The sequence below is a fragment of the Hymenobacter amundsenii genome (assembly GCF_002204745.1).
Taxonomy (GTDB): domain Bacteria; phylum Bacteroidota; class Bacteroidia; order Cytophagales; family Hymenobacteraceae; genus Hymenobacter; species Hymenobacter amundsenii.
This window is the reverse complement of record NZ_NIRR01000002.1, coordinates 54,607-112,277: the sequence shown is the minus strand read 5'-3', so window position 1 is coordinate 112,277 and position 57,671 is coordinate 54,607. Positions and strand designations below refer to the sequence as shown.

Annotated in this window: 45 protein-coding genes (2 of these 45 only partly in view); 19 read left to right on the top strand and 26 right to left on the bottom strand. The window is 61.6% G+C overall.

Translation table 11 applies throughout. The features are described from left to right. Together CDA63_RS02600 and CDA63_RS02595 are read left to right on the top strand one after the other, a co-directional pair. A protein-coding gene (locus CDA63_RS02600; protein ID WP_088462890.1) for a TonB-dependent receptor crosses the window boundary here: on the top strand, positions 1-1,268 show its end. Its footprint begins 1,429 nt before the window's first position; only the last 1,268 of its 2,697 coding nucleotides appear in the window; the start codon falls outside the window, past its left edge; its stop codon occupies positions 1,266-1,268. A 256-nt stretch (positions 1,269-1,524) separates the two neighbouring features. Next, complete coding sequence (locus tag CDA63_RS02595; protein ID WP_088462889.1) at positions 1,525-4,302, top strand: TonB-dependent receptor; 2,778 nt, start codon at positions 1,525-1,527, stop codon at positions 4,300-4,302. A gap of 136 nt (positions 4,303-4,438) precedes the next feature. Here CDA63_RS02595 and CDA63_RS02590 read toward each other — a convergent pair whose 3' ends face one another. From CDA63_RS02590 to CDA63_RS02570, 5 genes are all read right to left on the bottom strand, one after another. Further along, positions 4,439-5,032 carry an alpha-ketoglutarate-dependent dioxygenase AlkB family protein gene (locus CDA63_RS02590; RefSeq protein WP_088462888.1) on the bottom strand — a complete coding sequence of 198 codons (594 nt, stop codon included), beginning with the start codon at positions 5,030-5,032 and terminating at the stop codon, positions 4,439-4,441. A 42-nt stretch (positions 5,033-5,074) separates the two neighbouring features. Next, entirely contained in the window at positions 5,075-5,767 is a 693-nt protein-coding gene (locus CDA63_RS02585; protein ID WP_088462887.1) for a magnesium transporter CorA family protein, read from the bottom strand. Positions 5,768-5,856: 89 nt separating this feature from the next. Beyond that, complete coding sequence (gene kynU, locus CDA63_RS02580) at positions 5,857-7,140, bottom strand: kynureninase (protein WP_088462886.1); 1,284 nt, start codon at positions 7,138-7,140, stop codon at positions 5,857-5,859. 33 nt (positions 7,141-7,173) lie between these two features. Next, complete coding sequence (locus CDA63_RS02575) at positions 7,174-8,205, bottom strand: amidohydrolase family protein (RefSeq protein WP_088462885.1); 1,032 nt, start codon at positions 8,203-8,205, stop codon at positions 7,174-7,176. 116 nt (positions 8,206-8,321) lie between these two features. Beyond that, positions 8,322-8,855: a 3-hydroxyanthranilate 3,4-dioxygenase gene (locus CDA63_RS02570; RefSeq protein WP_088462884.1), complete on the bottom strand. Its 534-nt coding sequence runs from the start codon at positions 8,853-8,855 to the stop codon at positions 8,322-8,324. A 162-nt stretch (positions 8,856-9,017) separates the two neighbouring features. On the opposite strand from CDA63_RS02570, the gene CDA63_RS02565 reads away from it, so the two are divergent. Together CDA63_RS02565 and CDA63_RS02560 are read left to right on the top strand one after the other, a co-directional pair. Continuing rightward, a complete protein-coding gene (locus tag CDA63_RS02565) occupies positions 9,018-9,806 on the top strand; it encodes an SDR family oxidoreductase (RefSeq protein WP_088462883.1) in 789 nt (262 codons plus the stop codon). Between the two features lie 93 nt (positions 9,807-9,899). Beyond that, on the top strand, positions 9,900-11,738 hold the full coding sequence (locus CDA63_RS02560; protein WP_088462882.1) for a hypothetical protein: 1,839 nt from the start codon (positions 9,900-9,902) through the stop codon (positions 11,736-11,738). A 209-nt stretch (positions 11,739-11,947) separates the two neighbouring features. On the opposite strand, the gene CDA63_RS02555 is transcribed toward CDA63_RS02560, so the two are convergent. The 5 genes from CDA63_RS02555 to CDA63_RS02535 all read right to left on the bottom strand — a co-directional run bounded on the left by CDA63_RS02555 (position 11,948) and on the right by CDA63_RS02535 (position 18,010). Beyond that, entirely contained in the window at positions 11,948-12,487 is a 540-nt protein-coding gene (locus CDA63_RS02555) for a hypothetical protein (protein WP_088462881.1), read from the bottom strand. Positions 12,488-12,532: 45 nt separating this feature from the next. After that, positions 12,533-14,449 carry a hypothetical protein gene (locus CDA63_RS02550; RefSeq protein WP_126546699.1) on the bottom strand — a complete coding sequence of 639 codons (1,917 nt, stop codon included), beginning with the start codon at positions 14,447-14,449 and terminating at the stop codon, positions 12,533-12,535. Between the two features lie 131 nt (positions 14,450-14,580). Next, entirely contained in the window at positions 14,581-15,909 is a 1,329-nt protein-coding gene (locus CDA63_RS02545; RefSeq protein WP_088462879.1) for a hypothetical protein, read from the bottom strand. A gap of 78 nt (positions 15,910-15,987) precedes the next feature. Next, the gene (locus tag CDA63_RS02540; RefSeq protein WP_126546698.1) at positions 15,988-16,524 is read right to left on the bottom strand and encodes a carbohydrate binding domain-containing protein; all 537 of its coding nucleotides are present in this window, start codon (positions 16,522-16,524) and stop codon (positions 15,988-15,990) included. 85 nt (positions 16,525-16,609) lie between these two features. Then, on the bottom strand, positions 16,610-18,010 hold the full coding sequence (locus tag CDA63_RS02535) for a hypothetical protein (protein ID WP_088462877.1): 1,401 nt from the start codon (positions 18,008-18,010) through the stop codon (positions 16,610-16,612). Positions 18,011-18,226: 216 nt separating this feature from the next. On the opposite strand from CDA63_RS02535, the gene CDA63_RS02530 reads away from it, so the two are divergent. The 5 genes from CDA63_RS02530 to CDA63_RS02510 all read left to right on the top strand — a co-directional run bounded on the left by CDA63_RS02530 (position 18,227) and on the right by CDA63_RS02510 (position 25,500). Further along, positions 18,227-20,491, top strand: coding sequence for a hypothetical protein (locus CDA63_RS02530; protein WP_206780448.1), 2,265 nt, complete (start codon positions 18,227-18,229; stop codon positions 20,489-20,491). Positions 20,492-20,521: 30 nt separating this feature from the next. Further along, positions 20,522-21,259 carry a glycosyltransferase gene (locus CDA63_RS02525; RefSeq protein WP_088462875.1) on the top strand — a complete coding sequence of 246 codons (738 nt, stop codon included), beginning with the start codon at positions 20,522-20,524 and terminating at the stop codon, positions 21,257-21,259. Positions 21,260-21,333: 74 nt separating this feature from the next. After that, positions 21,334-22,257, top strand: coding sequence for a glycosyltransferase family 2 protein (locus CDA63_RS02520; protein ID WP_199797480.1), 924 nt, complete (start codon positions 21,334-21,336; stop codon positions 22,255-22,257). A gap of 209 nt (positions 22,258-22,466) precedes the next feature. Next, the gene (locus tag CDA63_RS02515; protein WP_088462873.1) at positions 22,467-23,906 is read left to right on the top strand and encodes an aldehyde dehydrogenase; all 1,440 of its coding nucleotides are present in this window, start codon (positions 22,467-22,469) and stop codon (positions 23,904-23,906) included. Positions 23,907-23,988: 82 nt separating this feature from the next. Then, the gene (locus CDA63_RS02510; RefSeq protein ID WP_088462872.1) at positions 23,989-25,500 is read left to right on the top strand and encodes an ArnT family glycosyltransferase; all 1,512 of its coding nucleotides are present in this window, start codon (positions 23,989-23,991) and stop codon (positions 25,498-25,500) included. A gap of 33 nt (positions 25,501-25,533) precedes the next feature. Here the strand turns inward: CDA63_RS02510 and CDA63_RS02505 are convergent, their stop codons facing one another. Next, positions 25,534-26,985: an energy transducer TonB gene (locus CDA63_RS02505; protein WP_088462871.1), complete on the bottom strand. Its 1,452-nt coding sequence runs from the start codon at positions 26,983-26,985 to the stop codon at positions 25,534-25,536. A gap of 214 nt (positions 26,986-27,199) precedes the next feature. Further along, a complete protein-coding gene (locus tag CDA63_RS02500) occupies positions 27,200-29,425 on the bottom strand; it encodes a S9 family peptidase (RefSeq protein ID WP_088462870.1) in 2,226 nt (741 codons plus the stop codon). A 125-nt stretch (positions 29,426-29,550) separates the two neighbouring features. Here CDA63_RS02500 and CDA63_RS02495 point away from each other — a divergent pair, with 125 nt between their 5' ends. After that, positions 29,551-30,495 carry a hypothetical protein gene (locus CDA63_RS02495; protein ID WP_088462869.1) on the top strand — a complete coding sequence of 315 codons (945 nt, stop codon included), beginning with the start codon at positions 29,551-29,553 and terminating at the stop codon, positions 30,493-30,495. 107 nt (positions 30,496-30,602) lie between these two features. Here CDA63_RS02495 and CDA63_RS02490 read toward each other — a convergent pair whose 3' ends face one another. Both CDA63_RS02490 and CDA63_RS02485 read right to left on the bottom strand, forming a co-directional pair. Further along, on the bottom strand, positions 30,603-32,111 hold the full coding sequence (locus CDA63_RS02490; RefSeq protein WP_088462868.1) for an OmpP1/FadL family transporter: 1,509 nt from the start codon (positions 32,109-32,111) through the stop codon (positions 30,603-30,605). A 98-nt stretch (positions 32,112-32,209) separates the two neighbouring features. Further along, the gene (locus CDA63_RS02485; protein ID WP_088462867.1) at positions 32,210-33,667 is read right to left on the bottom strand and encodes a hypothetical protein; all 1,458 of its coding nucleotides are present in this window, start codon (positions 33,665-33,667) and stop codon (positions 32,210-32,212) included. A gap of 187 nt (positions 33,668-33,854) precedes the next feature. On the opposite strand from CDA63_RS02485, the gene proS reads away from it, so the two are divergent. Then, entirely contained in the window at positions 33,855-35,330 is a 1,476-nt protein-coding gene (gene proS, locus CDA63_RS02480; RefSeq protein ID WP_088462866.1) for a proline--tRNA ligase, read from the top strand. Positions 35,331-35,447: 117 nt separating this feature from the next. Here the strand turns inward: proS and CDA63_RS02475 are convergent, their stop codons facing one another. Then, on the bottom strand, positions 35,448-35,957 hold the full coding sequence (locus CDA63_RS02475) for a GreA/GreB family elongation factor (RefSeq protein ID WP_088462865.1): 510 nt from the start codon (positions 35,955-35,957) through the stop codon (positions 35,448-35,450). 62 nt (positions 35,958-36,019) lie between these two features. Here CDA63_RS02475 and CDA63_RS02470 point away from each other — a divergent pair, with 62 nt between their 5' ends. Both CDA63_RS02470 and floA read left to right on the top strand, forming a co-directional pair. After that, positions 36,020-36,526, top strand: coding sequence for an NfeD family protein (locus CDA63_RS02470; RefSeq protein ID WP_126546697.1), 507 nt, complete (start codon positions 36,020-36,022; stop codon positions 36,524-36,526). Between the two features lie 108 nt (positions 36,527-36,634). After that, on the top strand, positions 36,635-37,642 hold the full coding sequence (gene floA, locus CDA63_RS02465; RefSeq protein WP_088462863.1) for a flotillin-like protein FloA: 1,008 nt from the start codon (positions 36,635-36,637) through the stop codon (positions 37,640-37,642). 190 nt (positions 37,643-37,832) lie between these two features. Here floA and CDA63_RS02460 read toward each other — a convergent pair whose 3' ends face one another. Beyond that, positions 37,833-39,878, bottom strand: coding sequence for an OmpA family protein (locus tag CDA63_RS02460; protein WP_165768166.1), 2,046 nt, complete (start codon positions 39,876-39,878; stop codon positions 37,833-37,835). A 410-nt stretch (positions 39,879-40,288) separates the two neighbouring features. On the opposite strand from CDA63_RS02460, the gene CDA63_RS02455 reads away from it, so the two are divergent. Continuing rightward, the gene (locus CDA63_RS02455) at positions 40,289-41,266 is read left to right on the top strand and encodes an isopenicillin N synthase family dioxygenase (RefSeq protein ID WP_088462861.1); all 978 of its coding nucleotides are present in this window, start codon (positions 40,289-40,291) and stop codon (positions 41,264-41,266) included. 173 nt (positions 41,267-41,439) lie between these two features. Further along, a complete protein-coding gene (chrA, locus tag CDA63_RS02450; protein WP_088463000.1) occupies positions 41,440-42,666 on the top strand; it encodes a chromate efflux transporter in 1,227 nt (408 codons plus the stop codon). Between the two features lie 111 nt (positions 42,667-42,777). Here chrA and rfbA read toward each other — a convergent pair whose 3' ends face one another. The 7 genes from rfbA to prmC all read right to left on the bottom strand — a co-directional run bounded on the left by rfbA (position 42,778) and on the right by prmC (position 50,294). Next, complete coding sequence (gene rfbA, locus CDA63_RS02445) at positions 42,778-43,650, bottom strand: glucose-1-phosphate thymidylyltransferase RfbA (RefSeq protein ID WP_088462860.1); 873 nt, start codon at positions 43,648-43,650, stop codon at positions 42,778-42,780. 172 nt (positions 43,651-43,822) lie between these two features. After that, the gene (locus tag CDA63_RS02440; protein WP_088462859.1) at positions 43,823-44,830 is read right to left on the bottom strand and encodes an SDR family oxidoreductase; all 1,008 of its coding nucleotides are present in this window, start codon (positions 44,828-44,830) and stop codon (positions 43,823-43,825) included. A gap of 119 nt (positions 44,831-44,949) precedes the next feature. Then, positions 44,950-46,002, bottom strand: coding sequence for a dTDP-glucose 4,6-dehydratase (gene rfbB / locus CDA63_RS02435; RefSeq protein WP_088462858.1), 1,053 nt, complete (start codon positions 46,000-46,002; stop codon positions 44,950-44,952). 148 nt (positions 46,003-46,150) lie between these two features. Continuing rightward, on the bottom strand, positions 46,151-47,170 hold the full coding sequence (gene galE, locus CDA63_RS02430) for a UDP-glucose 4-epimerase GalE (RefSeq protein WP_088462857.1): 1,020 nt from the start codon (positions 47,168-47,170) through the stop codon (positions 46,151-46,153). 100 nt (positions 47,171-47,270) lie between these two features. Further along, complete coding sequence (locus CDA63_RS02425) at positions 47,271-48,569, bottom strand: nucleotide sugar dehydrogenase (RefSeq protein WP_088462856.1); 1,299 nt, start codon at positions 48,567-48,569, stop codon at positions 47,271-47,273. A 75-nt stretch (positions 48,570-48,644) separates the two neighbouring features. Next, a complete protein-coding gene (locus CDA63_RS02420; RefSeq protein ID WP_088462855.1) occupies positions 48,645-49,256 on the bottom strand; it encodes an acyltransferase in 612 nt (203 codons plus the stop codon). A 162-nt stretch (positions 49,257-49,418) separates the two neighbouring features. Beyond that, positions 49,419-50,294 carry a peptide chain release factor N(5)-glutamine methyltransferase gene (gene prmC / locus CDA63_RS02415; protein ID WP_088462854.1) on the bottom strand — a complete coding sequence of 292 codons (876 nt, stop codon included), beginning with the start codon at positions 50,292-50,294 and terminating at the stop codon, positions 49,419-49,421. A gap of 104 nt (positions 50,295-50,398) precedes the next feature. Between prmC and ribD the strand changes: the two genes are divergently transcribed. Continuing rightward, positions 50,399-51,442 carry a bifunctional diaminohydroxyphosphoribosylaminopyrimidine deaminase/5-amino-6-(5-phosphoribosylamino)uracil reductase RibD gene (gene ribD / locus CDA63_RS02410; protein ID WP_088462853.1) on the top strand — a complete coding sequence of 348 codons (1,044 nt, stop codon included), beginning with the start codon at positions 50,399-50,401 and terminating at the stop codon, positions 51,440-51,442. 178 nt (positions 51,443-51,620) lie between these two features. Here ribD and rpmA read toward each other — a convergent pair whose 3' ends face one another. After that, positions 51,621-51,926, bottom strand: coding sequence for a 50S ribosomal protein L27 (gene rpmA, locus CDA63_RS02405; RefSeq protein WP_088462852.1), 306 nt, complete (start codon positions 51,924-51,926; stop codon positions 51,621-51,623). A 110-nt stretch (positions 51,927-52,036) separates the two neighbouring features. Next, on the bottom strand, positions 52,037-52,342 hold the full coding sequence (gene rplU, locus CDA63_RS02400; protein ID WP_088462851.1) for a 50S ribosomal protein L21: 306 nt from the start codon (positions 52,340-52,342) through the stop codon (positions 52,037-52,039). Positions 52,343-52,797: 455 nt separating this feature from the next. Between rplU and CDA63_RS02395 the strand changes: the two genes are divergently transcribed. Continuing rightward, complete coding sequence (locus CDA63_RS02395) at positions 52,798-53,760, top strand: ribonucleoside-diphosphate reductase small subunit (RefSeq protein WP_088462850.1); 963 nt, start codon at positions 52,798-52,800, stop codon at positions 53,758-53,760. Between the two features lie 150 nt (positions 53,761-53,910). After that, a complete protein-coding gene (locus CDA63_RS02390) occupies positions 53,911-54,840 on the top strand; it encodes a DUF6624 domain-containing protein (RefSeq protein WP_242434519.1) in 930 nt (309 codons plus the stop codon). A gap of 167 nt (positions 54,841-55,007) precedes the next feature. Here CDA63_RS02390 and CDA63_RS02385 read toward each other — a convergent pair whose 3' ends face one another. Then, positions 55,008-56,135 (bottom strand): metallophosphoesterase, encoded by a 1,128-nt coding sequence (locus CDA63_RS02385; RefSeq protein WP_088462849.1) that lies wholly within the window; start codon positions 56,133-56,135, stop codon positions 55,008-55,010. 459 nt (positions 56,136-56,594) lie between these two features. Here CDA63_RS02385 and CDA63_RS02380 point away from each other — a divergent pair, with 459 nt between their 5' ends. After that, positions 56,595-57,671, top strand: partial view of a CotH kinase family protein gene (locus CDA63_RS02380; protein WP_088462848.1) — the 5' portion only. Its footprint extends 633 nt past the window's final position; only the first 1,077 of its 1,710 coding nucleotides appear in the window; it begins with the start codon at positions 56,595-56,597; its stop codon lies beyond the right edge, outside the window.

Genomic DNA, 57,671 nt, shown 5'->3' with positions numbered 1-57,671 from the left:
CGTTTGCCCTGGTTAGCCAGGCACCTTACCAGCTCGACCCCAACTCGGCCGATTTCCGCAACCTGCGCAACCAGATTATCGGCGACGCCACGCCCGGCCGCGGGGCCCGGCTCAACCCGAGCTCCTTGCTCAACGAGGGCAATGCCCAGTACAACTTCCGGCTGGCCGAAACGGCCGACCTGATTGTGGGCGGCGCCTACCGCAAGTTCCGCCTGGGCTCCGACGGTAACCTGTTCAGCGACGGTGAAGGCCGCATCCAGAACCACGAACTCGGCGGCTACGCCCAGCTCACCAAGAAACTGGCTGATGAGCGCCTGAAGCTTGCGTTGGCCGGCCGGATCGATGATTTCAAGAATTTCAAACCGGCTTTCTCGCCCCGGGCTTCGGTGGTGTACTCGGCCGGCGCCACGCGCCAGCATAACTTCCGGGCCAGCTTCGGCCGGGCCTTCCGCTCGCCCACGCAGCTCGACCAGTACATTCAGCTCGATGTGCGGCAGGTGCTGCTGCTGGGCAACGTAGACAACGGTTTCCAGGGTTACCGCATCGTGAACGGCCGGCCCGGCCCGGCCATCGATTTGGCTACGCTGAAACTGGAGCGCCTGAGCACGCTGGAAGTAGGCTACAAAGGTGCCCTGACGGATAAGCTGGCCCTCGACGTAAACTATTACCGCAACTACTACAACGACTTCATCGGGGCCGTGCGCTTTATCGGTAACCGCGACGGCAGCCGCCCCAGCGTGGAGCAGCTGACGGCCGAAGCCGCTCGGGTGGCCCCGCAGTCGCCCTTCCAGGAGGCCTCTTCCGATACCCGCGTGTTGCAGGTGTGGACCAACGCCAACCAGCAGGTACGCTCCCAGGGCGCTGCCTTTGGGCTGAACTACGCTTTCGCGCCCTTTCTGAATGTGGCCGCCAACTACACGCTCAACGTGCAGGACGGCACCGCCGGGCAGGATTCGGACTTCCAGACGTACTTCAATACGCCCCAGCACAAGTACAACGTGGGTGCCAGCGGCACGCTGGTTAGCCACCTGAGCTACGCGTTCAACTACCGCTGGGCGCAGGGCCACGAGTACGGCACGCCCTTCGCCGTGGGCCAGCTCACCGACTACAGCACCACCGATGCGTACCTGGGCTACAACTTCGCGCAGCTGGGCCTTACGCTTCAGGGTGGCGGCTCCAACATCTTCAACTCCAACAATATTCAGGTATACGGTGGCCCCCAGATTGGCCGGTTGCTGTACGTGGGGTTGCAGTTGGATATAAAGTAGTCTGAAGCGGCCAATGGCCGTGCTTGTTGAGAGGGTTTCTTCACTGCCAGGCAGTGAAGAAACCCTCTTTTGTTTACCAACCGTTTTCTCACTTCGAGACATTTCATCCTAAAATGAAACAGGCTCTGGTGGATTTGTCCCAAATAAAGTCGTCATCCACCCGCTTTTATACAGTCTTCACCGAAAAACACCACACTGCCTGCCCGCCGATGATAGGTTTGTAGCCTCCATTACCCCTTCAGCCTCGCGTGCTCGCATGAAACACCTCTACCCCTCTTTGTCTTTTTTGGCGGCTACTACACTGCTGCCGCCCCTGGCTTCTGCCGCCACGCTTCCGGCAGCCGAACGGCCGGCGCACGGCCGCTACACCCACCCCGACCCCAGCGAGAAACTAGTGGCCGGCAAGGTGCTGACCGAAAAAGGTGAGGGTCTGCCTGGGGCCACCGTTTTTATCAAAGGCACCTTCATTGGTACCAGCACCGACCAGCAGGGCAACTTTCAGCTAAACACGGCCTTCGACGGCGGCACGGTAACGCTGGTCATCTCGTACGTGGGCTACGATACCCGCGAGGTGCTGCTACAGGGCCCCGACCAGGCCATCAGCGTGGTAGTGAAGCCCAGTGCTACGCTGCTGGGCGAAACCATCGTATCGGCTTCGCGCATCGAGGAAAACATCCTGCGGGCCCCCGTAACGGTGGATAAACTCTCGACCCGGCAGATTGAGCGCATCACCACGCCGGAGGTGCTCAGCGGCCTGGGTCAGGTGAAGGGCCTCGACGTGAGCTCGGCCTCCATGCTGTTTACCAGCGTGAGTACCCGGGGTTTCAACACGGCCAAATCGGAGCGCGTTATCCAGCTCGTTGATTACATGGACACCCAGCTGCCCTCGCTCAACCTGAGCCCCGGCAACCTGGTGGGCATTCCGGAGCTCGATATGGAGAGCATCGAAATTATTCATGGGCCGGCCTCGGCGCTGTATGGCGCCAACGCCCTGAGCGGGGTTATCCTGTTCAACTCCAAAGACCCCTTCGTGTATGAGGGCCTGAGCGTGCGCCTGCGCGCCGGCCAGCGCGAGCTGCTCGACGGGCAGCTGCGCTACGCCAAGAAGCTGACCGAAAAGCTCGCTATTAAAATCAACGGCAGCGCGTTCCGGGCCGATGACTGGCTGGCCACCAACTACGGGCCCACCCAGAGTTCGGTGAACCCTGCCGGCTCGACGCTGGGCTACAACGCCGTTAACCGCTACGGCGAAGTGGGTTACGCGTTCAACCCCTACCAGCAGCTACCCGGCGGCACCAACCCCGAGCTGTACGGCAAAACGGCCTACCTGCCCGGCTTCACGGAGCAGCAGCTTATTGCCGGCGACAACCGCACCTCCTCGTACCGGGTGCAGGGCACGGTATCGTACCTGCTCCGCGACGACCTGAAACTGACCGCCGACGCCAAGCACGCCGAGGGTACGGCTACCTACCAGAACCTGAGCCGTTTCCGGGTGAAGGGCCTGGGCTCGAACCAGTACCGGCTCGAACTTAAGAGCAGCAAGGGCTTTATCCGGGCTTACACCACGGAGGACTTTTCGGGCAACTCTTATGAGTTCAACCAGTTGGGCTCCCTGATTCAACGGGCTCCAACGACCGAAGGAGGCAACCTGAGCTACCAGAACCTGTTCTACGGCACCTACAACGCCGTTTACAGCCAGGCCCGGCAGGCCGGCCAGAACCAGGCTGCTGCCCTGGCTACGGCGCAGGCGGCAGCCAACGCCACCCAGCTCAAGCCCTCCGACCCGCGCTTCAGTACTTTACGGTCGCGGATTATCGACGACCGGAACGCTACAACCGGCGCCCAGCAGTATTTCAACTCTTACCTGCACGACGTCAGCGCCCAGCGCGTGTTCACGCTCGGCGAGGCCGGTACCAACCTAGTAGTGGGCGGGGCCTACCGCCAGTATCGGTTGGGTTCGAAGGGACTACTCTTTTCTGACCGCGACGGTAAGCGCATTCTCAATTACGAGTACGGCGCGTACGGGCAGCTTTCCCAGACCGTATTCGAGGAGCGCCTGAAGCTGGCGTTTGCTGGTCGGGTCGATGAGTTCAAGAACTTTAAGCCAGCTTTTTCGCCCCGGGCCTCGGCGGTGTATTCGTTGGGCGAAAACAAGCAGCATAACTTCCGCGCCAGCTACGGCAAAGCCTTCCGCTCGCCCTCGCAGCCGGAGCAGTACCTGTTCAGCGACATTGGCACTGGCGTGCTGTTGGGCAATGTGGGCAACGGCTTCCAGGGTTACAATACCGCCCTGTTTGCCTCGCCCCAGACGTTGGGTGCGGCCGCGGCCAACCCTACCCTGCTCAAAAGCTACGAGTACAACATTGCCCCCCTGGAGCTGGAAAAGGTAAAGACGGCCGAAATTGGCTACAAAGGCGCCCTCATCGCCAACCTGTACGCCGACGTGAGCTACTTCCGCAGCCGCTACGATGGGTTTATCGGTACCCAGCTGTTTGTGGGCAACACCGACGGCAGCCGCCCCACCACTCAGCAACTGGCCGCCGGCTACTCCACGCTCTACGCCGACCAGACCAAGCCGACCCGCGTGCTGTACACCTACCTCAACAGCAAGCAAGAGGTAAGTACCCAGGGCGTGACGGCGGGCCTGACTTATTACTTCATGCGCGCTTTCAACCTGACGGGCAACTACTCGCTCAACGTGCTTGACCGGAGCAAGCTGCCAGCCGGCTTCCAGACGTTTTTCAACACGCCCAAGCATAAGTACAACGTGGGAGCCAACGGTCAGGTCGGCAACCTATCGTACTCGGTGAATTACCGTTGGGTGCAGGGCCACTTGCAGGAAATGCCCTTCGCCGTGGGCACCATTTCCGACTACAGCACCACCGACGCCTACCTGGGCTACCTGGTACCGAAGTGGGGCACCACGTTCCAGGCCGGCATCTCCAACGCCTTCGACGCCAATAACACCCAAGTGTTCGGCGGCCCCCAGATTGGCCGCCTCGGCTACCTGGGCCTGCGCTTCGATCTACAATAGCAGGGCTTAAGCCTTAAGGATTAGGTAGATACTGAAACGCCCCCCGCAACTGTTGTTGCGGGGGCGTTTTTGGTTGTGTTTTACCATTTCCTTCCCGATTTCCGGGCACCATATGTTAGAAACTAGCCCCTAATGGTCAAGCCCTATCAACCCAGCGGAAGGTGAGGTTGAGGCGGGGGCCGACGGGGCGGGCCGTTTTGGGTAGCGAGTGCAGCCAGTTCTGCTGGGTGGGGCCGCGCATGAGCAGCAGGCTACCCGAGGTGAGCGGCAGACTCAGGGCCGCGGCGGTAATGGTTGGGCGGGGTTTGAAGCGGAAGGTGCGGGTGGCCCCAAGCGTAAGGGAGGCAATAGCAGGCGCGAGGCCCAGTTCGGGCTCGTTGTCGGCGTGGTAGCCCATGCTGTCCTGGCCCGAGCGGTAGAGGTTGAGCAGTACGCTGTTGAAGCGGGTGCCGGCGGCGGCTTCTACCCGCTCACGCAGGTTTTGGAGGATCGGCAGCCAGGGTAGCGGCTCCAGTTGCAGGCCCGAGTAGCGGTACGTGGCGGCCGGGTCGCCGTACCAGGCCGTGAGCCGGGGCTGCATCACCTGCTTGCCAAACAGCTTAATCGGCTCCTGCCGCCACGCAACGCTAGCCGTGAGTTCGGTAAGCAGGACATCCGCTTCGGCTGGGGCCAGGAAAGCGGCATCGAGGAGCACTTCGGCGGCGGGCAGGGGAAGCAGCGTCAGGGGCATGGCGGCAACGGACGGGTTTGGCGGTAGCCGTCGGACGGGCGCTTATACACCCGTCGGCATCGTGGGTAAAGCGCCTGGTACGCTGGCCGCTATGTAGTAGAGGCCCAACAGCAGCAAGGCACAAATCAGGAGCGGGCGCACCCAGGAGCGGCTGCGGTAGGGGCCGCGCCCGATGTAGCGAGGCCAGAAATACAGGTTGTAAACCAAGATGGCGGGCAGGTTGAAAAACGAGCCCAGCCAGTTCACTTGGTCGCCGTACTGGCCCTTAAGCCAAATCAGCAAGTAACCGCCGCCTACCAGGTAGGCCACCACGAACGCCACCACCCAGAGGGCGGCGCGGTTTTTTTGCAGCGTCCGCAGGTTCAGGGCCAGCATCACGCCCCCGGCAATCATGCTGAAGAGCACCGAGAAGATGGTGATGGCCCCAAGCGAGTACAGGGCCGGACCAGTTTCCGGGGCCGTTTCGGGGCTGGTTTCACCCCGGGCTACGCGGCGGGCTTGGTCCTGGGCATCTATTTCGGTGCGGGCGGCGCTTTCGCGGCGCTCGGTTTCCTGCTGGCTTTGGCGCAGCTCGGCGGCCAGGGCCTCAGCGTTGGGCTCGGGCGTACCGCGGCGGTCCAGTTCCGCGAGGGCGGCCAGCACGGCCTCTTCGCGGTACTGGTAGCGCTGCTCCACGTATTCGTGCAGCTCAGCAACGGTTTTGCGGCCCATTTTCGCCGCGTAATCCTCGGTCATTTCTCTTCAGTTGTCAGAATTTTCAGTTGCCAGCGTCCGGTTGCCAGTTACCAGAATAGCATATAAACTGGACACTGGCAACTGATAACTTACTGGCGAGCGGCCCACTCGGTTAATACCTGGCCTACTTGGTACACGTCTTCGAACGTATTATAGAGCGGCGTGGGGGCCAGCCGAATGACGTTGGGCTCGCGCCAGTCGCCGATAACGCCTACGGCCATCAGGTGGTCGAACAGGTCGCGGCCGTTGCGGTGCACCAGTATCGAGAGCTGGCAGCCACGCTGGGCAGGGTCCTGGGGCGTGATGATTTCGAGCTGCTCAGCGGTGAGACCCAGACGGTTGATAAAGAACTCCAGGTAGCCAGTCAGCAGCTCGCTTTTGCGGCGCAACGCGGGCATGCCGCCAGCTTCGTCATGAATTTTGAGGGCGGCCTCGTGCACGGCCATCGAGAGGACGGTGCCGTTGGAAAGCTGCCAGCCGGCGGCCCCGTGCATGGGTTTGAAGCCCTTTTTCATCTGGAATCGTTCTTCCTCGTCGTGGCCCCACCAGCCGGCCAGGCGTAGCAGCTCGGGCCGCTCGGCGAACCGCTCGTGCACGTAGGCGCCGGCCACCCCGCCGGGCCCCGAGTTGAGGTACTTGTAGGAGCACCAGCAGGCGAAATCCACGTCCCAGTCGTGCAGGTGCAGGGGCACGTTGCCGGCGGCGTGGGCCAGATCGAAGCCCACCATAGCCCCGGCGGCGTGGCCGGCCTTCGTAATGGCTTCCATATCGAACACCTGCCCGGTGTAGTAGTTGAGCCCGCCCATAATAATGGTGCAGAGCGAGTCGCCCAGCTCCTCGATCTTGGCCACGATATCCTCGGTGCGCAGCGTGTGCTCGCCGGCCCGGGGCTCCAGCTCCACAATGGCGTCGTCGGGGGCGAAGCCGCGCAGCTTCACCTGCGTTTCGAGCGCGTACTGGTCGGATGGGAATGCACCGCCTTCCATGAGCACCTTGTAGCGGGTGGCGGTGGGCTGGTAGAAGCTGATGAGCAGCAGGTGCAGGTTGGTGGTGAGGTTGTTCATCACGACCACCTCATGGGGCTTGGCGCCCACCACGCGGCCCGAGGGCCCTTGCAGCCGCTCGTGAAAGGGCAGCCAGGGCGAATCGCCCTTGAAATGACCTTCTACGGCCAGGTTCTGCCAGTTGGCGAACTGCGCTTCGGCGGCGGCCCGGGCGGTGCGCGGCTGCAGACCCAGCGAGTTGCCGCAGAAATACAGGCACTCGCCCTGCCCGTCGGGGCCGGGTGGAATCAGGAACTGCTGGCGGAAATCGCGCAACGGGTCCTGGGCATCGAGTTGGCGGGCAAAGTCGAGGGTGGGTTCAAACGTCATTAAGGCAAAGATACCACGCTTACGGTCGGGCACCTAGCCGGCCGCCGCCATGATTTTGGCCAACTGCCCTTGGGCCGCCAGCCCCAGCCAGTCGAGGGCGTTGCCGCCCAGCAGTTGGGCCTGCACATCGGGCGCGTAGGCCATGGAGCGGATGAGCTGGCCCGGCACGGTTTCGCCCAGCGGAAACGGGTAATCGGTGCCCAGCGCCACTTTATCGGCTCCGAGCGTCTGCACCAGCAGCTCCAGGGCGCGGGCATCGTGGACCAGCGAATCGACCCAGAAGCGGCCCAGGTACTCGCGGGGGTTGCGGGCGTTGTCGACGGCGCACAGGTCGGGGCGCACCTGCCAACCGTGCTCGATGCGGCCGATGGTGGCCGGAAACGAGCCGCCGCCGTGGGCCACCGCCACCCGCAGCCGGGGCAACCGCTCGAACACGCCCCCGAAAATGAGCGAGCACAGCGCCCGGCTGCTTTCGGCAGGCATGCCCACCAGCCAGGGCAGCCAGTACTTGGGCATCTGGGGCTGGCCCATCATGTCCCAGGGGTGCACGAACACGCACATATCCAGCTCCTGGGCAGCCTCGAACACGGCAAAAAGCTCGGGCGCGTCGAGGTTCCAGTCGTTGACGTGGGTACCGATCTGGACGCCCGCCAGCCCGATTTCGCGGCACCGCTCCAACTCGCGCACCGCCAGCTCGGGGGCCTGCATGGGTAGTGTGCCCAGGCCCACGAATCGGCTGGGATAGCGCTGCACCACGCCGGCAATATGGTCGTTGAGCAACTGGCTCAGATCGTGGGCATCGGCAGGTTTGGCCCAGTAGCTAAACATGACGGGCACTGTACTCAGCACCTGCACCTGGGCCCCAAACTGGTCGTACTCGCGCATCCTCACCTCCGGGTCCCAGCAGTTGTCCTGAATTTCGCGGAAGAATTTATCGTCCTGGAGCATGCGGGCGCAACAGGGCCGGTGGTGTTCGAGCCGGATAAAGCCCCCGTAGCCATACCGCTCCCGCAAATCGGGCCACCGCTCGGGCAGGATGTGGGTATGGATATCGATGGTGAGCACGAGGGCGGCGGTGAAGTGGTGAGTGAGGTAGTGAACGGGTGGATGAGGATAAAATAACCGTCATGCTGAGCGCAGCCGGAGGCGGAGTCGAAGCATGAGAGGCCATTTATACTTCTTCACTCATTCACCGCTACCGCCGGGGCTTCCATATAAGTGCCGCAAACGGTGCAGGTGCGGTGCTCATCGGAGGCCCAGAAACCGTCCATGATGGGCGGGAGCTGGGCCACGATGTCGGTGATTTCGGCGTACTCCTCGAACAGTTTATTACCGCAGTTTTCGCAGTACCACTGGAAGCCGTCGAGCTCCCCGGCTGCGCGGTAGCGCTCCAGCACCAGGCCTACCGAGCCAGCCGGCCGGCGGGGCGAGTGGGGCACGCCGGGGGGCAACAGAAACATGCTGCCGGCTTTTATCTCGATGTCGACGGGTTTTCCGTCCTCGATGATTTTGACCACCATATCGCCTTCGAGCTGCAAGAACAGCTCCTCGCCCTCGTCCACGTGGTAGTCTTTGCGGGCGTTGGGGCCGCCCACTACCATCACGATGAAGTCTTTATTATCTGTAAACACCTGCTGATTGCCCACGGGCGGCTTGAGCAGGTGGCGGTGGTCATCAATCCACTGCTGAAAGTTGAACGGACGAGCGACGGGCATGGCGGTGAAGGAGTGAAGGAGTGACTCGGTGAATGCGTGAAAGTAGCAGCACTTGCACCAATAATGGCTTGGGCAAATAACGACATTCCTGCTCTTGCCTGAAACATCCCGTAATTTCCCCGCACGCATTCACCGAGTCACTTATTCACTCATTCACCCCTCATGGACTTTCTCTCCCAACGCGCCCTGGTCTGCGGCAGCACCCAGGGCATCGGCCGGGCCGTGGCCGAGGCCCTGGCCCAACGCGGAGCCTCCGTTACGCTGCTGGCCCGCGACGAAACCGCCCTGCGCGAAGTTGCGGCCGCGCTGCCCACGCCCTCCGGCTCCCAGGTCCACGACTTTGTCGTGGCCGATTTCAGCCAGCCCGAGCAGGTACGGACCGCCGTGCAGACGTACCTCGCAACGCACCCTTCGGGCTTCGATGTGCTGGTGAACAACACCGGCGGGCCGGCGGGCGGGCCGATTCTGGACGCGCCGGTGGAGGCATTCCGGGCCGCTTTCGAGCAACACCTGGTTTGCAACCACCTGCTGGCCCAAGCCGTGGTACCGGCCATGCGGGCCCGCCAGCGGGGCCGCATCATCAACATCATCAGCACCTCGGTGAAGCAGCCGCTGCCGGGGCTGGGCGTGAGCAACACCATCCGGGGGGCGGTAGCCAACTGGGCCAAAACGCTGGCCAATGAGGTGGCCGCCGACGGCATCACGGTCAATAATGTGCTGCCCGGTTCCACCATCACCCAACGCCACATCTCGCTCATCGAGAAAAAGGTCGCCCAGACCGGCCAGCCCACCGCCGAAGTAGAGGCCGGGATGCTGGCCCGGATTCCGGCCCACCGTTTCGGGCAAGCGGCCGAGGTAGCCGCCGCCGTAGCATTCCTGGCCTCCGAAACCGCCGCCTACATCACCGGAGTCAACGTGCCGGTAGACGGAGGCCGGACCGGCAGCTTATAGCGTTGCGGGGGCCGACCAATTATCTTTAAGCGGTTTTATCAGTCGCCACCCGCCAGCTTGGTTGGTTTGGCGGGTCTACTTTTTCATTCTAACATGCTTTTAAATAAGCGCTACGCTACCCGCACGCCCCTCTGGCTGGCGCTGATTACGATGCTGGTGCTGCTCGTATTTTCCTGGCATTTTTATGTAGAGCGGGTGGCTTATTACGACCTGGCCTACCACCTGTTCACCTACCTCCGGACCAAGCACTTGTTTATCCAGAACCGGCGGTTTGTGGCCATGGTAACGCAGCTGCCCACGCTGCTAGCTATCCGGACGGGACTGCCGCTGGAGGCCGTTATGCGGGTGTATTCCACGGCTTTCGTGCTCTATTACCTGGGGGTGCTGCTGGCCTGCGCCTACTGGTTTCGCAACGAGCAGGTGGCGCTGGTAGTGGCGCTGGCCTTCGTGCTTCTAACGTCGCGCACCTTCTTTTGGGCGCAGTCGGAGCTGCCGCAGGGTTTGGTGGCGCTGCTGCTGTTCTACGCCGGCATTTCGCGGCAGGCCCCGGTGCAGCGGCACTTTAGTACGCTGGCGCTGGCGGCCCTGATTCCGGTATTTATTTTTGCGCACCCGTTGCTGCTGCTGGGGTTCCTGTTTTTGTGGGCCTACGACTGGCTGCTCAATCAGCGCTTCCGCGACCCACTCTACTACGGCCTGCTGGCCATCGGCCTGCTGACGTACGGCCTGCGGGTAATCCTGACGCCGGCTGGCTCGTACGAGACCACGCAGATGACGTTCGGGCCCAACCTGATCCAGTATTTCCCCAACTACTTTTCCCTCGGTAGCTTCGATACGTTCTGGGAGCTATGCGGCACCGAATTCCTGGCGTTGCCGGTGCTGCTGGCAATCCTGACGATTTTCTACCTGACCCGCGGCAGCAAACTAGGCTACCTGCGGCTGCTGCTGATCTGGGCGTTTGTCGTGGGCTACGTCTTCATCATCAGCGTCACCCGCCCCGGCTACACCGAGCTTACTTATCTGGAGAACTTCTACCTGCCCCTGACCCTCTTTGTGGCCGTGCCGTTGGCGCTGGAATTGATGCCCGCCCTCGAAGGCCGCTGGCCCCGCTGGGGTCCGTCCCTGGTGGCAGTAGTTTTGGGCCTAGTGCTGGTGGCCCGGGTTAGCCTGATCTGGTACCGCCACACCCCGTACACGGCATACCAGGAGTGGATTACGCGGGTGCTGGCCTACACCAAGCAGTTTCCCGAACGCAAATTCCTGCTTTACCCCAACAACATCGACCCCCACCACCTGCGGGCCGGCTGGCCCTGGTGGGCACTGGCCAGCGAAACGCTCATCCGCAGCGCCCAGCAAAGCCCTGATTCGGTGCAGACCATCCGCGTAGACTGGGATCTTGATGCGCTGGCGCTGGCGGGTGCCCAGCCCGACGCGTTGCTGGGTCCCTTCGAAACCCTGAAGACGGCTGACTTGCCGGCCGCGTACAGCCGGTTTCCAGCCACTACCACGTACCGAAAGCTCAACTCGTCGCCCCCTCAGGAGCCAGCCGAACTCGATGCCTACATTGCCGACCACCGGCCGGTGACGCTGAGCCTGCCCGATGCGGTGCCCGTGAGTTGGCCAGCGGGCCAGCAGCATACTATTCGGGTGCGTATTGCGGTGCCCGAAGCCCTCCGGCCCCTGCACTCTGCCACTTGGGTCGAGCACCCGACCGTGCTACAAACGGCCTTCTACCGCGGCCAGAGTTGGCCAAGCGGCGTAGCGCCCGTCACGACAACGTTGGAAATGGATATCTGGCAGCCCTGGACCCAGACCCTGGCCCTCCAGGCCCCCGACAAGCCGGGTCGCTACACGTTCGAGGTGAGCCTGATTAGCCAGAACTACCGCGCCTGGCCGGTCCGGGTACGCATTCCGGTGGAAATCACTCCCTAGAGCAAATTTTAGGTTGACATACAGCAGGTGCCCAATGTAGGGGCGGGGCTTGCCACCGCCCGCCGTTGAACGATTATCGTTGTTTTGACGCGGTAGTCTACCGTTCAATGGCGGGCGGGGGCAAGCCCCGCCCCTACCCTGCGCTGACGCACATACACGGACCTGAAAACCGTTCTAAAAACTACCCGACGAGTTCTGCCGGGCGCCGCTTACTCGATGGCCTTAATGCTGATATCGTCGAGGTAGACGGGGGAAGTGGCTTTGGAGCGCCACAGAAACACCTTCAGGTGCTGATCGGGGTTCAGGCTGTCGGGCAGGCTGATGCTCTTGGATACTTTAACCCACTTGTTGTGGACTTTCGCGGCTTCCTGCAGATTGATTCCATCCCCGAAAAGCTGCTTTTCGTTGTGAATTGGGTCAGTAATCTGCACGCCCAGCTCGCCCGTCGAGTTATCATCGGTCAGGAAAACCCAGGCTTCCACCTCCAGACTACGGGGCTGGAAACCAACAATCTGGCGCAGCGGGGCTTCGTAGGTCAGGCTGAATTCGCGGTTTTGGTCTACGTAAATGGCATACTGGCCGGAATGGGCCTGCGCTTTGGTCACGGCTCCCGGGTCGCCGGACCAGCCCAGCGAGGACTCAAAATCGTTGTGGGAGATGTAGCCATCGGCAACGGGAGTCGTCGGGGTTTCCGACGAACAGGCGGCCAGCAGGCTCAGCACGGATAAGCTGCCAAGAAGAAGCTTCATAAAAACGAGGGATAAAAAGACGGCCAGTACTGGCCACCGCCGAAGTTATTGGCGAGGGGCAGCAGCTTTGGTGAGGGGGGTGAGTACTTCCAGGCGCAAGTTATCCAGCAGCGCCCGGGAACCATCGTGGCTGGCCGCAAATACGCACAGCTCGTCGGTGGGGCGCAGGTTGTTGGGCAGCGGCACATCGAACCACACCTTATTCCAGACGCCCAGCTGGGAGCCATTGTTGTGCAGGCGCACGGCGTAGCGCACCGGCCTTTTGCCGGCGCCGTCTATCATTAGCACCAGCTGGTCGTTCCAGGCGCCCCACTCCGAGCGCACCTGGGCCGACACCCGGACCCACTGCCGCGGAAACAGCCCCGCCGAATCGGCCCGCAGCACCAAGGGCGTGGTGGCCACCCGCCGCTGCCCCGCCAGCAACGCCGACTGGTGGCTGCCCTCGGCGCCGGCCTCGTTCGTAACGCCCGCCTGCTCGTTCAGCGGCTCCTGGTCGAAATCGCGCAGGCCCACCGTGCGGCGGCTGAAGAACGGCGCTACCTGGCTGATTCGGCTGGGCACGTCGAGCAGGGCATAATCGTCCTGGGTGGGGCGGGCTTTGCTGAAGATGGCCTGGTAGTAGCGCCGGGTCATGTCTTCGGTATGAATGATGCCGTACATGTACTGCCAGTGCTGGAACAGGTTCAGATCGACGAGCAGTACCAGCACGGGCACAAGCAGGGACACGCCCACCGTCCGCCAGCGGCGCAACCCGAACACGGCCGCCAGCAGCGCCGCCCAAACCAGGCTAAGGGGCGCGTAGGAGGCCACCAATGCCCGCTGGCCGAAGCTGCCGCCGTACCACCAGATGTCCCAGGCCGACACAATCCACAGATTGACCAGCGCGTAGAGCAGCACCGGTACGGCCACCGCCCGGTACTGCCGCAGCAATGCCAGCCAGCCCAACGGCAGCAGCAGCGCCAGAGGCGTGTACACCAGCCAGCCCTTCTTGAAGCTGATGAGCACCTCGCGCAGATGCGGATGCAGCAGCGAAAACGTTTGCTCCTGGTAGCTATACACGATAAACGAGCCGGTCATGGCCTTCCAGTAGAGCAGCTGGGGCAGCAGGGCCAGGGCGCCGCAGGCCAGCAGCAGCAACACATCGGGCCAGCGCTGGCGCAGCAGAGCCAGCTTGGCCCGCAACGCGGCAACGGAGCCAACGCCCCAGAAAACCGGCAGGAGCGCCGCTACCGCTTCCGTCGGGCGCGTGAGCACCAGCAGGCCCAGCACCAGGCCGATACCCGCCGCCGCTGCCCGCGAGGGAGCGCGGTGCCATTTGGCCGTCAGCCACAGCAAAAAGGCATACAGCGTGAAGCCGTAGGTATGAGCCATGGCCGCATCGAAAACGGCGTACTGGAAATAGTTGGTCCCCAGCGCGACCAGCACGAGCGTAGCCGCCACGACGCCATCGGCGAAGTAGAGCCCCAGCACCCGGCGCAGCACCGCCAGACCCAGCACCCCGTAGGCCAGCCCGCCAAAGGCGATGGCCACTTGGTAAGGGGCCGAAAAGCCGTCCTGGGGGTAGTGCCAGAGCGCGGCGGCCCAGTGCCCAAGCCAGAAAAATGGCAGCTGCAACAACGCCACGCCAATTGGGTACTTCATCACCATCGTGCCATCGGTGAGGCCCGGGGCCGCGAAGGCCTGGTAGAAGCTGCCCGACGGCGAGTACTCGCGCATGATGTCGGGCACGAAGCGCAGGTAGCGCAGGTCGTGGTAGATGAACTTGGCCGGCAGGTAGAGGTAGTAGCCCATGGCATCCCAGGTGAGGATGGCCTGCACGTTGCGCGTATCCCAGTAGGGCGCCCAGAGGCGGGCCTGCACCATCAGCAGGGCCAGCACCACCACCGCCAGCAGCGAGTAAAGGCGGCGCGGACCGGCGGCACCTAATGCGGGAGCCATGGATACGGGAGCAACTGACGACATAACGCAGGATAGGAAGGAGGAGATAAGGCCGGCCAATGTGGCAGGAATGGTGCGGGTTGTCTTGCTTCCGTTTGAAGCTCCGCCACTGCCAGTTGGCCGCAACGCAGCCAACTGCCACGGTGCGCGAAGTGCTAGCGCCGGTGATTTTCGGCAACCGGCGCGGGGGGGCGGCGCCAGGCCAGGGCCAGCACGAACATGCCCACGAAGAGCGTGAGCGACGTTAGGTAGGCGTAGGGAATCTGGATAAAGGCGTAGAACGTGCTCAGGTAGAAGCCCAGCGAAACCAGGGCCAGGGTCCGGTAGTCGAGGCGGAAGCGCAGCTTCCAGTACGCCCCGGCGCTCAGGGCCACCGCCCCCACCGAGGCCAGAATGTGGGCCTTCTGCAACAGGGCAATGCGGGCGGCCAGGTCGCCACCCCCGAATTCATAGAAAAAAACGGCGAACCCCAGCCCGCCGAACAGGTGCCCGGAACCCTCGGCCGACCGACTCCACTCGCCCATGGTCGCGATTTTATATTCGCTCAGGGCATGGAAGAAGATGGTCCAGTCTTTCGACAGAAACGGCACCACGTAAATACCCACGACGCCGGCCAGCGTGAGGGCCGCCACCAGCAGGGCGTGGCCCCGCCCCCGCTCCCGCCACAGCAGCCACAGAAACAGCGGCACCCAGAACAGCACCGAGTAGCGCGAGAGCAGACACAGCACCAGGGCCGCGGCCTGCACCAGGGCCGAGCGCGAGAAAATGGACGCCGCCAGCACGCAGTAATAGGCCACAATGGTCAGCTCCACAGTCTGGGCGTACAGGCCGCTGTCGAGGGCGATGAAGTAGTGCAGCAGCCCCCAGGGCAGCACCGCCAGCAACGCGAAGGCCAGCAGCCGCAGCCGCAGCCCATTCAGGAAGGCCAGGTAGGCCCCAAAACCCAGCAGCAGCCCGATGCCCAACGACCACCAGCGGTAGTCGATACCCAATTGGTCGGCTGCCACGTAGGGCAGCCATTGCAGGGGCAGGTGGTTGGGAAACAGCGGGTACGGCAGGTTGGTGATGTAGCGGTACACCACCTCGCCACTACGAAAGCGGCTGACGTAATTCTGCAGAATGGGCACAATATCCGATTCGTGCACATTAATGGGGTGGCCGGCCAGCACCGGGGCCTGGGCATACAGCACGGCCACGCTGCCCAGCAACGCCATCAGCCAAGAGCCCAGCACCCGGCCCCGCTCCAGGGGTGCAGGGCCGGCACCCGGCGGGTTATCGAGTTGGGCCATCAGGGCGCAGCCGCAGAGCGCGGCCGACACCAAATAGAATAGCACGGGGCTCCAAAACGGCCCGTAATAGCCCCGCAGATCAACGAAAAACCGGATTTCCAGCCAGAAGGCCACCACCGCCCCCAACTGCCAGGGCCAGCGCGGCCCGGCCCAACGAACGATACTTGCCGGAAAACGGGCGGATAGTGCGGGCATAGAAATGGATAGGCTTAGCGGCGTAACCGGCCACGGCCAAGCCGCAGCCGGTTACGCCGGGGCAGACCGGCGGGCGGATTACTCCAGGCCCTTAATGGTCAAATCGTCCAGGTACACCGGCGAGGCCGCGTCGGAGCGCCACAAAAACACCTTCAGGCGCTGGGTGTAGGTCACGTTATCGGGCAGCATAAACTCCTTGCTCACCTTGGTCCAGGTGTTGTATTCCTTCACCTGCTCACTCAGGTTGATACCGTCGCCGAAGACTTCCTTGTTGTCCTGGTCAGGGTCCACGACCTGGAGGCCCAGCTTGGCGCTGCCCTTGTCGTCGGACAGGAAAACCCAGGCTTCTACCGTCACGCCGCGCAGCTTGTGCGGGCTCATGTCGCCGAGCATGGCGTTATAGGTCAGGCTGAACTCCTTGTCCGGGTTCACCACGGTGGCGTAGCTGCCGGAGTGCGCGTGCTCCTTGGTCAGGGCCGTGGCATCGGGCAGCCAGCCCATCATCGACTCGAAGTCGTTGCGTGTGATGTAGTCGCCGGCAGCGGCCTGGTCGGATCCGGAGGAGGAACAAGCGGCCAGGCTAAGGGCTAATCCGGCGTAGAGCAATGATTTCATGAAGAAAGCAGAAAAGGTTTTAGCGGCGAAATTAGCCAGAATATCAACATAAGCCACCCCGCCCGGCAATCAAGCCGGCGGCGGGTTATTCGGGCCGGCTAGGACCGGGGCCGCCCGACCCGAGCCAGCGGACCGGTAGGGGCAGGTACTGGGCCAGCAGCAGCAGCGCTGCCCAGGGCAGCAGCCACGCCACCCGGCCCTGCAGCCGGTCGAGCACGTTGGCCAATCCCCCGGTTACCAGCGCGTTGGCACCAATCCCGACGCCGACCACCAGCACGAAGCCCACCAGCGCCGGGGCCACCCGTCTCCGGCCAGGGCCCAGCAGCGCCAGGCCCAGCACCAGCAGGGCCAGCAAGTGCGCCCCGTAGGTGCGTTCGTTGAGGGCCTGGAATTCCAGCTGGCTCCGGTTCTGCATCGACGACATATATTCTTTCAGCTCGTAGGACGCGTATTCGCCTACTTTCCAGTAGGGGTTGGTGTTTTCGCGGAACGCCGTCAGGCCATCGCCGTGGCCGATGTGGGTGAGCTGGCGCAGGGTAGCCTGCACGGTTTCGGAGAGCAGCACCGGGTAGTAGCGGGGCGAGAGCAGGATACCGCGCAAAATGCGCTGGTACTCGGCGCGGTTGGCGTTCCAGCCGCCGGTTTGGTTGAGTGGGCTGCTGGCGTCCCACATAAAGGTAATGGCGTCGTTGGGCAGCTGGTTGCGGAATTCGCAGAGCCGGTACTTGTTGTCGGGGCCACAGTTATCGGCCAGGTATTTTTCCAGCACCCCACTTTCCGAGAGGCGAGCCACCAGAAATGCCGAGGAAGCCCGCGACAGCGTGAACCCGCCCCCGAAACCGGCGTGCAAAGCTGGCAGCACCAGCCAGCCGGCCAGCGTAACGGCCAGCGTGAGCCACCAGGTGGGCCGGTGCACAATTCCCCGCCGGAACAGGTGCTGCCCCCAGGCCACGGCGCCCACGGCCAGCACCGTGAGCAGCAGCGTAAGCAGGTTGGATGAGTGCATGATGGCGGCCAGCAGCAGCACGGCCAGCAAGGCCAAGCGCTCGGCCACGGCCGGCCGGCTGAGTAGCAGCAGGGCCAGGGCCAGCAGCCCGATGGCCGTAAAAATATCGGGCATCAGTTGGCTGCTGTACCAGGCTACGCCCGTCAGCCAGGCGACGCCGGCCACCAGGGCCAGCCGACCGGCCGGGTGCCGCAGCCGGGGCGCGAAGGCGCTCATCGTGCGCCAGAGCAAGGCGGCCAGCAGCAGACCCTGGGCGAAAATCACCAGCCAAAGGGTTTTGCGTAGCCCCGTTACCAGCACCCACAGGCCGTAGGTCAGGGGCCGGTCGTCGGGCACGGTACGGTTGATGGCGCTGTTGAGGTAGGTGCCCGAATCGGAGGTAACGAGTGGGAAGCCGTTGTAGAGCCCGGCGCTGATAAGCACCAAGGCGGCCAGCAGCAGCCAGAAAAAGGTAGTGCCCGCGCGGCGGATAGCAGTCATAGAAAGCGCTGATAAGTCGTACCCGGCTCCGGGCCGTCGGGCCAAAGATAGGTAGAGGGCCGCCAGGGGCCGCGGGGCCGGAGCGGCGACGGGCCGGCTTACTTAGCTGGGCCGAATCACCTGCTTATCTTTGGCCAGCGGCTATCTTTACGCACCCCTTCCGCCGACTCTTTTCGCCCTCCCTTGGCTTTCTCCGCTTCCCGCCGTCGGCACCTCGTGCCGGTTCTGGTTCTGCTGCTGCTCACGGCGGCCCTGATGTACTGGGCCCTGGGCCCGATTTTGCTTCACCCCGGCCAGTACGTTTTTGCCGCCAACGGCGACGCCACCAAGAACTACTACTCCCTGCTCTACCACGTCCGGTACGGGGCTGGCACCCACTTCACGGGCATGCTCTACCCCTACGGTGAGCACCTCACCTTCGCCGATGGCCAGCCATTGCTGGGCGTGCCGCTGGCTTTTTTGCAAGGGCTGGGCATGCCGGTAGCCGGGGCGGGCGTGGGCCTGCTCAATACCCTGCTGCTGCTCTCGTTGCCCGCCACGGCGGTGGTGGTATACCTGCTGCTGCGGCGGGTGCTGCTGCCGGCCGGGCCGGCCATTGTGGGGGCGCTGCTCATTACGTTTCTGGCCCCGCAGCTGGAGCGGTGGCTGGGCCATTACGCCCTCTCGTATGCCTTTGTCATTCCGCTGCTGTGGTACCTGCTGGTGCGGGCCCTCGATGCGCCCCGGGCCTGGGGGCCGCTGGTGGCCTACGCCCTCGTGGGCCTGCTGGCCGGCCTGCTCCACCCGTATTTATTGCTGATAACGGCGCTGTTGGGCCTGTCGTACGCGTTGGTGGCGTTGCTGCAGCGCCGGGCCGGCACCCGCTCGGCCTATTCGTGGGACCTGTTTCTGCGGGTGGCCGGGGCAGCCGTGGCGCCCATCGTGCTGTTTCAGGTCTTTATGGCCCTCACCGATACCCTAACCGACCGCCCCAGCACGCCCTACGGCTTCCTGGTGTACCGGGCCAGCTTCGCCAGCGTCTTCTTCCCCCCGCTCGACCCCCTCGACACTTTCTGGCGCACTGCTTTCAACACCGAAGCCGGCAACGGGGAGGGCCGGGCCTACGTGGGCCTGGTGGCGCTGCTCGTTTTAATACTCACGGCCGTGAAGGCGGTGCGCTACCTGGTGCGCGGCCGATTCCGGCTGCTGCTGGTGCCGGTGCTGCCGCGCCCACTGCGCATTGGCGTGTACGCCGGGTTGCTCACGTTGCTGTTTGCCTGCGGGGTGCCCTTTATTTTCGGGCTCGAAGGCTTGTTGGATTGGATCAAGCCACTGAAGCAGTTCCGCTCCATCGGCCGCTTTGCCTGGATATTCTACTACTTTTTCACGGTCTACGCCGTGTTTTACTTCTACCAGCTGGCCCGCTACCTGCAGTTGCGCCGGGCCGGGCGGTTTGCCCGAACAATGCTGGCGCTGGTCGTGATTGTCTGGGCCTGGGAAGCGCGCACCAACTTCGACACCTGGGTTCACCGCATCAAAGAAACCAACCAGAACCCGCAGTACACGGTAGACGCCCTGCTAAACCCCACCGATAAGTACATCAACTTCATTAGCTGGCAGGGCACTCGCAGCAGCGACTACCAGGCGATTCTGCCCCTGCCCTACTTTCTGCTGGGTCCCGAGCAGTTCGGCACCAACGACATGCCGTTTTCGGCCTACGAAGCCATGCGCACGTCCCTGAGCTCGGGCCTGCCAATTGTGGCCTCGGCCATGTCGCGGACTTCCCAGGCCCAGGGCCTGGCCGCGACCCAATTGATGTCGGCCCCCGAGCTGCCCAAAACCATTCTCCAGGACTTTCCCTCGCGCAAGCCCCTGCTGCTGCTGGTTACCGATGAAACCCTGACGCCCGCCGAGCAGCGGCTGGTGGCCCTGGGCCGGCTGCTGCTCCAGGATGGGCGAGTGAGCCTGTACTCGCTTCCCGTCGAGGCCCTCGAAGCCCAACCCTACCGCCTGGCGGCCCTGGCCGCAGCGGCGGCTTCGCCGGGCCTGCCCCCCGACGCAGTACGCCGCACCTGGCCGGTGGCCGGCAGCCCGGCGACGCCGTTGGGCGGCGGTTCGCGGAAGGCAGCAAACCAGGAGGTGCTGTTCCAGGGGCCTATTCCGGGGGCCCAGGACACCACCCACTACGAGATATCGACCTGGGTGCGGGTGGTGGGCGCGGGCAACCTGCCCGCCCTGCGGGTGCGCGAGCTCGACGGGCAGTCGGGGCAGGTGGTGGGCGAGCACGAAAAGCTGGGCCGCCTGAGCCAGGAGGTGTACCGGGGCTGGATGCGGGTGGCCGTGGTACTGCGGCTCCAAAATCCTAACAACCGGCTGGTAGTGGAGCTGACCGGCGACCCGTTCGAAACGGCCCACTTGCTCATCCGGCCCGCTTTCACCGACGTGTACGACCAACCGACGCCCGGCCGCTACTTTAAGAACAATTTCCCTCTTCAGGATTAACCTGCGTTATTGCGTCCGTTCCGCTATCCTATGCCCGTTCCCGTCGATTTAGTTTTGCCCTGCTACAACCCGCCCGCCGAATGGGCGGCGAACCTGATCAGCAGCATGCAGGAACTGGGCGGCTACCTGCCGGAAGTGGACTTTACGGTGCACGTAATCAACGACGGCTCGACCCACCCGCCCACGCCGGCCGAGTTGGCGCTGCTGGAAAGCAGCCTCCCCCGCTTCCGCTACGCCACCTACGCCCAGAACCGGGGCAAAGGCTACGCCCTGCGCTACGGCATGCTGGGGGCGCAACACCGCATCTGCCTGTTCACCGACATCGACTTTCCGTACCAGCCCCAAGGCGTGGCCGACGTGGTGCGGGCACTGCTGGCCAACCAGTGCGACGTGGCGGTAGGAGCCCGCACCGACACCTACTACCAGCAGGTGCCAGCCGTGCGGACGGCCATTTCGCGCTCCTTACGGTTCTGCACCCGCCATTTGCTGCGCCTGCCCGTTTCCGACACGCAATGCGGCATCAAGGGGTTCAACCAGGCTGGAAAAGCCCTATTTCTGCAAACTCACGTCGACCGCTACCTCTTCGATCTGGAGTTTTTGTACTGGGCGGCCCGGGTGCCGGGCCTGCGGGTAACGCCCGTGCGGGTGCAGCTGCGGCCCGGCGTGGTATTCAGCCGCATGAACTTTCGGCTGTTGCTGCGCGAAGGCTACAACCTGCTGCGCATTGTACGCCGGCCCCCGCCGGCCGCCACGCACCCGGCCCGGTAAGGCAGCCGGTGGCGATGGGCGTTTATCTTTACCCGCGCCTTCCCTTTCTACTCTCGCCCAGCCGCCCCCGCCCTGTGGATCTGTCCGTCGTCATTCCCATCTATAACGAAGAGGCCAACCTCGGCCCCCTTTACGAGCGGCTGTGCGGGGTGCTCGACCCAATGGCGCTGCCCGGCGGCTACGAGCTCATCTTCATTAATGATGGCTCGCACGACGGGTCGCTGGCCTTGATCCGGCAACTGGCCGCCCGCGACGAGCGGGTGCGCTTCGTGGATTTCAGCCGCAACTTCGGCCACCAGATTGCCGTGACGGCCGGCCTCGACCGGGCCCGGGGCGAGGCCGTGGCCATCATCGACGCCGACTTGCAGGACCCGCCCGAGCTGCTCCCCGCCCTCCACCAGAAGCTGCGCGAAGGCTACGAAGTGGTGTACGCCCGCCGCCGCAGCCGCCAGGGCGAAAGCGTGGCCAAAAAGCTTACGGCCAAGCTTTTTTCCCGCCTGCTGGCCAGCATCACCAACATTTCCATTCCCGTCGATACCGGCGACTTCCGGGTGATTTCGCGCAAGGTGGTGGCCGCCCTGCGCCAGATGCCGGAGCAGAGCAAGTTTATCCGGGGCCAGATTTCGTGGATTGGCTACCGCCAGACCTACCTCGAATACGACCGGGCCGAGCGGGCCAGCGGAACCACCGGCTACACCTACCGCAAAATGTTCCGGCTGGCCCTCGACGGCATCACGGCCTTCTCTGACGTGCCCCTGAAAGCGGCCACCGTGAGCGGTTTCGTGGTGTCGGGCATTGCCTTCCTGGTGATGCTCTACACCCTCTACGCCCGCTTTATCTCCCACGACTACCAGCCGGGCTGGGCCTCGCTGATGATCAGCATCCTGTTTCTGGGCGGCGTCCAGCTGATTGCCGTCGGCATCATCGGCGAGTACATTTCCCGCCTCTCCGCCAACGCCCGCCAACGCCCCCTCTATATCGTGTCGGAGGAAAAGTGAGGAGGTGGGAGGTGAGGAGGAAAGGTAAGGAAGTGAGCAGGTAGGAAGAACGTCATTCTGAGCGAAGGCGGAGCCGGAGTCGAAGAATCTCTACCGCAACGGTAACCTTGCCGTCCACAACGAAGCGGCAGAGATTCTTCGACTCCGGCTCCGCCTTCGCTCAGAATGACGTTCTTTCTCACCTCCCAACCTCTCTCACAACCTTCCCTATGCAGTTACTCAACCTGATCGGGGGCGAACTGGTGCCGCCGGGGGCGGGGTGCTACCTGCCCGTTATCGAACCGGCTACCGGCCAGGCCTTTGCCCAGGTGCCCGACTCGGATGCGGCCGACGTGGATGCGGCCGTGCGGGCGGGCGAGGCGGCCCTACCGGCTTGGCGGGCCTTGCCAGCCGAGGAGCGAGGCCGCCTGCTGGTGCGGCTGGCCGAACTGATTGAGCGCGACCTCGAGGCCCTGGCCCAGGCCGAAAGCCAAGACAACGGCAAGCCCCTGCGCCTGGCCCGCACCCTCGATATCCCGCGGGCGGCCAGCAACTTTGCTTTCTTCGGCACGCTGGCCCAGCACTTCGCCACCGAAGCGCACGTGCAGGAAGGTGTGGCCCTCAACTACACGGTGCGCCACCCGCTGGGTGTAGTAGCCTGCATTTCGCCCTGGAATTTGCCGCTCTACCTGCTGAGCTGGAAGATTGCTCCGGCCCTGGCCGCCGGCTGCTGCGTGGTAGTCAAACCCTCGGAACTGACGCCCTGCACTGCTTTTCTGCTCAGCCAGCTGGCTATTGAGGCCGGTCTGCCTCCGGGTGTGCTCAACGTGGTGCACGGCACCGGTCCGCGCGCCGGGCAGGCCCTGGTAGAGCATCCCGGCATCCGGGCCATCAGCTTCACGGGCGGCACTGCCACCGGGGCTCACCTGGCCCGCACGGCAGCCCCGCTGTTCAAAAAACTCTCCCTGGAACTCGGGGGCAAAAACCCCAACCTCGTGTTTGCCGACTGCGACCTAACTGAGGCCGTACGCACCAGCGTGCGGAGCAGCTTCGCCAATCAGGGCCAGATCTGCCTCTGCGGCTCCCGCATTTTTATCGAGCGCCCCATCTACGAGCAGTTCAAAACCGAGTTCTTGGCCCAGGTGGCTGCCCTGCGCGTGGGCGACCCGCTCGATGCGGCCACCGACCAAGGAGCACTAGTGAGCGAGGCCCACTTGCACAAAGTCCTGAGCTACATCGAGCTGGCTTACCAGGAAGGCGGGCGGTTACTAGCGGGCGGGCAGCGCGAGCAACTGTCGGGCCGCTGCGCGGGGGGCTATTTCGTGCAGCCCACCGTGTTCGAGGGGCTGGCCCCGGGCTGCCGGGTAAACCAGGAGGAAATCTTCGGCCCCGTCGTTACGCTCACACCCTTCGACACCGAAGCCGAGGCGCTGGCCTGGGCCAACGGCACCGAGTACGGGCTTTCGGCCACCCTCTGGACCCGCGACCTGGCCCGGGCCCACCGCTTGGCCCCGCAGCTGCACGCCGGGGTGGTATGGGTGAACACCTGGTTGCACCGCGACCTGCGCACCCCCTTCGGCGGCATGAAAAATTCGGGTGTAGGCCGCGAGGGCGGGCTCGAAGCGCTGCGGTTTTTCACTGAGCCCCAGAACGTATGCGTGAAATTTTGAGCCGCGCCGACGAGTAGCGGGAAGTCGTCGCCAGTCGGTCGCCGCAGAGGGCACTGCTGGCCCGTTAGGCTTATCTTTCCCCGTGTTTTCGTCCGCCCCTCCCCTCTCTACCCGTCCGCTGCCTTGGTGGCGGCGCTTTGGGCCGCTGCTGTTGCTGCTAGCCCTGGCTTATTTCCCGCTGTTCTGGCAGCTCACCTCCTTTCCGGTGCAGCAGTGGGACGAGTCGCGCACGGCCCTCGACGCGCTGGGCATCCTCGTCCACCACGACTGGCTGGTGATTCGCTACCTCAACGAGCCCGACCTCTGGAACAGCAAGCCCCCGCTCTGGACCTGGCTACTGGCCGGCAGCATCCGGCTATTTGGCCCCACCGAACTGGGCCTGCGCTTGCCCGCGGCCCTGGCAGCTCTAACCACGGTGCTGCTCATTTACGCCGCTGCTGCCCGCTGGCTGCGCAGCCCCTTGGCGGGCCTGCTGGCCGGCTTGGTGCTGCTCACCAGCCCTGGGTACATCACGTTTCACGTGGCCCGCACCGCCGATTTCGATGCCATGCTAACCCTTTGTACCACGGCTGGAGTACTGAGTTGGCTGGCCTACCTGCGCACTGGCCGCCGCCGCTGGGCCGGGGCCACGGGCCTGAGTTTCGCGGCGGCCGTACTCACGAAGGGCATTGCCGGGGCCATGTTCGGGCCAGGGCTGCTGCTGGCCGTGGCCCTGACGGGCGGCGCGGCCCGGCTCCGGCGACCGGCCCCCTGGCTGGCCGCCGGGTTGGTGCTGGTGCTGGCCGTGGGCTGGTACGTAGTGCGTGAAGCCGCTGCCCCGGGCTACCTGGCGGCCGTGTGGGACTACGAGGTGGGGGGGCCGGCCGGCAACCAGCTCGAAGGCCACTACAAGCCCTTCGAGTGGTACTTCAACTTACTGGCCGAGTACAAGTTCTCCCTCTGGCTACTCCCTGCGCTGCTGGGAATCAGCCTGGGCTGGTGGACGCCGCGGGGCAGCCGGCCCTGGTGGCTGGCGCGGGTCCTGACGGCCGTAGTGGCGTCTTTCTACCTGGTCCTGGCCCTCACCCAAACCAAACTTTTCTGGTACGATGCCCCCGCCTTTCCGCTGCTGGCCCTGCTGGTAGCCGCTGGCCTCACTACTACCTTTCGGACGGTACGGGCGGCCGTGGCACCGGGGCGGCCGCTGCGCTACGCCGCACAGGTGGCGGGCGTACTGGCCTTGGCCACGTTTCCCTACCTGAATCAGATTCAGTACCTCCGCAAGCTTTCCAACCATCGGTTCGAAAACCACCAGCTGGTGTACGGGCACCATTTGCGCTACCAGCGCCAGCAGCTGCCCAACCTCAACCGCTACATTCTGGGCACCGACGGCTCGTTCAACGACTCCCCCGAATTTTACCGCCTGGCCGCCGAGTATCAGTTTGGCCACTGGGTGCGGCGGCTGGGCCCCTGGCAAACGGGTAAAGCCCAGCCCGGCGAAATCGTCGTCGTGTGCGGCCGCCAAGCCACCGCCACTTGGCAACAGTTCTTCCAAACCACCGTGCTGGTGCGCTCTGACTCCTGCCTGACCTTGCAACTAGGCCCGCGCCGCTGATATAGAGAGAGAGGTAGTGAGAAAGAACGTCATTCAATTCAGGCGGCTGAGCGTGGTTTCCAGGTCGGTGAGGTTGGTTTCCTCGAAGCGGAGCGTATCGACGGGCGGGGCGCCGGCGGGGCGGGCCTCCCGGGCCAGGAAGGGCGCACCGTTCTCGTAGCGCAGGCCCACGATGGTAGCGCCGGCGGGGGCAGCCATGAACTGGTAGCCACCTTCCTGGGGGGTGCCGCCCACTACCACGCGCCGCCCCGGCACTACTAACCGCACGGCCGTTTGGGGGTTGGCCACGAAGGCGGGCACGAACAGCGGCGACGCTTTGCCAGCCCAAGGGCGGCCAGCAGCCAGCCAGCCAAGGCGGCTGGGCTGCAAGGCATTAGCCGTAACGGCCAGATCTGTTTCGGCCGCGGCCTCATCTGGAGCTTCAAGCTCGGGGGCGGCGGCCAAATCGGTTTCGGGGGCGGTGGCCTGGCCGGGCTGAAACTTGAAGCGCACCGGCAGCACCAACCGCACCTTCACGAAACGGCCGTCCTGCTGGCCCGGTGTCCAGCGGCCCGAAGTCTGGCGCAGCACCCGCAGCACCTCCTCGTCGCAGCCATTGCCGAGGCCGCGCAAAATGCGGGGCTCCCGGATGCGCCCGCTCTCATCTACTACAAACGAGGCAAACACGAGGCCTTCGGTTTGATTAACCTGGGCCTGCTGGGGGTAGCGGATGAGCTTGTTGATGTCGGCCGGACCCTGGCCGTAGCGGGGCATCCGCTGGGCCTTGGTCAGGATTTGGCTCGACGGCGCGGGGGCCGCCTCGCCCTCGGCCCAGCGCACGACGCTGCCGCTACTTTCGGCCTGGCCATAAAACAGCGGCGTGTTGCGGGAGCGGCCCTTCAACTCCAACTGAAAGTTGCGGCCCGAAGCCAGGGCCAGTTGCTGGCCGTGGGCCGAGGCCCGCACCAATACCGCCCCGCTCAGCTCCAGGGGCCGGCCAGCTTCGGTTTCGGTCAGCAGGTTGGAAAGCAGCATCGACGAGCCCGAGTAGCACTCCTTCAGCTCTACCCACACGGTGCCGGTTACCGGCTTCTGCCGGCCATCGACCAGCGCCCCGGCCGGAAACCGAACGATGGTGCCCTCCTGCCCGCGCACTTCGGCGGCCTTGGTGGGGTCGATTTGGAAGTACTCGCTGGGCTTAAGCGTGAGGTCCTGGAGGCGGGGTTCGGCGGGTGGGGGCGGCGTTTCGTCCTGGGGCGGGCGCGAGCTGCGGTACACCACCAGCGGGGCCCGGCGGCGGGTGGGCCGCTCCACCCGGTGCCAGTCGCGCTTGATGGGCGTGGCAGCCAGGGGCGTATCGAGCGAGTCGTAAGCCAGTGTGTCGGCCAAAGCGGGCGACACGGGCGGGGCAGTCGTTTCCTCAGTTGCTTGTTCGGGCTGGCAGGCCAGTAGCAGCCCGCTACTCATCATCAACAGGAGAAATCGGCTGGAAAGTCGGGCAAGCATCGCAGGTAGGGAGTCGGAGGAAACGGGAAGTGGCCGAAATTCGGCTTTTTCTCCCACAAAGCAGCTTGTCAACGCGGTTTAATACCATAATATTCCTTGAGGCCGGCTTTCTTCGCCCCCCCTTGCACCAGCTGCTGGCACTCCCCGAAGCAACAGCGGCGGCCCCATCAGGAGCCGCCGCTGTTGATTGAACAGTACCGCTTTCCAACTCAGCCTACAGGTTTTGCAGCACGAAGTTGGTCATCTGGCGGTACAGGTGCAGGCGGGTATTGCCGCCGTAAATGCCGTGGTTCCGGTTGGGGTAATACAGCGTCTGGTAGTCCTTGTTGGCCTTTATCATGGCATCCACGAAGGCCACCGAGTTCTGGAAATGCACGTTGTCGTCGCCGGTACCGTGCACCAGCAGCAGCTTACTTTTGAGCTGGTCGGCGAACTGCACGGGCGAGTTGTCGTCGTAGCCCTGGGGGTTTTCCTGGGGCGTTTTCAGGAACCGCTCGGTGTACACCGTGTCGTAGTAGCGCCAGTTGGTAACGGGGGCCACGGCCACGCCCATCTTGAACAGATCGGGGTTTTTGGTGAGGGCCAGCGTGGTCATGTAGCCCCCGAAGCTCCAGCCCCAGATGCCAATGCGGGACTTATCCACGTAGGGCAGGGTGGCGAAATAGCGAGCAGCCGCGGCTTGGTCCTGGGTTTCGAGCTTGCCCAGGTTGGCGTAGGTGCTCTTTTTGAACGCCGAACCCCGCGCCCCGGTGCCCCGGTTGTCCACGCTCACGATGATGTAGCCCTGCTCGGCCAACAGTTGGTGCCAGAGGTAGTTGGTGAAGGCAATGCCCCCGCCGGCGTCGTCCTTCACGGTCTGCGAGCCCGGGCCGCCGTACACGTACATAAGCACCGGGTACTTTTTGGCGGGGTCGAAATTAGCCGGCTTGAGCACCGAGGCGTTCAAGTCTACCCCCTCATCCGTTTTGAAATTGATAAATTCCAGCTTGCCCAGGTTGTAGCCGGTAAGCTTCTGGCGCAACGCGGCGTTGTCTTCCAGCACCTTCACCAGCTTGCCATCCTGGCCGTTGCGCAGGCTCACTACCTGGGGCTGTCCGGCCTCGGAGTGGTAGTTAAGGTAGTACTTGGTGTCGGGGCTCATGTTCACCACATCTACGCCCCCGCCAGCTTCGCTGAGGCGGGTTTTACCCTTGCCCTTCAGGTTGATGCTGTACAGGTGGCGTTGCAGCGGCGACTCCTCGGTGCTGATAAAGTAGACCTCACCTTTCTTCTCGTTGAAGCCCTCAATGCTGGCAATTTCCCAGTTGCCCTTCGTGAGTTGGCGCACCAGCTTGCCCTTCATGTCGTAGAGGTACAGGTGGCGGTAGCCGTCCTTTTCGCTCGTAAACAGGAACTGCTTGCCGCCTTCGAGGTAGCGTAAATCGTCGTTTACCTCCACGTAGGCCGGGTCAGTATCGGTCAGCACCACGTCGGTTTTGCCGGTGCGGGCATCGGCGTGCAGAATTTCGAGCTTGTTCTGAAGCCGGTTCATGCGCCGGATACTGAGCAGGTTCGGCGTTTTGGTCCAGCCAATGCGCGGAATATACTGGTCGGCCTCCGGGCCCACGTCCATCTTCACGGTCTGGCCCGCGGCCACGTCGTACACGCTCACGCCCACGGTCGAGTTCTTCTCGCCGGCCTTGGGGTACTTGTAGCGGTAGTCCTGCGGATACAGCGGGCCCCATTCCTGCATGTTGTACTCGGGCACCGCGCTTACATCGAAGCGGTAAAACGCTACCTGCCGCGAATCGGGCGACCATTGGAAGCCTTGGGCGAACTCGAATTCCTCCTCGTACACCCAGTCGGTACCCCCATTGATGATCTTGTTCAGCTCACCGTCGGTGGTCACGGCCGTTTCGCGCATTGTGGCCAGGTCAGTCACGAACAGGTTGTTGTCGCGCACGAAGGCCACGCGCTTGCCGTCGGGCGAAAACGTGGCGTAAAGCTGCTTGCCTTCGCCCGCACTTAAGAGCACGAGCTGCTTGGTGGAGCGGTCGTAGACATAGAAAGTCGACTTGCTGCTGCGCCGGTAAATGGGTTCGGTGGCGGTGCTGAACAGGATTTTGGTTTCGTCGGCGTTGAAGCTGTAGCCATCCACGGGCAGGGGCTGGGCCTGGCCGGGCAGTTTGAGGTCTGCCGCCGCCACTATCGTTTGCACCGGCTGGCCGGTGGTCACGTCGTTTTGCACCAAGTCGCCCTTGGCCAGCGAGGAGTAGTAGCGGCCGTCCTTCATCCAGTTGAAGCCGGCTACCGACTTGGCGGAGAACGTGCCCTTCTGCCAGATGTCTTCGAGGGTGATATTTTGCTTTTGCTGAGCGAAGGCCACCGGGGCGGTAGCAGGCAGCAGCATGGGGCTGGCGGTGGTTAACAGCAGGGCCAGGCCCAGGGAACGTAATTTCATGCGGGTTGAAATGAAATGTCGGCGGGAATATGCCGTTAAGGTAGGCAATGCGGCCCGCAAGGTTGCACGTGGGCCGGCTCCCAGGCGGGCTTTCCCGTGTATCTTTACTGCCTATCTCCTGCCGTATGCGTTTCCGTTCGATACTTCTGCTGGCCTTGCCCGGGCTGGCGGCCGCCTGCCAGCCAGCCCTTGAGCCCGGCCCCCAGGTCGATTTGGTGGCCAGCGCCCGCCTGTCTACCGCCAACCGCCTCCTCACGACGCCCGGCGACACCGTGGCCACCGGCATGCTGGCCCGCGCCGACGGCGACAGCCCGCTGAAGCAGGTACGCATTACGGTTGAGTATAGCCCTATCCCCGAGCCGCTCGACCCACTCTTCTACAACACGTACCCCGACCTCACCAAGGCCCCCAAAACCACGCTAGTTTACCTCGACAGCACCGTTTCTGCGCTCAGCGAGCTGTACTTCCAGAGCGTGCATGGCATCCGCACCACTGCCGGGGTCGAAACCTGGTCGTATATGGCCACCGACACCGAGGGCCGGACGGGTAAAAGCAGCCAGCGCCTACGCCTAGGCCGCACCGATTCGGCGGCCGTATTCCACAACTACACGGCAACCCTGGAAGCACCTGGGGCCCTGGGCCGGCGCCGGTTCCTGGCTCTGCGCGAGGGCTTCGTGCTACCCAGTTTCAGCCTGCGTAACCAGCCCGCCAACCAGCAACTCATCGATTTGGTGTTCCGGCCCGAACGCGGCACGGCGGCCCCCACCCTCTCTACGCCCGCCGACGATTCGCTGGGCCTAGCCTCGAAGTGGCCCCAGCGCCTGGCCACCCTCATCCGGCGCACCGCCCTCACGAAAAGCGACTTCCAGGCGGCGGGTACGGCAGCAAACTTCACGGCGGCCTATAATGGCGGCACCAACTTCGCGCGGCCAGCCAACACGGGTCCGCTTGCCAAAGACCAGGTCGTCGCCTTCCTAACGCCCGAGGGCAAGTACGGCCTGCTGTACGTCGAGGAAATCATTACCACCGGTACTCGGTCTATCCGGGTGCAGGTGCGGGTGGGCAAGTAGCAGCGCCTAGCAAGCCTATAACCAACCGGGCCGGATCGTAACGCACGTATGCGCCACGGTCCGGCCCGATTAGCTATAACTGCTGGAGTGGCGACTCGGCTAGCAGCCTAGAAGAGGATGCCGGCCGTGATGGTGGTCGTCAGGGGTTTGCTGTTTACCTCTACCACAGGCGTTTTGGTGTTCCTCACGAACAACGTGTAAGGGCTGTAGAGTTGCTTACTCTGGGCATATACGCCGGCCACATCCAAGAAGAAATTGCCCTGGCGTAGCCCCAATCCACCCGTGAAGTAATTACGCCCTTGGCTGACCGAAACGTCGCGGTAGGGGTCGCCGTAGTGGGCGAAACCGGCCCGTACTCGCAGCACATCGAGGCGCAGCTCGCCACCGAGGCGCACATTTACGGCGCTGGAATAAAGGCTGCTCACGGCATCATTATCGCCCCCAAAGTCGCGGGCACTGTTGGCGAACGAGCCGTTGGCATTGTTGGCTAGGTGCGCCTGCGAGTAATTGAGGTATTCCACGTCACCACTCAGAAAACCATACTTACCGATTACGGCCGAGATACCACCGGTAGCACGGAACGGCGTCGTGAGCGTGTAGCTCAGCTGTTCGGCATCAATGGCGTCGCTGGCCGACGAATAAGTCTGGTTACCCACCTTGATGGGCTTATCGAACTGGGCCTGCAATGAGGCGTTGTACGTTTCGTCGAACTGAAAATACGTGGGCGTCTGAATGGAGGCACCAATACGCAGGGCATCGACGGGTCGGTAAATCAGGCCAAGGCGGGCATTTATGCCGGTACCGCGGGTATCGATGGCACTACGCAGGCGCAGCGAGCCAAACGACGTCGCCTCTTCGTCCGTCACGGTCTGGGGGTCAACAACGGTCGTGATTCTTTCCGTGCTGTAGCGGCTAAGCACAATGCCCACCCCGCCCCCGATGTAGAATTTGTCCTGATAACTGGCTCCGTAGGCAATATCAACCTGGGTGTTGGCGCCCGTAGTGTTCACGGTTTCACCCTGGCGCAATGGCTGGTCACCGAAACCAGTGGCTAAAAAAGGGTCCGAAAGCCGCCGCTCACCATTGATGGAGTCGGTCAGAAAGGTGTTGTAAGCCAACTCGTCGAGGGCACCGCCGTGGTCTTCATCCAGGCGCTGGAAAAAGTCCTGGTTCTGGGGCGGGTTGCCATCGTAACGAAAGCGCTGGTTGAAGTCGGCCGTCCGAATCAGACCCAGCGAGAAGGCCCCTGCCCGCCAGGGGCTGGGGTCGCCGTCGGGCCGGCGATGCGCGAACACCATCCCGAGGCTGGCCACGTTCAGGTTGTTGCGCGACTCGCTGGTAGTCGTTCCGAAACCCTGGCTGCTGGTGTTCAGAAACGAAACGCCCGGCGAAAAGGAAATTTCGGAGCGCTGGAACATGCCCAGTCCGGCAGGGTTAATGCCCACCGCCCCGTAGTCGCCGCCGATGGCGGCTCCGGCCCCGCCGATGCCCAGCGTGCGGGCCGTACCTATAGGCTGCGACTGCGAATTGCGAAGGGCATCGACTTGATATTGGGCAAAAGCGTGGCTGGCCGAACCCATCAGGGCCACGGCAAAAGCGTATTTCAGCGTTTTCATAGAAGGGAAGGAATTCAGCCGACGCCCGGATCAGCGCCGGCTCCAGAAGATAATATCAGACTAACCTAAACGTACTCAAGAGTGTGCAGGTGCCTGGCTTACTCTACCCGGCCCCGGCGGCCACCAGCGGCCCCACTACCCGAGTTACCCGAATTACTGTTGCTGCTGCGCGAAGGCTCGGAGTAAGAACGGGAAGGCTGCGAAGACTGCGAAGACTGCGAAGGTTGGGAATAAGAGCGCGAAGGCTCCGAAGCCCGGGCAGGCCGGCTCGATTCCGAAGAGCGAGAAGGCTGGGAATACGAAGGTCGCGACGGCGCATTCTCCGAGATTCGCTGGCGGCGCGGCTGCTCCGGCGAGCTGGCCGAACCCGAACCGGCCGGGTTCCAGTCGCTACGGCTGCGGCGCTGGTAGGGGTTGTCGCCAGAGCGGTCGGTTGTTGGTACCGGCTGGCTGCCGCCATCGTTGCTCAGCACCCGCCAGCGGCGGCCACCCTGCTGCTCCGTACCCGACATATCGCGGCCCGACTGATCGGCGCTTATCTGGTCGCGGCGGCCACCCACCACTGGGGGCGTGGTGTTGGTATTTGGCATTTCCTGGATGCGTCCGCGGCGGCCACCCAACTGCTGGTCGTTGCCCAGCGTGGCGGCACCTTGCCCGGCCTGCATACGGCCCGAGGTTCCGGCGGCACCGCTACCGCTGGTTGGCACCTCCTGCACCCGACGGCCCCGGCTGGGGCGCTCTACTAAACCGCTCTGCTGGTTGGGGTTGGGCGCCGTAGTGAAGCCACCCTCCTGCACGCGGCCTCGCCCGCCAACCGGAGTGTCACTGGCATTGCGGGTGTCGCCCACCCAGTCGCGGCGGCCGGTGCGCTGACGGCCGGGCTGGTCGTTGTTGCCGTTCCAATTGCTACCGTAGCCGTTACCATAGTAGCCACTACCGCCACCGTAGTACCCTCCACCATTGTAGTAGTTGCGGGCATATCGTCCGCCGCCGTAGCCACCGTAGTAGCCGCCCCAGGGGCTGCCCGGGTAGTAGCCGTAACCGTAAGGGTCGTAGCTATAACCGTAGCCAACGGGCCGGTAATAAGGCCGGCCGAAACCGTAACCAAAGCCGATATTGATGCTCAGCCCGCCGTAACCGTAGTAAGGCCGGGCAAAGGGGTCGTAGTAGCCGTAAGGTGAGTAGGGCGAATAGGCAAACACCGGGCTGCCGTAGAAGAAGGGGTCGGTGTACGCGAAATCGTAGTAGCCCAAGCTCGAACCCCGGTAGGGCGTATTAAAGCGTCGGAGCCGGGAAGCATAGTAGTAATCGTCGTCGTAATACTCGGCGCCACCGCGGGTCGCCGTGCCACTCCCGTTGTAGTCGGGGTTGGCGATGTCGCCGGGGTTGGCAGATGGCATGTCGGCCATCGGGGCCACAGCCGGGGCCGTGACGCGGTCCAAGGCCGAGTAGTACATACCGTCGTTCTCAGTTGTGGCCAGGTTCGAGGTAGTGGCGCACCCTCCCAGCGTGAGCAGGGCCAAGGCAGGCAGGAAGGCAGGGAGGTGCTTTTTCATGATACTTGCGCGTAAAGTTGAAATCAAGGAATGGAGAAAGGGTAAAGGCCGGGGGCCAGCGGGCCGCCAAAGCCCAGTTCCTCCGGATATTATAACGTAATTTAGCCCCGAAACGGTGCCTTTTTCTAATGACAAATCTTGTACCAGAAACAGGAACTTTTTCACTTAATTCAAGACACTTCCGAATATGAGCAAAAGTCTGCCTAAACGCAGCGAGGATTACTCGCTCTGGTACAACGAGTTGGTAAAACGGGCCGGTTTGGCCGAAAACTCGGCCGTGCGCGGCTGCATGGTCATCAAGCCCTACGGTTACGCCATCTGGGAGAAGATGCAGCGTACCCTCGACGATATGTTCAAGCGCACGGGCCACGAAAACGCGTATTTCCCGCTTTTCGTGCCCAAAAGCCTGTTCGAAGCCGAGGAGAAGAACGCCGAAGGGTTCGCCAAAGAGTGCGCCGTGGTTACCCACTACCGCCTCCAGAACGACCCCGACCGCCCCGGTAAGCTGCGCGTCGACCCCAATGCCAAACTCGAAGAGGAGCTCATTGTTCGGCCTACCTCGGAGGCCATCATCTGGAGCACTTATAAAGGCTGGATCCAGAGCTACCGCGACCTGCCGCTGCTCATCAACCAGTGGGCCAACGTGGTGCGCTGGGAAATGCGGACCCGCCTGTTTCTGCGCACCGCCGAGTTCCTGTGGCAGGAAGGCCACACGGCCCACGCTACTGAGGGCGAGGCCCTGGCCGAAACCCGCCAGATGCTCGATGTGTACGCCCAGTTCGCCGAAGAGTGGATGGGCCTGCCGGTGATCAAGGGAATCAAAACCGAAAACGAGCGGTTTGCCGGCGCCGTGGAAACCTACTGCATCGAGGGCATGATGCAGGACGGCAAAGCCCTGCAGGCCGGCACTTCGCACTTCCTGGGCCAGAACTTCGCTAAGGCGTTCGATGTGCAGTTCCAGACCAAGGAAGGTGGCCTGGAGCACGTTTGGGGTACGAGCTGGGGCGTGAGCACCCGCCTGATGGGCGCCCTCGTGATGGCACACTCTGACGACGAAGGACTCGTGCTGCCGCCCAAGCTGGCCCCGATTCAGGTGGTGATTGTGCCCATCTATAAAGCCGGGCAACTCGACGAGCTAATGGAGCGCATCCGGCCCATGCAACAGGGCCTGATTTCGCGTGGCATTTCGGTGAAAGTAGACGACCGCGACACCGAGCGGCCGGGCTTCAAGTTTGCCGAGTGGGAGTTGAAGGGCGTACCCGTGCGCCTGGCCGTGGGCATGCGCGACCTCGACGCCGGTACCGTAGAGGTGGCCCGCCGCGACACCAAGGAGAAGATGACCCTGCCGCTGGCCGATATCGTCAACAGCGTCGATCAGCTGCTGGCCGACATTCAGCAGAACATCTACCAGAAGGCCCTGCGCTTCCGCGATACCCACACCACCCGCGTCGACACGTACGAGGAGTTCAAGCAGGTGCTCGACGGCAAGGGCGGCTTCGTGGTAGCCCACTACGATGGCACCACCGAAACCGAGGAGCGTATCAAGGAGGAAACCAAAGCCACCATCCGCTGCCTGGCCCTCAACGAACCCGACGAGGAAGGCACCTGCATCGTGACGGGCCGCCCGTCGGTGCGCCGCGCCTACTTCGCCCGCGCCTATTAGGACCACTTATTTTGCAGACGGTAAGGGGCGTCGCACTACCGCCGCCGCCGTTAAAGCAACATGCCCCGACCAGTACTGGTCGGGGCATGTTGCTTTAACGGCGGCGGCCTGAGTCGCTCAGTACTCGATGCTGGTTACCTCTACCTCTTCGGTTTTTGGGCCCATTTGCAGCTTTACGCGCTGGCCCAATTTGGCGCCCTGCACGGCGCGGGCAATGGGCGCGACAAAAGCAATTTTGCCCTCGGCCACGTTCGCCTCATCTACGCCCACGATGGTGAACTGCCGCTCCGGACCTTTGCCAACTACAGGCCGCAACGTAACGCGGGCCCCGAAGCGCACTTCGCCGGCTGGTTGGGCTGCCGGCTCCACTACCCGGGCGCTGGCCAGCCGGTCGTTGAGGGCGGCGAGCTGGCCGTTGAGTAGCGTGAGGCGGCGGGTGCGGTCGGCGTCGTTGTCGTGGTTGGCCTCGGCAGTAGTGCGGGCTGCCTCCAGTTCGGTCAGCTCTTGGCGGAGCTGGTTTAGGCCGGTGGGCGTAACGTAATTGAGCGTCCCGGGTGGCAGGGCAGCCCGGGGCGGGATAATCGGAATTTCGAGGGAATCGTCTTCCTTGGTAAATGCGCGGCTCATAGCCCCTGCTAACGCGGGAGCAGAGTCAGAGTTGTCGGTGAAGCCCGACTGCTGCCTCAGGTTTGCGTATCTTTTCCCAACTAAACTACTCCAACTTCTTTATGGACTGGCTGACAATTGCACTGCTTTTGCTCTTCGGACTGGCCTTTCTGGTAGTCGAAGTGATATTTATTCCCGGTACCACAGTGATTGGGCTAGTAGGCTTCGGGCTGCTGGCAGCCGGCATCTGGTTTAGCTACCGCGACATGGGCACTACTACGGGCCATCTGTTGCTCTCGGTGTCGGCCGTGTTCATCGGGGCGCTGGTGTACGTGGGCCTGCGGCCCCGCAACCTCAATAAAATGGCGCTGACTCAGGAAAATCATGGCCACGTGCTCGACGTGCGCCACGCCGACGTGCTGCCCGGTACCGTGGGCCGCACCCTCTCGGCCCTGCGGCCGGCCGGCACGGCCCTCTTCGCTGAGGCTCGCCGCGAAGTAACCACCCGCGGCGAGTTTGTGGCCGCTGGCTCCGACGTACTGGTCGTCGGCATCGAGCAAAACCGCATCGTTGTGCAGTTGGTTGCCTGATTTCCGTCGCCAGTGTCCAGTTGCCAGTGCCCAGAACAAACTGACAACTGGTAACTGGACACTGGCAACTGAACACTCACCCCTGAATTCACCAACTCCCTATTTCCTATGCTGGTTAACTCCCCCTTTTTTCCGCTCATTGTGGGCGGCATTGTGCTGCTGGTGTTCCTGTACTTCTTTCCGGTCAGCCTCTGGATTACGGCGCTGTTTTCGGGGGTGCGGGTGAGCCTTCTGCAGCTCGCCTTCATGCGGGTACGGAAGGTGCCGCCGTCCCTGATCGTGAATTCCATGATTACCTCCACCAAGGCCGGCCTGGCCCTTACGGCCAACGACCTGGAAACCCACTACCTGGCCGGTGGCAACGTGCCCAGCGTTATCAAAGCCCTGATTTCGGCCGATAAGGCCAACATTCCGCTCACCTTCAAGCAGGCCACCGCCATCGACCTGGCGGGGCGCGACGTATTTGCGGCCGTCACGACCAGCGTGAATCCCAAGGTGATTAACACGCCCAACGTCGCCGCCGTGGCCCAGGATGGCATTCAGCTCATTGCTAAAGCCCGCGTAACGGTGCGCGCCAACATTGCCCAGCTCGTGGGCGGTGCCGGCGAAGAAACCATTCTGGCCCGGGTGGGGGAAGGCATCGTAACCAGCATCGGCTCTTCCCGCTCGCACAAAGAGGTGCTCGAAAACCCTGATAAAATTTCCAAGCTCGTACTTAGCAAAGGCCTCGATGCGGGCACGGCCTTCGAAATCCTCTCCATTGATATTGCCGATATCGACATTGGGGAAAACATCGGCGCCAAGCTGCAAATAGACCAGGCCACCGCCGACCTTAAAGTGGCGGAAGCCAAAGCCGAAGAGCGCCGCGCCATGGCCGTGGCCGTGGAGCAGGAAAACCGCGCTAAAACCCAGGAAGCCAAAGCCCGCGTGGTGGAGGCCGAAGCCGAAATTCCAAAGGCCATGGCCGAAGCGTTCCGCAACGGCAACCTCGGCATCATGGACTACTACAAAATGCGCAATATCCAGTCGGATACCGATATGCGCGACTCCATTGCCAACCCTGGCGCCCAGAGCGGCAGCAGTAAATCCGGCCGCGACGAAACCCGGTTGAGTTAGTCTGGTTTCAAGCCATTAGCGGCGAACTATCGGCTTGACCGCCAATCATCCTCGCAAACCAAAGGACCTTATTCCACCGGACGACCGTAGCAACGGCTCGTTCTGGCGGGATAAGGTCCTTTTACTTTAGGCAGGACTCCGGAAAGTAGTCAAGCTAACTACTAATAGCGCGCAGCTAACAGCTCAACAATTACTTCTTCGTAATCCGGAATTCGACGCGGCGGTTGAGCTTGCGGGTTTCTTCCTGGTCATTACTACCCACGGGCTTGCTGCCGCCAAAGCCCTCGGTGCTGATGCGGTTGCCGGAAATACCTTTTTGCACGAGGTACTTCTTTACTTCATTCACCCGGTCGAGGCTCAGCTTCACGTTCAGTTGGGGGTCGCCCTGGTTGTCGGTATGGCCTTCGAGCTTGATTTCTACCTGCGGATAATCCTTCAGGATAGCCACTAGGCGCAGCAGCTCAGGGTAGGAGTTTTCGCGCAGATAGTACTTGCTCTGGGCGAAGAAGATGTTGTTGAGCTTGATGGCCTGGCCCACCGCGAAGGGCACGAGGTACAGGTCTTGGTTGACTTCGGAGTACTTCTGGCGGTCCGTCACGTCGAGGTTGTCCGATTCGGCCAAGTAGTCTTTGGCTTCGGCCCGGTAGCCGTACTGAGTACCCGAGGGCAGCACGATGGTGTAAGAACCGTCGATGGGGCTAGTTTCGGCCACCCCAATTTCTTCACCCGTGAGCAGGTTTTCGTAGCGAATAGTGGCAGCCACCGGCTTCTTAGACGAGGCATCAAGCACCCGGCCCCGCACCAGCGTCACGACCTCGGGCCGGAAGGTGGGCGTGAGCGTAATGCGGAAGATGTCCTTTGAGCCAGCCGTACCGTTGCGGGCCGATACCAGGTAGGCATCTTCCCCAGCCGCCGACACCGTGTAGTAAGCGTCAAAGTCGGGCGAATTCACCGTGGAGCCCAGGTTACGGGGCTTGCTCCATTTAGTCCAAGAGTCGTCGAGGCGTTTAGAGTAGAAAATGTCGCTCTTGCCGTAGCCACCCAGCCCTTCGGAAGCGAAGTAAAGCGTTTTGCCATCGGCCGCCAGAAAGGGGGCAAAATCGGCCTTTTTGGTATTAACGGTGGGGCCCAGGTTGCGCGGACGGCTCCAGCTTTTACTAGCCTTGTTCAAGAAGCTTACGTACAGGTCCTGCTCGCCCTGCCCGTCTTTGCGGTCGACAGCCATGAGCATAATATTGCCCGACGTGGCCAGGAAAAAATCCACGTTTTCGGCGTCGTCGTTGTAGTAATCCTCGATTTCTACTTTTTCGGGCTTCGTCCAGCCGGTAGTGGTGCGCCGCGTCAGGCTCGCGCCCTTGGGTACAATAGTGCCATCGGCCTGATACACGCCGATAACGAGCAATTGCTGGCCGTTGGCCGATACCGAGGCCACACCATTGGGGTCGTTGGGGGTGTTGATGGGGCTACCGATGTTTTTGGCTTGGCTCCAGGCTTTACGCTCGGCGTTGCCCAGGCTGCTCACCCACACGTCCTGCGCATCGTTGGCTCCACCCGAATTCTGGGGGCTCTCTTGGCGGGCAAAGAACAGCGAACGGCCATCGGGCGAAATAACCGGGTGGGTATCCACGTACTTGGAGTTGACGGTGGGCCCCAAATTAACCATGGCCGAGTCGAAGCTAACGGCGCTTTCGTCGTTCTTGAATTCCTTCTTCACCATCGTGTCTACCACGTCGGCTATGCCGATGGCGTCAATTTGGTTGACGCCATTCACAGCCTTCGTGTTCATCGTCACGATGACGCCAATAGTGCGGTAAGTGCCGGCCGCAAACGTTGCCTGCAACGTACGAAACTGCTCGGGAATGGGTCCGGGGCTATTGTTTTCGTAGACCTGATGATTGGTGCCGCGGGTGTCAACGAGCTCAATTTTGGTGATGGAGCCCGGATTGAAGTTTTCTACCACCGTCACCTGTTTGGCAATCAGCGACTTGCTAAAGCGAATTTCAATTGATTCGCTATTACCCGACTTTTTCGGAATCCAGGCTTCGTCGCTGGCTTGGCCCAGCGGAATGGCATTGGGTTCGCCCAGCACTTTCTCGGGTGAAAAGGGCTCCTTACCATCCGTCTTCTGCGAAGAAACTGCTACCACCTTCGACGCCCACACGGCGTGCTGCGCCTGTGCCACTAGGCTACTGCCCATCACCAGCGCTCCGGAGAATAGTATTTTCGCAACATTCATAGTTTCACAATCAAAGTCAGAGCCAAACGTTAAGGCAATGTGCCAAGTGGTGGCCGCCATATTCAGGATTTTTACAAGACGTCCGGCGGGGCCCGGAAGTTTCGTCCCGAAGAAAAGACTCCCCCAAAAGTACCGTTTCCGGCAGCGCGAAGGACATACCCCGTCGCAAAAAAGCACAAAATTGGTTGGGCAGACGTAGGTAAAGGCTTACTGGATTCTGGCACTCGACCAAAAGCCGCTACATGTCACCGGGCGGCTACTTCCGGCCGGCGCGGTAAACTTACTACAAACTAAGGCGGTTGTAGCCAGACCCTATCGAGGCCGCCCAGCTAGGGCGTACGGGCAAGGTGGTTTTTAAGTAACTTGCGCCGTACTCGCTCCCCCACCCGTACCAACCTAATTCTACTCCTATGAAAGATCAACTGCTGGACGAAATTCCGTCCCTTGATTTAGCTGATTTCCGCTCCGGCGACTCCGAGCGCAAAGCCCGCTTCGTACAGCAACTCGGCGAAGCATACCAGAGCATTGGCTTCGTGGCCCTTAAAAACCACGGCCTCTCCAACGACCAAACCGACAAGCTGTATGCCGACGTAAAATCCTTCTTTACGTTGCCCGACGACGTGAAGCAGCAGTACGAGAAGCCAGAGCTGGCCGGGCAGCGCGGCTACGTAAGCAAGGGCAAGGAACACGCCAAGGGCCGCAATACCGGCGACCTGAAGGAGTTCTACCACGTGGGCCAGGAAGTCGATGATGCCAACGACCCTATCGGAGCCGAGTACCCCGACAACATCTGGCCCTCGGAAGTAGCCAGCTTCGCCGATACCTCCCGCCTGACCTACCGCACGCTCGAAGCGGCTGGCAAGGATGTGCTGCGCGCCATTGCGCTCTACCTGGAGCTGCCCGAGAACTACTTCGACGACAAAGTACGCAACGGCAACTCCATTCTGCGCCCCATCCATTACTACCCCATCGAGAACCCCGATGAGGTGCCAGCTGATGCCGTGCGCGCCGCCGAACATGGCGACATCAACCTGATTACGCTGCTTATGGGTGCCTCGGCCGATGGGTTGCAGGTGAAGCGCCGCGACGGCAAGTGGATTGCCATCACGGCCCTGCCTGACCAAATTGTGGTGAACGTGGGCGACATGCTCCAGCGCCTGACCAACGGCGTCCTCACCAGCACCATTCACCGCGTGGTGAACCCGGCCCGCGAGAAGATGAACTCTTCGCGCTACAGCATCCCGTTCTTCATGCACCCGCGCTCCGAAATGAGCCTGGCGGCCCTCGACAGTTGCGTAACGGCCGAAAACCCCAAGCAGGAAGCCGATATTACAGCCGGTGAATTCCTGAATGAGCGCCTGATTGAACTGGGCCTCAAGAAGAAGTAAGCGTTCTTGCTTCTGTAAGCCAGAAAGGCCTGTTCCATCACGGAGCAGGCCTTTCTGACTTATAGAAGCAGTTTGCACCCGATGCCCGCCGTAAAAGCTTCTCTGAATCGGTGCGCAACCTGTATCTTGGTCAGCCTTCACCTTACGCCCCGCGCCTTCCAACCTTGCCTGCGCTGCCTCCCGACGACATTCAGCTAACCCCGCCGCCCCGCCGCAGCCCGCGGGTAAAGCGGGTGCGCAACATCATCTTTCTCAAAGATGTGGCCGCCCTGGGTCTCACGGCATTTGGGGGGCCCCAGGCACACGTAGCCATGATGCTGCGGCTGCTGGTAGATAAGCGCCGCTACCTGACGGCCCCCGAGCTACTGGAGCTAATGGCGCTGTGCCAGATCCTGCCCGGTCCCACTTCCACCCAGACCATTACGGCCATCGGCTTCCGGCTCGGCGGGCCCAACTTGGCTTACCTCACGCTGCTGATCTGGATGCTGCCCGCCGTACTTATCATGACGGTGGCCGGCCTCTCCATCAGCTACCTCGATAAGGATCTGGTGATGCGGCTGGTGCAGTACGTGCAGCCGGTGGCGGTAGGCTTCGTGGCATATTCGGCCTACAAGATTGCCCAGAAGGTCATTCATACCAAAACGGCCGTGGGCCTGATGGTAGCCGCGGCCCTGCTGGTGTACTGGGTGCAGGTACCTTGGCTGATGCCCCTGCTGCTGGTAGCCGGTGGCCTGATTACAACCTCCCGCTACCGCAAAATGCCCCAACAGGACAAAATCCCGCTCCAGATTGAGTGGGCCAATTTCGTGCTGTGGCTGGGCGTGCTGATCGGGGCAGCCGTGCTCGGCCAGTACACCCAGCTGCTACCCGTTCGCCTGTTCGAGAATTTCTACCGCAACGGCAGCCTCGTGTTCGGCGGCGGACAGGTGCTGGCCCCGCTGCTCTACACCGAGTTCGTGGAGTTCAAGCACTACCTCACGTCTGAGGAGTTTCTGTCGGGGCTGGGGCTGGTACAGGCATTACCGGGGCCTAATTTCTCGTTTGCCGCCTATATCGGGGCCTTGGCCATGCGCCCCGAGGGGCAGGGCCTGAGCGGGCAACTGCTAGGGGCGCTGGTGGGGTCGGTCGGCATTTTCATGCCCGGCACGTTGCTTATCTTCTTCTTGATCCGGTTCTGGGACCAACTCAAGCGCTACCGGGTGGTGCAGGCCTCGCTCGAAGGCATCAACGCTGTATCGGCCGGACTGGTCTGGGCGGCCACCTTCCTGCTCTACCACCCGTTGCCCGATACGCCCGTCAACCTGGCCCTCGTCGGAGGCACTTTCCTGCTCCTGCTCTGGGACAAGCTTCCCTCCTACCTCATCGTAGGCGCCGCATTGCTGGCGGGAGTGGTGTTTTAGGTTGGAAGCGAGTACCAAGAAGTGAGAGGGGAGACTTTCGTTTTGGCGGCCTAAACAGGCTGTCAGAACGAAAGTCTCCCCTCTCACTTCTTGGTACTCGCTTCTAGAAACCTACATCAGCAACTGCTCGGGCAGGTGCAAGAGGTAGTCGCCGTAGCCGCTTTTGCGCAACGGCTCGGCAATGGTGCGTAGCTGGTCGGCGTCGATGAAGCCCTGGCGGTAGGCCACTTCCTCAATCGAGCCCACTTTCAGGCCCTGGCGCTGCTCGAGGACGCGCACGAATTCGCCGGCCTGCATCAGGCTCTCGAAGGTACCCGTATCGAGCCAGGCGGTGCCGCGGCCCAGGATGCCCACTTTCAACTTGCCCCGGCGCAGATACTCCTGGTTGACGTCGGTGATTTCGTACTCGCCGCGGGGGCTAGGCTTCAGGTCGCGGGCAATCTGCACTACGTCGTTGTCGTAGAAGTACAGGCCGGGCACGGCGTAATTGCTCTTGGGCTTGGCGGGCTTCTCCTCGATGCTGAGGGCCTTGTTGTTGGCATCGAACTCCACCACGCCGTAGCGCTCGGGGTCGTGTACGTGGTAGGCGTATACCACGCCGCCCTCGGGGTCGTTATTGCTCTTGAGCAGTTCTTCCATGCCTTCGCCGTGGAAGATGTTGTCGCCGAGCACCAAGGCTACCTTATCGGAACCGATGAAATCAGCACCCAGCACAAAGGCCTGGGCCAACCCGTTAGGCACTTCCTGCACCACGTACTCGAAGCGGCAGCCCAACTTGGAACCGTCGCCGAGCAGCTTTTTGAACTGCTCTTGGTCGTGGGGCGTGGTGATAATGAGGATTTCGCGGATACCCGCCATCATCAGAATCGACAGCGGGTAGTATACCATCGGCTTGTCGTACACCGGCATCATCTGCTTTGATACGGCCAGGGTGAGCGGATGCAGTCGGGTGCCGGAACCGCCGGCGAGGATAATACCTTTCATGGTTTGGTAATTGCGCCTCACCCCCTAGCCCCCTCTCCGAAAAAGGAGAGGGGGAACTAGCACTAAATTTCTAGGCTAGTTTATCAGGAGAAAAGCGGTGAGTTTTTAAAACTAAATTCTAAGCTAGTTCCCCCTCTCCTTTTTCGGAGAGGGGGCTAGGGGGTGAGGCGGATTAATTGCGCTCGGCAATGAACTCCGAATGGGTCTTAAACCACTCCAGCGTCTTCTGCAGTCCTTCCTGAATGCGCACCTTAGGCTCGTAGCCGAGCAAGTTTTTGGCCTTACTGATGTCGGCCAGCGAGTCGCGGATGTCGCCGGCGCGGTCGGGACCGTACTCGGGCACGATGTCGGAGCCAGCTTCGGCTTTGAGGATGTTGAACAGGTCTTTGAGGGAAGTACGGTCGGCCACGGCCACGTTATACACCTGATTCACGGCTTCTTTGCTGTCTACCAGCGCCGCCTTGATGTTGGCCTGCACGCAGTTTTCCACGAACGTGAAGTCGCGGGTCTGGCCGCCGTCGCCGTTCATACGGGGCGGACGGCCCTCCAGCACGGCATCAATGAAGAGCGGAATAACGGCGGCGTAGGCCCCGTTGGGATCCTGGCGAGGGCCGAAGATGTTGAAGTAGCGCAAGCCGATGATTTCCATGCCGTAGGTCTTGCCAAACACGTCGGCGTAGAGTTCGTTGGCATACTTGGTCACGGCGTAGGGCGAGAGCGGCTTGCCGATCCGGTCCTCCACCTTGGGCAGGGCCTGGTGGTCGCCGTAAGTAGAAGACGAGGCCGCGTACACGAACCGTTTCACGCCGGCTTCCTTGGCGCCGACCAGCATGTTCACGAAACCACCCACGTTCACGTCGTTACTCGTAATCGGGTCGTTGATGGAACGCGGCACGGAGCCCAGCGCGGCTTGGTGCAACACTACATCAATGCCCTGGCAGGCATCGATGCAGGTTTGCCGGTCCCGGATGTCGCCCTCGATAACGCGTAGTGCCGGGTTGTCGGCAAACAGGGCCACGTTTTTGCGGAAGCCGTTGGAGAAGTTATCGAGCACGCGCACCTCTTTGGCGCCGTACTTCAACAGATATTCCACCAAGTTCGAGCCGATGAAGCCGGCCCCGCCGGTTACGAGGAAAGCCAGGTTATCGAGTGGCCGGTCGTGAAAAGGAGTTTCGTACATAGGTAATTCAGAGCGTCATGCTGACGAAGCAAGCATCTCTACCGGGCAACTTGTTCACCCAATGCGACGAAGCGGTAGAGATGCTTCCTTCGTCAGCATGACGTTCCTTCTACCCTGACCTAGCGGTTGTACTGCTGCTGGTAGTAATCCTGGTACGCGCCGCTGGTCACGTTGTTGAGCCAGGATTCGTTTTCGAGGTACCAGTCCACGGTCTGGCTCAGGCCCTGCTCGAAGGTCACGGACGGTTTCCAGCCCAGTTCGTTCATGATCTTACTCGAATCGATGGCGTAGCGCAAATCGTGGCCGGCGCGGTCGGTTACGAACTTGATGAGTTGGCGGGAGGTTCCTTTTTCCTTGCCGGTTTTCTCATCCAGCGTGTCGCAGAGCAGGTGAATCAGCTCCAGATTAGCCCACTCGTTCACGCCGCCGATGTTGTAGGTTTCGCCCACGGTGCCCTTGTGGAACACGGCGTCGATGGCGGTGGCGTGGTCCTTCACGAACAGCCAGTCGCGCACGTTCTCGCCCTTGCCGTACACCGGAATGGCCTCGCCGTGCTGAATGCGGTGGATGGCCAGCGGAATGAGCTTCTCGGGGAAATGGTTGGGGCCGTAGTTGTTCGAGCAGTTGCTCAACTTGATGGGCATGTGGTAAGTGTGGTGCCAGGCCCGCACGAAGTGGTCGGAAGCCGCCTTGCTGGCTGAGTAAGGCGAGCGGGGGTCGTAGCTGGTGTCCTCCGTAAACATCTCGGGGCCGAAGTCCAGCGAGCCGTACACCTCGTCGGTGCTCACGTGGTAGAATACCTTGCCCTCGTAGCCCAGCGGCTTCCACAGGTTTTTGGCGGCGTTCAGCAGATGCACTGTGCCCAGCACGTTGGTCTTCACGAAGGCCAACGGATCGGTGATACTGCGGTCCACGTGGCTTTCGGCGGCCAGGTGAATCACGGCGTCGGGCTCCTCACGGGCAAAGAGTTCGTCCACGAAGGCCTGGTCCGTAATATCACCCTTCACCAGGCGGTAGTTGGGCGCGGTTTCTATGTCGCGCAGGTTTTCCAGGTTGCCGGCGTAGGTCAGCGCATCCAGGTTCAGAATCTGATACTCCGGATACTTGGTCACGAACAGGCGCACCACGTGCGACCCGATGAAGCCAGCCCCGCCGGTGATGATGATTTTCATGGTTTTATCGATTTAATATGAACGCGTCATGCTGAGCGCAGCGGACCGTAGTCGAAGCACTACCACTACAATACTAGCTGATTACTAATGCGGTAGGGATACCTCAGCTTGACTCTGCTACACTCAGCATGACGTTCTTTTTGTTTGCTTACTTACCCAATGAAAGCTGCCACTTCCAGGAACTGGCCAATGCTTCTTCCAGGGAGGCGGACGTCCGAAAACCGAGGGTTTCCACCGATTTGGTGACGTCGGCATAGATGGCCGGCACGTCGCCGGCGCGGGCCGGACCGATTTTGTAGTTGAGCTGCTGGCCGGTGGCCCGCTCGAAAGCCTGGACCACTTCCAGCACCGAATTACCCCGGCCGGTGCCCACGTTAAACGTTTCCACGGTTTCGCCCTTCTGGTCGAGTAACCGCTGCACAGCTACCACATGAGCCTTGGCCAGGTCTACCACGTGCACATAGTCGCGGATGTTAGTGCCGTCGGGCGTGTCGTAGGTGTCGCCGTGGATAGTGAGTTGCTCCCGGATACCGGCGGCTGTCTGCGTCACGTACGGAATCAGATTTTGGGGTACGCCCAGGGGTAACTCCCCGATTTTGGCCGACGCGTGCGCCCCAATGGGGTTGAAGTAGCGCAGCAGAATGGTGCGGAGCGTGTTACCCGGCGCGGCGGCTACGTCGCGCAGTATGTCCTCGCACATCTGCTTGGTGGCGCCGTAGGGCGAATTGGCCTTTTTGGTAGGCGTCTGCTCGGTTACGGGCAACGCCTCAGGCACGCCATACACGGTGCACGACGACGAGAACACCAGCGCCTCTACCCCAAACTCACGCATCACTTCCAACAGCGTCAGTAAGGAGCCCACGTTGTTCTGGTAGTACTCCAGCGGCTTCTGCAACGACTCGCCCACTGCTTTGTAGGCCGCGAAATGAATCACGCCGCGCAGGCTGCCTTCCTCGGCAAATACGGCCCGCAACGCTTCGGCATCGTTGCAGTCGATGCGGTGCAGGGGCACCTTTACTCCCAGAATTTCTTCCACGCCAGCCAGCGCCGACTCTTGGGAGTTGACGAAGTTATCCACAATGACCGGCTGGAAACCGGCCTGATACAACTCTACCACCGCGTGCGAACCAATGTAGCCCGCCCCGCCCGTTACCAGTATTTTTTGCATTGTATTTAGCTGTTAGCTGAGAGCTGTTAGCTATTAGCTTATTGGCCGGACTTCCCAACGGAAGCTCTCAGCTAACAGCTCTCAGCTAACAGCTAAGTATTTACAGGCTCCAGTATTGCATTTCGCGCACCTTGCCGCGGAACAGGCCCTTGATGTCGACCAGTACGGCGTCGGGGCCGGTGATGGACTGGAAGTAGGCTTCGTCGTGCTCGGTGTAAGGCTGGTGGCTCACGGCTACCACTACGGCATCGTAATCAGTGCGTACTTCGGCGGCAGGCGTCAGACGGAAGCCGTACTCGTGGTGCAGCTCTTCCGAGTCGGCGTGGGGGTCTACGATATCCACATTCACCGAGAAGTTTTTCAACTCCTGAATCACATCGGCGACTTTGGAGTTGCGAATATCCTCCACGTTTTCCTTGAAGGTAGCGCCCATTACCAGCACCCGGCTCTTGGCCACATCCTTGCCTTTTTTAATCATCATCTGCACAGTTTTGCGTGCGATGTAGGCTCCCATATTGTCGTTGGTGGTGCGGCCGCTCAAAATCACCTTGGCATCGTAGCCCAGCTCTTTGGCCTTGTAGGTGAGGTAGTAGGGGTCGACGCCAATGCAATGGCCGCCCACCAGCCCGGGCGAGAACTTGAGGAAGTTCCACTTGGTGCCGGCCGCCTCCAGCACCTCGTAGGTGTTGATGTTCATGCGGTCAAAAATCATCGACAGCTCGTTCATCAGCGCAATATTTACGTCGCGCTGGGTGTTTTCGATGATTTTGGCCGCCTCGGCCACCTTGATGCTACTGGCGCGGTGTACGCCGGCCTTCACCACCAGCTCGTAGGTTTTGGCAATTTCCTCTAGCGACTCGGCATCACAGCCGGCCACCACCTTCACGATGCTGCTGAGCGTGTGCTCCTTGTCGCCGGGATTGATGCGCTCGGGCGAGTAGCCCACTTTGAAGTCGCCGTTGGCGAAGCTCAGGCCCGAGTGCTTTTCCATCACCGGAATGCAATCGTCCTCGGTACAGCCGGGGTATACGGTACTTTCGAACACCACATAGTCGCCCTTCTTGAGCACTTTGCCTACCGATGATGATGCGCCGAGCAATGGCTTGAGGTCGGGCTGGGCGTGCTCATCGATGGGCGTAGGGACGGCCACGACGAAGAACGTAGCCTCGCGCAACACTTCCAGCGAATCGGTGAATGTAATGTCGCAGCCTACAAAATCCTCGGCCGTCAGTTCCCCACTGGGATCCACGTGGCCGCGCATCATTTCTACGCGCTTGGCATTGATATCGAACCCGATAACCTTGATTTTGCGGGCAAATTCGAGGGCAATAGGCAAGCCCACGTAGCCGAGGCCGATAACGGCCAGTTTGGCCTCTTTTTGAAGTAGTTGCTCGTACACGATTAGGGTCTTAGGAACTGGAGGACTTAGGATCTGGGAATACTACAGGCAAGTATTCGACTTGATAACGGACTGCTAGGAGCTTCCTGACGCCTGGGGGCTGATACGGGAAACGCAGCCGTCGGTTAGCTGATACTGGTCGCGGCTTTCGGGACAAGTGGCATTGCCGGCCGCATCGAAGGCGAGTTGGTGGCCGTGGGTGCTCATCCAGCCTTGGGGCCGGGCAGGATTGCCATACACTAGGGAGTAGGGCAGCACGTCGCGCGTTACTACAGAGCCAGCCCCCACGAAGGCAAACTCGCCCAGCGTCACGCCGCACACAATGGTACTATTGGCTCCGATGCTTACGCCCCGGCCAAGGCGGGTGGGCAGGTAGTGGGCATCGCCGCGGCGGGGCACAGCGGCGCGGGGGTTGCGCACGTTGGTAAACACTACGGAGGGGCCCAGAAATACGTCGTCGTCGCATTCCACGCCGGCGTAAAGGCTCACGTTGTTCTGCACCTTCACGTTGCGGCCCAGCGTTACGCCATCGGCCACAAACACGTTCTGCCCCAGGTTACAGCCTTCTCCCAATACCGCATTGCCACTTACGTGCGAGAAATGCCAGATCCGGCAGCCTGCTCCCACGCGGCAGCCCTCATCGAGGACGGCAGTTGGATGGGCATAGTAACCGGAAGCGTCGGACATGCGGGAGGGTCGAGTGAGCCTTGATTGAGCCAGCAAAGGTAAGGATTTTGGTAGTGTGTTGGGAAGTTGAAGTTTACGGCCGGCTAACAATTGGTGGAGCAACCGCGCTATGGCCGGAGCAATGCAGCCCAATCCCGCCACCGGCCCCCTGTTATCTTTTCGTTAGCCCCCTTTCGGCAGGCCCGGCCACGTGGCCCGCACTATCCGGAGCCGGTCGAATATATCATCGTGCGCAACGGCTCCGACGTAGCCCAGCTCCTGCAACAGGGCCAGGGTTTCAGTGGCAAACTGCTCGTTGATTTCGAAGTAGAGCGCCCCGCCGGGTTTCAGCAGTTCCCGGCCCAACCCGGCAATGCGGCGGTAGAACAGCAACGGGTTGTGGTCGGGCACGAACAGGGCGGTGGCGGGCTCAAAGGCCAGCACGTTGGGGCGCATCAGGGGGCGCTCATTTTCCAGTACGTAAGGCGGGTTGCTTACCAGCACGTCCAGGGGCGCGGCCAGCTGGGGTATGGCACCCAGTATATCCAGCTGCTGAAAATCGACGGTTACGTTGCACCGGGCGGCATTGCGCCGGGCCACGGCCAGGGCTTCGCCCGAAATATCCACGGCCGTGAGGTGGCTGCCGGGCAACCGTTCGGCCAGAGCCAGCGGAATACAACCCGAACCAGTGCCCACATCCAGCACCCGCAGCCCGGAGTGGCCGTGCTGCTCGCGGGCAATCAACTCGACCAACTCCTCGGTTTCGGGGCGCGGAATGAGGGTGGCGGGCGTTACCTCCAGCTCCAGCCCGGCAAAGTGGGCCACGCCCAGCACGTACTGTAACGGCTCGTGGCGCAGCAGCCGGGCCTGGATTGCGGGCAGCGCAGCTAGGCGCTCATCCGCCCCCACCTCCTCCTGTCCTTGTATTAATCGTTGTAGGGGTGTCAGGTCCAGCAGATATTCCAGTACCTGCGTGGCTATGGCCTCAGCCTCGGACACGTCGCAGAGGGCTTGTAGGGCGGTGCTGAGGTCGGTGGTGAGTTGGCGGAGCGTGGGCATGCGGCAAAAGTACGGCCGAAAGCCGGGGCCCGGCCGTTGGCCAGGTTCGGGCGGGGCACGTATCTTCACTCCCCGACCCACGCTCCACCCCACCCTGTTTGCTCATGCCGTTTACCGCTTCCAACTTCGACCAGCTGATGATGCGCCGCGCCCTCGATCTGGCCCGGCTCGGCACCGGCTACGCCCGCCCCAATCCGCTGGTGGGCTGCGTCATCACCCACGAAGGCAGCATTATCGGGGAAGGCTGGCACCGGCAGTACGGCGGCCCCCACGCCGAGGTCAACGCCATCAACAGCGTCACGGAGCCGGAGTTGCTGCCCCGCAGCCGGGTGTACGTGACGCTGGAGCCCTGCTCCCACCACGGCCAAACGCCCCCCTGCGCCGACCTGCTCATCGAGCACCGCGTGGCCGAAGTCATCATCTGCAACCTCGACCCCAACCCGCTGGTGGCCGGCCGGGGCCTGCAGAAGCTGCGCGACGCGGGCATTACAGTGGAAACAGGCGTACTGGAAGCGGAAGGCCGCTGGCTGAACCGGCGCTTTTTCACGTTTCAGGAACAGCAGCGGCCCTACATGGTGCTCAAGTGGGCCGAAACGGCCGACGGCTATCTGGCCGGGCCCTACTTCCAGTCGGTGCCCATCAGCGGGGAGCTGGCCCGGGTGGCGGTGCACCAGTGGCGGGCCGAGGAGCACGCCATTCTGGTAGGCACCCGCACCGCCCTCCACGATAACCCCCGCCTGAACGTGCGCGAGTGGCCCGGTCAGGATCCGGTCCGCCTCGTCATTGATAAAAACCTGAGCCTGCCGCCCACCCACCACCTGTTCGACGGCTCCCAGCCCACGCGGGTATTCACCTACCGCGAACGGACGGGCAAAGAAAACCTGGAGTACGTGACGCTACCGGAGGCCGACGACCTATTTCCCTGCATTCTGCGCCACCTCTACCAGCAGCAGATCCAGTCGGTGCTGGTAGAAGGCGGGCCCACCGTGCTCAACTCCCTACTCAAAGATGGCCTCTGGGACGAAGCCCGCATCATCCGGGCTCCTAAAAAACTTGGCGGGGGCGTACCCGCGCCCCGGCTGGGCCTCACTGGCCTCTGCGAACAGTTTCGCCTAGGTGAAGACGAAGTATTCGTGTATCGACGGTAAGGATAGTTAATAGCTTGTCGCTGACCCAACTCCCGGCTGCAAGTCCTTGGTAACCCTAAATCGGGAGTTAGCAGCTAGTCCAGCCTAAAACTCAACGCAGAAAGGGACAGCCCTTGCGGACAGTCCCTTTTGCTCAAAATTCCGATTAGTTACCGGAGCTCAGTTGGTATGCGGTGAACTACTCGGCAGCCGAAGCGTTGGCCGAAGTATGTACCTCCGAAGCCTCAACGGCAGCGGGCAATACGGATACGAACGAACGGTCTTTGCGGCCCTTGCGGAACTGCACCGTGCCGTCGATCATAGCGAACAGCGTGTGGTCCTTGCCGATACCCACGTTCTGGCCGGGGTGGTGCTTGGTACCGCGCTGACGCACGATAATATTGCCGGAAATGATGGACTGACCACCGAAGATCTTCACGCCCAAGCGCTTGGATTCCGATTCGCGGCCGTTGTTGGAGCTACCTACGCCTTTCTTATGTGCCATTTTGTTTTAAGCTGTTAGCTGATAGCTGTTAGCTATTAGCTTTTGTGAAACGAGCAAGCCAGTCGAACGGAAAGCTAACAGCTAACAGCCATCAGCTAACAGCTCAGAAACTAGGCGATGCTGTTGATCATTACTTTGGTGAACTGCTGACGGTGGCCGTTCAGCTTCTTGTAGCCCTTGCGGCGCTTCTTCTTGAATACGAGGACCTTATCACCCTTCACATGAGCGAGGATGGTACCGGTTACGGTCACGTCCAGCAGCGGCGAACCGATGGTGAGCGTCCCGTTATCATCGGTCAGCAGAGCCTTGCCCAGCTGCACCTCGTCGCCGACGTTGCCAGCCAAACGGTGGGCGTATACAAATTTATTGGCTTCGACCTTGGTCTGCTTCCCGGCTATGTTGACAATTGCGTACATCGGCGTCTTGGCGTTTCTGAAAATTGGAAGGCAAAAGTACCCGTAAGCTTTCACATATCCAAACTCTAACTAACTAAACATCATCACTCCTACCCTGAGCGTCTCCAGAAGCCCTTAAAGCAGGAACGCGCCGGCGAGTGCGCGAATAGCATTTTTGTGGATAACCGCAATTGTCCACACCCCAAATGTGGATAACTTTTTTGTCTTTTTAATTATCTTCCGGCTTAAGCCCGCTTTTATACGCCTCCCCGTCAATTAGCATCAGCTTAGCTATATACGCAGCATCAAACCCAGAAAAAATGTGGGCCGCGGGCTGCCGGTCCGGGCCGAAGGGGCTATCTTTGGCTTCTGCCCTGCCAAGCTGCCCGCCAAACATTGCGGTGGGCCCCGGGTTAAAACAGCCCGCCCATGCCAGGGCATTTTTTATTCGTTTTTCGCCTTCTAGCCCTGCTTTTATGGAACCGCTACTCACCGAAAACCCCAACCGATTCGTTCTTTTCCCCATTCAGCACGACGACGTGTGGCAGTTCTACAAGAAGGCCGAAGCTTCATTTTGGACGGCCGAGGAAATTGACCTGAGCCAGGACCAGAAGGACTGGGACAATCTCAACGACGGTGAGCGGCACTTCATCTCGCACGTGCTGGCCTTCTTTGCCGCCTCCGATGGCATCGTGAATGAGAACTTGGCCATCAATTTTATGCAGGAAGTGCAAATGGCCGAGGCCCGGTGCTTCTACGGTTTCCAGGTGATGATGGAAAATATCCACTCCGAGACCTATTCGCTGCTGATTGACACCTACATCAAAGACCCCAAGCAGAAGGATTACCTCTTCAATGCCCTCGAAACGGTACCCTGCGTGAAGAAAAAGGGCGACTGGGCCATCAAATGGATCAACTCGGAGAATTTTACCGAGCGCCTGATTGCGTTTGCAGCCGTGGAAGGCATCTTCTTCTCGGGCTCGTTCTGCTCTATTTTCTGGCTCAAGAAGCGGGGCCTGATGCCCGGCCTGACCTTCAGCAACGAGCTAATTTCGCGTGATGAAGGCCTGCACTGTGACTTCGCCTGCCTGCTCTACAAAGACCACCTCCAGAACAAGTTGCCCGAGGCCCGGGTGCAGGAAATCATCCGCGACGCGGTGAGCATTGAGCAGGAGTTCGTAACCGACGCGCTGCCCGTGAACCTGATCGGGATGAACGCCAAGAGCATGAACCAGTACATTGAGTTCGTGGCCGACCGCCTACTGGAGTCGTTGGGTTACAGCCGCATCTACAACGCCACCAACCCCTTCGATTTCATGGAAATGATTTCGCTCCAGGGCAAAACCAACTTCTTCGAGAAGCGCGTGGCCGAGTACCAGAAAGCCGGCGTGATGAGCGAGCGAACTGAAAACGCCTTCTCGCTCGACGAGGAATTTTAGCCTACCGCAATAATCATTAACGCCACAACGGGTCCCGGTCGCATACGACCGGACGTTGTGCGTTAAGCGAATTCGGTATCATTGCTTTTGGCCCGAAGTCCCTGACCGGGCGGCGGCTTATGATCAACTTTTAGCGCAATAAGGATTGGTATGAAAAAGGTAATTATGCTGGCGATAAGCCTACTGCTGAGTGGGGGAGCCGTGGTTGCCCAGAGCGGGTTTAGCACGTTGAAGGCCCGGGCCGGGGATGCGTACGCGGCCAAAAGCTATTCGGAATCGGGCAAGCTCTACGACCAGGCTTTTGGGCAGCGCCAAGCCCAGCCGACCAACACCGATTTTTACAATGCGGCCTGTAGCTGGGCACTGGCTGGCAACGCCACCAAGGCCTTCCAGTACCTCGACCGCGCTACGGTGGCGGGCTGGGAGAACGTTGCTCATGTAAAGCAGGATACCGACCTAACAGCCCTGCACACCGACAAGCGCTGGCAGCCAATGCTGACAAAGTTGGAAGCCGCTGTGGCCGCCATGGAAGCCCGCTATAACCAGCCCCTCAAAAAGCAACTGGACGCCATTTATGCCTCCGACCAGGGCAGCCGGCAGCAGATTGAGGGCATCCAGAAGCAGTACGGCCCGGAGTCGGCGCAGATGCGGGCCCTATGGAAGGAAATGGCCGCCACCGATTCCATAAACCTGGGCACTATCACGGCTCTGCTCGATTCGCACGGCTGGCCGACCAAAGCCGAGGTGGGCAAAATGGGCACCGAAACGGTATTTTTGGTGGTGCAGCATTCCAACCCGCCCACGCTGGAAAAGTACTTTCCCATGGCCCAGCAGGCAGCGGAACGCGGTGACCTTTCGAAACCGGCCCTGGCCCTGATGCAGGACCGGTTACTGATGTGGCAGGGTAAGCCCCAGCGCTACGGCAGCCAGCTCACCCAGGATGCCAAGACCCACAAGATGGTCTTCCATCCCATCGAAGACGAGGCCCACGTGGACGAGCGGCGGGCAGCCATCGGCATGGAGCCGCTGGCCAGCTATGCCAAACGGTTTGGCCTCGATTACCAGCTGCCTGCCAAATAGCCCCTGGGGTAAAATTGTCGGCTCCTTCGCGCTGCGCCCCGATTCCGCAACATTGGAACCGGGGCTTTTTGCTGGCTTATTGTTGCTGGGTGCCGGGTACCAGACCGGAACGGCAGTGGTGACGGTAGAGAGGTGGCTCCGATGGTGCAGCTGCTCGCGTGCTCGCGCTACTGGATAACTACCCGAGTTGTTTGCGAGAAACTGCCGGTGCGCAGCTGCAGGAAGTACAAGCCCGCCGCCAGCTGGTTGCGCGTGAGTTGCAGGCGGTGCCAGCCGGTGGCGGCGGGCCCATCGTAGAGGCGGATTACCTCCTGGCCAAGCCCGTTTATTACTCGCAGCTGCGCGGATGCCGCCGCCGGCAGGAAGAACTCGACTGTGGCCTCCTCTTGCAGCGGATTGGGGCTGACCGGGTAAAGGATTGGTACGGGGCCGGCCTCCCGGCGCAGCACGTAGGTATCGACCAGTTGGCGGGTGCGGGTGAAGAACTGGAGCGTGAGGCTGTCGGGGGTGGCCGTGCAGCGCATGGCGCCGTAGTTGCCGTTGAAGATGGCCTTGCTCTCGGGCAGTTGGGGCCGATAGGTACGCACGCTCCGGCCGCCGAGGCCGTTCACGAAGTACGGGAGCCCATCAACCAGCAGCCGCTCGTAGTGGTGGTCGTGGCCGGCCAGCACCACCGAGGCACCCCACTTGCGGAAGGGCCATTGCAGCTTTTTATCGGAGCCGTGCAGGCCCGAGGAGTAGGGCGCGTGGTGCAGGTACACCACCTTCCAGCGGGCCCGTGAGGCCGCTAGCTTAGTGCGCAGCCACTCGGCTTGCTTGGAATTAACTGTGATGCCGTCGGGCTCGGCCGGGTCGCTGTTGAGGGCGAAGAAGTGGACGTCGCCGCGCACGAACTCGTAGTAGCGGCCGTTGCCGGGCAACGTGAAATAGTCGCGGTAGGCGTCGCCGTTGTTGGTGTAGTAGTCGTGGTTGCCCAACGAGGGGAAGAACCGGTCGGTGGACGTGCGCGGCCCATAGCGGCCTTTGTAGTTGCGGATGTAGGCGTGGTAGTACTGGCCGATGTTCTGGTCGATGGTCATGGAGTCGCCCAGGTCGTAGTTGTTGTCGCCCAGCGTGAGGATAAAGTCCGGGTCCCAACTTTTTACCAGGTTGGCTACGTCGCGCTCGGCCGAGCCGGCAAAACCGTAGTCGCCGATGGCGGCGAAGCGTTGCGCCGCCAGGGGGCTGGCCAGTAGCAGAACCCCGGCCAGCAGGCTTAATCGTGGCCAGACGGCGGCAAAAAAACAGGCAAACATGGCACTTTGCTAATGAATAATAAAATTAGATAAAGAACATTTACACTCTATATCCAACCGAACTACTTTTTCCCTTATTTCGCACCCTGAATCTATTGGCTTGCGCGTTACGCAAGCCGTCAAAGCAGATCAGCTATAAGCTCTTCAACGAAGCACTGTTACCTGCCAGCCGCTGATTACGAATCCTAAAACTACCATCTTTACGACGAAGTTTTAGTTATTGGTTGCTACTTATTCTTTCCGCTTATCCTCTTTAATCTTGTCTATGCTCACGACTATTTCTTTTTATTATCCTATCAGCAATTGCCGGCTTCGCCGCGCCCTGCTTCCCGCCTGATTTTTCCTGTTCGGCCCGGCTCCCATGCGGCGGCTCGGCGGATACTTGTGCATTTGCCCGCCGCCGGGGCTTCGGCCGCGGGTGCCCCATTCCACGTCACTTTTACTGCTTACTCCCGCACTATGCGTCGAACTACTACTGCTTTATGTTGCCTGGTGTTGAGCGGGCTGCTGCTACGAACCAGCACCGCCACCGCCGATACGCTGACCATTGCCCCCACGTACTATCATATTGATCAGCAGAAGCACCTGATTCTCATCAATAAGAAGCCAGCCGAGCTTAACGGCAACGGTGCCAGCAACGAATACCTGAACCTGGACGGCACGTACACCCTCAGCCGGCCTATCGGCCAGATCAGCACGGAGCTGGCTTACCAGGCCGAGCGCGACGGCATCCGTTTCTCAGTGTATTTCACGGAGCTGCCGATCATTCGCATTACCGCCAGCCAACCCATTCAGGATACGCCCAGCATATATGCCCGGCTTAGCCTGGCCGAGCCGAACGGCACGGTAACCGAGTCGGCCCTGGGCATCGAGTTCCGGGGCGGCTTCTCGCAGAGTTACCCCAAGAAGTCGTACGAGCTGAGCTTCTGGCAGGACAGCACCGGAGCCGCCTCGCGCGACGTGCGCCTGCTGGGCATGCGCAACGACAACAAGTACAACCTGCAGGCCATGTACAACGAGCCCCTGCGGGTGCGCAACAAGGTCAGCCACGAGCTGTGGCAGGAAATTCATCAGCCCTACTACCGCCTTCAGGAGCCCGAGGCCAAGAGCGGCATCGCCCTCGAATACGCGGAGCTATTCGTGAACGGGGAGTACCAGGGCGTGTATGCGTTGGGCGAGCGGATTGACCGCAAGCAGCTCAAGCTGAAAAAGTACAGCAACGGCATTACCGGCGAGCTGTACAAAGGCAGCGAAGGAGCCGCGGGCACCACGTTCAGCGGCTTGCCCGACTTCGATAATACCTCCGAAACCTGGGGCGGCTTCGAGTACAAGCACCCCGAGGAGCAAACCGACTGGACCAACCTCTACAACTTCGTGGACTTCGTGCGCAACAGCTCCGACCAGGAGTTCTTCAGCACCTACCAGCAGAAGTTCGTGTTGCGCAATGCCGTGGACTACTACCTGTTTCTGAACCTGGTGCGGGCCACCGACAACACGGGCAAGAACCTTTATGTGGCCAAGTACAAGAAGGGCGAG

Excerpts from the sequence above, each read along its gene's own strand:
- CDA63_RS02460 (WP_165768166.1), bottom strand. The coding sequence starts at position 39,878 with ATGAATGTTGCGAAAATACTATTCTCCGGAGCGCTGGTGATGGGCAGT.
- CDA63_RS02560 (WP_088462882.1), top strand. The coding sequence starts at position 9,900 with ATGCTTTTAAATAAGCGCTACGCTACCCGCACGCCCCTCTGGCTGGCG.
- rfbB (WP_088462858.1), bottom strand. The coding sequence starts at position 46,002 with ATGAAAATCATCATCACCGGCGGGGCTGGCTTCATCGGGTCGCACGTG.
- rplU (WP_088462851.1), bottom strand. The coding sequence starts at position 52,342 with ATGTACGCAATTGTCAACATAGCCGGGAAGCAGACCAAGGTCGAAGCC.
- rfbA (WP_088462860.1), bottom strand. The coding sequence starts at position 43,650 with ATGAAAGGTATTATCCTCGCCGGCGGTTCCGGCACCCGACTGCATCCG.
- CDA63_RS02595 (WP_088462889.1), top strand. The coding sequence starts at position 1,525 with ATGAAACACCTCTACCCCTCTTTGTCTTTTTTGGCGGCTACTACACTG.
- CDA63_RS02550 (WP_126546699.1), bottom strand. The coding sequence starts at position 14,449 with ATGTCGTCAGTTGCTCCCGTATCCATGGCTCCCGCATTAGGTGCCGCC.
- CDA63_RS02505 (WP_088462871.1), bottom strand. The coding sequence starts at position 26,985 with ATGCTTGCCCGACTTTCCAGCCGATTTCTCCTGTTGATGATGAGTAGC.
- galE (WP_088462857.1), bottom strand. The coding sequence starts at position 47,170 with ATGCAAAAAATACTGGTAACGGGCGGGGCGGGCTACATTGGTTCGCAC.
- CDA63_RS02590 (WP_088462888.1), bottom strand. The coding sequence starts at position 5,032 with ATGCCCCTGACGCTGCTTCCCCTGCCCGCCGCCGAAGTGCTCCTCGAT.
- kynU (WP_088462886.1), bottom strand. The coding sequence starts at position 7,140 with ATGACGTTTGAACCCACCCTCGACTTTGCCCGCCAACTCGATGCCCAG.
- CDA63_RS02420 (WP_088462855.1), bottom strand. The coding sequence starts at position 49,256 with ATGTCCGACGCTTCCGGTTACTATGCCCATCCAACTGCCGTCCTCGAT.
- CDA63_RS02500 (WP_088462870.1), bottom strand. The coding sequence starts at position 29,425 with ATGAAATTACGTTCCCTGGGCCTGGCCCTGCTGTTAACCACCGCCAGC.
- CDA63_RS02515 (WP_088462873.1), top strand. The coding sequence starts at position 22,467 with ATGCAGTTACTCAACCTGATCGGGGGCGAACTGGTGCCGCCGGGGGCG.
- CDA63_RS02455 (WP_088462861.1), top strand. The coding sequence starts at position 40,289 with ATGAAAGATCAACTGCTGGACGAAATTCCGTCCCTTGATTTAGCTGAT.
- CDA63_RS02540 (WP_126546698.1), bottom strand. The coding sequence starts at position 16,524 with ATGAAATCATTGCTCTACGCCGGATTAGCCCTTAGCCTGGCCGCTTGT.
- ribD (WP_088462853.1), top strand. The coding sequence starts at position 50,399 with ATGCCGTTTACCGCTTCCAACTTCGACCAGCTGATGATGCGCCGCGCC.
- proS (WP_088462866.1), top strand. The coding sequence starts at position 33,855 with ATGAGCAAAAGTCTGCCTAAACGCAGCGAGGATTACTCGCTCTGGTAC.
- CDA63_RS02525 (WP_088462875.1), top strand. The coding sequence starts at position 20,522 with ATGCCCGTTCCCGTCGATTTAGTTTTGCCCTGCTACAACCCGCCCGCC.
- CDA63_RS02585 (WP_088462887.1), bottom strand. The coding sequence starts at position 5,767 with ATGACCGAGGATTACGCGGCGAAAATGGGCCGCAAAACCGTTGCTGAG.
- CDA63_RS02385 (WP_088462849.1), bottom strand. The coding sequence starts at position 56,135 with ATGTTTGCCTGTTTTTTTGCCGCCGTCTGGCCACGATTAAGCCTGCTG.
- rpmA (WP_088462852.1), bottom strand. The coding sequence starts at position 51,926 with ATGGCACATAAGAAAGGCGTAGGTAGCTCCAACAACGGCCGCGAATCG.
- CDA63_RS02395 (WP_088462850.1), top strand. The coding sequence starts at position 52,798 with ATGGAACCGCTACTCACCGAAAACCCCAACCGATTCGTTCTTTTCCCC.
- CDA63_RS02555 (WP_088462881.1), bottom strand. The coding sequence starts at position 12,487 with ATGAAGCTTCTTCTTGGCAGCTTATCCGTGCTGAGCCTGCTGGCCGCC.
- CDA63_RS02390 (WP_242434519.1), top strand. The coding sequence starts at position 53,911 with ATGAAAAAGGTAATTATGCTGGCGATAAGCCTACTGCTGAGTGGGGGA.
- CDA63_RS02570 (WP_088462884.1), bottom strand. The coding sequence starts at position 8,855 with ATGCCCGTCGCTCGTCCGTTCAACTTTCAGCAGTGGATTGATGACCAC.
- prmC (WP_088462854.1), bottom strand. The coding sequence starts at position 50,294 with ATGCCCACGCTCCGCCAACTCACCACCGACCTCAGCACCGCCCTACAA.
- CDA63_RS02440 (WP_088462859.1), bottom strand. The coding sequence starts at position 44,830 with ATGTACGAAACTCCTTTTCACGACCGGCCACTCGATAACCTGGCTTTC.
- CDA63_RS02490 (WP_088462868.1), bottom strand. The coding sequence starts at position 32,111 with ATGAAAACGCTGAAATACGCTTTTGCCGTGGCCCTGATGGGTTCGGCC.
- floA (WP_088462863.1), top strand. The coding sequence starts at position 36,635 with ATGCTGGTTAACTCCCCCTTTTTTCCGCTCATTGTGGGCGGCATTGTG.
- CDA63_RS02535 (WP_088462877.1), bottom strand. The coding sequence starts at position 18,010 with ATGACTGCTATCCGCCGCGCGGGCACTACCTTTTTCTGGCTGCTGCTG.
- CDA63_RS02485 (WP_088462867.1), bottom strand. The coding sequence starts at position 33,667 with ATGAAAAAGCACCTCCCTGCCTTCCTGCCTGCCTTGGCCCTGCTCACG.
- CDA63_RS02545 (WP_088462879.1), bottom strand. The coding sequence starts at position 15,909 with ATGCCCGCACTATCCGCCCGTTTTCCGGCAAGTATCGTTCGTTGGGCC.
- CDA63_RS02475 (WP_088462865.1), bottom strand. The coding sequence starts at position 35,957 with ATGAGCCGCGCATTTACCAAGGAAGACGATTCCCTCGAAATTCCGATT.
- CDA63_RS02495 (WP_088462869.1), top strand. The coding sequence starts at position 29,551 with ATGCGTTTCCGTTCGATACTTCTGCTGGCCTTGCCCGGGCTGGCGGCC.
- CDA63_RS02565 (WP_088462883.1), top strand. The coding sequence starts at position 9,018 with ATGGACTTTCTCTCCCAACGCGCCCTGGTCTGCGGCAGCACCCAGGGC.